The following is a 57,671-nucleotide window of genomic DNA, read 5'->3' as shown; positions in this document are numbered from 1 at the left end:
GATGATCAGGTGTTCGCTGATGCGAGCAACTATTGGCTGCGACGCACACTCGAATTCAGCGCCAAGATCCGAGGAGGCGAGACCGGATTGGGTTTTGTGTGGCGGCTCAACGAGAAGGGTTGGGCGAAGCAGCCAGGCCTGCTAATGGGCGCGGCGGGGGTCGGCCTCGCTCTCCTGGGGGCTGTAACGAGTCTTGAACCAAGATGGGATCGATTGTTGCTACTCAGTGCCCGAAATGAGTCCCTGAGATCGACTTCCTAACTGAGAGATGAGACGTCGACGCGACAAACTCGCGTCTGATGAGGAACTGAATCTTGCGAAGGATCCGCGCCGCGCTTGCCATGTTGAAGACCGCTGTTTCGGACGTGCCGTCCGCTCTGGCCACTGCTACGACAGCGATGGTCGCAACAGCATCGTTAGTACTCCTACTGGCACTCAACAGTGGGGTGGCGCAAGAGATTGCGAAGTACGTCGCTCAGTGGGACCTCGACTCAGTACTGGTAATGGGAACTGCTCCAACTGGGAACCCTAAAGAGGGTGTTTGGACTGAAGCGACGATCGACAATATCAGGAGCGGACTTGTTGGGAGAGGAGAACTCGCGGTCTATAAGTTCGTTTCCGTTCCTGGTGCGACAAGTGGATCGAATTATTTCGAGCCAGTAGTAATGGCGACGGATGCGTCATTACTTCGAATCAAGAAGAAACGACTTGCTGCCGGCTTCTATTACACTGGAAACGAGCGCGATGATGAGCGCTATTGCATCATCGGACCGGCGATCAGGGCAGTCCTATTCCCCGCCGGAGAATGCGTCGGCAAAGAAATCAAGTTGGGTGATGTTCCCTTCGTGGTCCGCGGCGTATTTGCGCCGCAACGCGCTGATGGCGTGCCGTCACAAGAAGATGCCGAACTGTGGCTACCACTAAGTACCGCAAAGCGCTACTTCGCCGTTGGAAATACCTATCGGATGCTACTTGTCAGAGCGCTTCCTCCGAACAAGATCCATCCACTATCTGGTGAAGTCACAGCCTTGCTACGAAAGGAACACCAGATCGACGTCTCTCAAAAAGATGATTTCAGACTTACGTTTCCCGACGAGATTCAAAGTGTCTACGAGAAGACCACTGCCACCGCCCATAGGACCGCGTTGGTGGTGGCCCTTACGGCGATATTACTTGGCGGCTTGATCACTTCGGCGGCGTCAATTCTCTCGATCGGCCGGAGGAGGAAAGAAATCGCCCTCAAGATCGCGCTTGGAGCTTCCCGGCGCCGAATATGGTCCGAAATGATCATCGGGACCCTCCTCTTGGGGTTACTCGGCGGGGGAGCCGGGATCTTGTTGGGAGTTGCAGCCGTGCACTGGGCTCCGAGGCTATTTCCGAATGCTCCGTTTGTGCTGAGTTGGCCGCTGGCCGTCTTGTCCTTGAGCTCGGTGGCAGGCCTCCTCGGTCTACTTACTACGATCGTCGTGGTGCTCCGGGTGGATGCCAACACACACTCGAGATCTCCGGCTTCTGGCACATAAGAAGCGGATTCGCATAATGTGACGATCGCGGAATCGTACAGCGCCTCACTTGTCGTAGTTCGGACCCCACTCTTGCCATTTCGCGCGGTGTTTTGCGGCCCGACGCGCACCGCGCAGGGTCGAGATCTCCCTCTTCTGGAGACATGTCGAACTTCCGAAATCGTCCGCGAAGCCTTGTGGCTTGCGGCACCGGACTTTTTTGAGCAACTGGACGCTCATCAGAATTGGGAGGGCCTTTCCTCCCGCCACCGCCAAACGCTGTACAAGTACTCAGCACGGATGGCCTCTCGTGCGACGCCATTCGGTCTATTTGCAGGAATAACAGTGGGACTACCAGGTGAGCGCACCCGCATCGCGCTTGGTCCCCGCAGTCAATACGTTCGAAAGACTCGGCTAGATAGCGCGCACGAATCAAAGATCGTCGACAGCATTGTGCGAACACCGGGAATTCTGGACACCCTGACTTTCAGCCCGAACAACAGTGCCTACGTCGTTGGAAATCTAATGAAATTCGCATCGGCCCATGGGCACAATCCACGCGCCTATCATGAAGTCGCCGTGAAGACCTCGGATCACCTGCTCTTTGTGCTCAGTGAGGCGCGACAACGACTGACTCTCGCCGAGCTGTCAACCCGGCTCATGGAGTTTGACGACGAGATCCAGGTTGACGACGCCACTGCCTATTTGCACGCACTCGTTGAAGACCAATTGCTTTTTCCGGATTTCGGCTCAGTAGTGAGTGGAACTCGGGGACTGAGCGATCTCATCGGTCAGCTCCCAATTTCGGACCACTCCAACAAGTGGCGAGCCGCGTTGCACGCGGCAGATGCTTGTCTCGCCGAGCTTGATGCGGGGGGACTAGGCGCTCCACGAGAGAGGTATCAGGCCATTGCGACCGCTCTCGGGACATGCATGGACGTAGCAGAAAGCACTCTCGCGTACCAAGTTAGCATGACCAAACCTTCGTCCGACGCCAGTCTCGGCAGCGCTCCGATTCGTGAGATCCTGACGGGAGTCGCGATCCTGCAAGCCATTCAGCCTCGTCGGGACAATGCGTTGACCGAATTCCGAAGATCGTTCGTCGAGCGTTATGGCGAACGCGAAGTCCGTCTCGTGGAAGCGCTCGACGAGGACGTTGGAATTGGGTTTTCTGGCAGTAGGACTCTTCCATCCGCCGCTGGACTCCTGAATGGAATCCATCTCTCACGCAAACCCGACGGAGAAGTGTGGACTGCGCGAGATGCTTGGCTTGCGCGTAGATTGCAGGATGGTTGGTCCACAGGCTCGACCGAACTGTCGATTACCGAAGCGGACTTGCGCAACTTGAGTCAGGCCGACCCTCTTCCCCTTCCAGATGCCTTCGCGGCACTAGCTTCGATCGCCTCTGCTTCAGCCGACGCAATTGACCGAGGCGACTTTAGGGTGTTGCTGAAGAGCGTAGCCGGCCCCTCCGGCGCTCGCCTGTTGGCTCGGTTTTGTGATGTGTCTCCGGAGCTCACAAACTGGATCGAGCCATACCTTCGATCTGAAGAGCGGACGAATCCCGGAGCCGTGTACGCAGAAGTGATTCATCTTCCTGAGGGAAAACTCGGAAACGTTCTCCAACGACCGCTGTTGCGGCGCTATGAAATACCGTATCTCGGAAGTTCCACCGTTGAGCGGGACTTTCAGATTCCCGTCGCAGACATTTTCGTCTCGGTCAAGGATAGGCGGATCCAGTTGCGTTCTGAACGCCTTGGTAGGGAGGTCGTGCCGAGGCTAACGGCCGCGCACAACTATTGGCACCCGCGAAACGTTCCGATCTATCGATTCCTTTGCATGATGCAATCACAAAACGTTGCCGGAACCCTGAAGTGGGACTGGGGCCTGCTGGCGGGCTCAGCCTATCTGCCGCGTGTGACGCATGGTCGACTGGTGCTAGCTCGGGCCAGCTGGTGGGTTCGACGAGAGGAACTGGCAGTGATTCGTACGCTACCGCAAGAACAGTGGACTGCTGCACTTTCGAGTTGGCGTGAGTCACGGTCGATTCCTCGGTTTGCCTCTATCGTTGAGGGCGACAACGAACTGCTTCTTGACTTGACGGACCCTGAATCTGTCGAGGTCTTGGTTGAGTATCGGACCGCTCGTCACGGATTACGACTGATGGAGATGTTCCCCGGCCCGGACGACCTGTGGGTCTCCGGGCCAGAGGGTACGTTTGCCCACGAAGTAATTGTCCCGTTTGTTCGAAGCCCGCAAGTGGACCAGAGTCACACACTACTGATCGCTCATCAACGACAAGTCGAGCAGACGCGCGTTCCGCGAACGTTCCCGCCTGGTAGTGATTGGGTATACGCCAAGCTCTTCTGTGGTCCAGGGGCGGCCGACGAGCTGCTTTGCGACACGTTCTCGCCGCTCGCGACTGAGCTGATGTTCAGCGGTGTCATCGACGGATGGTTCTTTATTCGGTTTGAGGAAAACGGCTGGCATCTGCGACTGCGATTCAGTGGCAAAGCTGACGCCTTAAAGCGCGCTCTTATGCCGCGGCTGGAGGCCATATTCGCCCGAGAGTTGAGCTCGGGTCGTTCTTGGAAGGTCCAATTGGACACCTACGAACGCGAGTGTGAGAGATACGGCGGGACTGCCGGTCTGTTAGCCGCAGAGCAGATCTTCTTTGCCGACAGCGAAGCGTGTTGTGCGTTGCTACCACACGTGTTAGGGGATGGTAGGGCCGACCTTCGCTGGCGAGTGGCGATACCGAGTGTCGACTTGCTACTGACGGATCTCGGGCTTAGCGACCGCAGAAAGGCGACACTCGCACGTCGTATGCGCGATAACTTGCAAAGAGGGTTCAATGTTGGGAAGGACGTAAGAGAGTCTATCGCGAGACGCGTCAGACAAGAGGCGCAAGGGCTTAGGTCGCTGCTTTCTAGGGAAGAGTCCAAATCTGAATTCAAGGAGATCGACGCGATTCTCCTGGCTCGCAGCAGACAGTTGGTTGCACCGGCACGTCAACTCAAGAAGCTCAGCTCGGATGGCAGCCTCTCACGGTCACTTGAGGAAATCGCCGCCAGTCTGGTTCATGTGCACCTCAATCGACTACTGCGCTCAGCGCATCGTGAGCACGAAGTAGTTCTCTACCAGATTCTCTATCGGCTCTTCATGAGTCGTGTTCATGTCGTTTCGTCATAGAGCTGGAAACCGTGATGAGGCAGAACCTTTTCAGGAATCAGGCGATTGACGCCTACAAGCGGGGTCGTGCCTCTCGCGCGATTCCTCCACTCGGACAGTATCGGCGCAGACTCAAAGTACCGGTCATTCTTCAATCCACCGCCTCGGAGTGTGGAACCGCTTGTGTAGCAATGATTCTCGGGTCATTCGGCCAAGACGTTCCACTCTCCAGGCTACGGTCCACGCTGGGAGTGGCCGATCGTGGTACGACCGCCCAACAACTAGTCGAGGCCGCGTCACGGTTCGGGCTGAGCGGGGAAGGCTACCGATGCGAGTTGGATGACCTTTCGAGCGTTCGGACCCCGGTGATTCTTCATTGGGGGTTTGAACACTTCGTAGTATTCGTTGCCCCACGTAGTCGCGGGCGCTTTGAGATCATCGATCCCGGCGCCGGGCGACGTGTGATTACAAAACGCGAGATGAATGAGAGGTTTACAGGCGTCATACTGGCGTTTGAACAGATAGAACCGCCAGAGAGAGTAGCGAGTGCCCGGCATGGGTACGACCGGTACCTGAAGCTCGCAATCAAGGCGTGGCGATCACTAGCGTCCATCGTTTGCTTGTCGACCGTGATGCAAGTGTTCGGCTTTGCATTGCCGATTCTCACCGCGCTGGTAGTTGATCATCTCGTACCCAATGCCGAAGTCATTTCGTTTCCGAGCCTGATGGGGGGACTCATCGCATTCCTTACGTGCTATGTGGTCGTCTCTGTGGTTCGGAATCACTTGTTGGTGGCGCTTCAGGCTCGGCTGGACGACGCAATGATGGAGTCGTTTGTCAATCATCTCCTTCGCCTGCCGTTCCGGTTTTTCCAGCTACGTTCAAGCGGAGACCTCCTGGTGCGATTGGCGAGCAACGTCGTATTGAGGGAGGCGCTGTCGCAGCAACTCATCTCCGTGGTTCTCGACGGAAGTCTTCTTCTGGTTTACCTCGCCGTAATGATGTTGGCAAACGTCAGCCTAGCGTGGATCACCCTTGGGTTGGCGGCATTACAGGCAGCAATTGTTCTCCTTGGAAGTCGCGTACTAAGGCAGCTCTTCGCGGCGGAGATTGCCGCGCAGGCCTCCACTCAGAGCTACGTCGTTGAAATTCTCCGCGGAATCGAGACGATCAAAGCGTTTGGCGCGGAAGACCGAGTGTTACTTCGCTGGCGAGAACTCTTCCGATCGCAGTTGAACGCCTCTGTGCTCCGTCAGCGGAAGAGCGTGATTTATTCGACACTGGCGTCCGCGATTAATGTGATCACTCCACTGAGTCTACTTGTTCTCGGTTCCGTGCTCGTCGTAGAAGGATCGCTGGCGCTTGGGAAGATGTTGGGGTTCGCTGCGCTCGCGGCAGCATTTCTGTCGCCGGTCGCGTCGCTGGTTGCGAATGCGCAGCGTCTCCAGCTCGTTGGTACGCACCTGAGTCGTCTCGAAGAAGTGTTCGCGGAGGCGCCGGAACAGCGGGCAAGTGAGCGAGTGGACCCCGGGACGCTCTCTGGCAACATCCAAGTCGATCACGTAAGTTTTCGCTTCGATAACGGGCCGGACGTTCTGACAGATATCAATCTTGAAGTCAGGCCGGGCGAGTCGATCGCGATTGTCGGCCGTTCTGGTGCGGGAAAGAGCACTCTAGCTAGGCTCCTGCTGGGATTGCAACAGCCGCGATCGGGTCGCATCCTTTATGATGGCAAGGATCTATCGACCCTTGATCTACGACTCGTTCGCCGGCAGATTGGAGTGGTACTCCAGTCCGATTTCGTGTTTTCTAGCTCGATTCGAGAGAACATTGCGTTTACCAATCCGGAAGCTTCTCTATTAGAAGTTCAACGTGCCGCCAGGGCGGCGGGCATAGCGGAGGTTATCGAGGCTATGCCGCTCGGGTACGATTCGCGGCTGTCCGAGGCCGCAAGTAACATCTCGGGCGGGCAGCGACAGAGATTGGCTATTGCACGTTCATTTCTCGGAGATCGACGAATCTTGATACTTGACGAGGCCACGAGCGAGTTGGATCTCGATGCGACGGAACTCGTGCACAGACATTTCGAGGCTCTCGGCTCCACGCGCATCCTCATCACTCACGCGCTGGCCGCTCTCAGAGGAGTGAACCGAATAGTGGTGCTGGATCGTGGGCGGGTGGTCGAGGAGGGAACACACGAAGAATTGATGGCGTCTGGCGGCGTCTATTTCAGTCTCTCCGAGTCCTCCCATTGCGCGTGATTGGCTCGGCCCGTCGACAAGTTCGTTGGTGCAGAGAATGCGTCTGCATGGCCATGATGGTTATGGGGGGATGCGTGGGACAAGATCCACGCCCGCCGCAGGAATCCGTCCGCGTATCTACACTTGCGATGCGACCCGAGATCGTGGCCGGAGGTAAGGTGCGCCCCCAGGTCGGCGCCGAGATCCGAGTGGGCCCGCGAATCTCCGGCATTCTAACGCGACTGTATGTGAAGGTAGGCGACAGTGTTCGGAAAGGGGAATTGCTCGCTGAACTTGATCGGACAGAGCTTGAGGTCGCGGTGGAGGAAGCGCGGGCAGCATTAGATGAGGCTCGCGCAGAGCTGTCCCTCGCAATCGCGTCTGCTCGGCGGCTGAGGCAGTTGTCCGGCGAGCATTTGACGTCGCAAGCGGCGCTAGAAGAGGCGGAGGTGCAGGAAGTTGTTGCACAGGCGGCTGTGCGACGTTCGGAGAGCCAGCTGCGCCGAGCCGAGGTCGAACTGTCATACGCCACGATAACGGCGCCGATTGCCGGCACTGTGACATCCGTCGGGACGCGTCAAGGGGAGACGGTTGCCGCGAGTTTCGCGGTCCCGAGTCTTGTGACGATAATGGATCTCTCACGCCTAAATGTGGAGGCCTTCATAGACGAAGTCGACATCGGCCGGATTCTCGTCGGGCAATCCGCAACTATTGCGACCGACGCATTTCCTGGTAAAAGCTTCAAGGGACACGTTATCGCGGTTACACCTCAAACGGAACTTCGGCAAAGCGTCTTGCACTACGTCGTACTGATCGGCCTTGACGAGGATTATCTCTCGTCCCTCCGACCCGAAATGAGCGTTGTTGCATCCATTGTCGTCGGTGAGAACCGTCAAGTGCTCAGCCTGCCTACGAGTGCGATCCAACGGGACGAAGATGGGAGGACATTCGTGTCAATCCTGTCTGAACAGGGGATATCGAGGCGAGATGTCTCGGTCGGCGAGATCAGGGGAACTCAAGTCGAAATCAAAGCGGGGCTGTCAGCGGGAGAAGTAGTTGCATTACCCCGGGGGGGAGTGGAGCAGCGGTGATACGACTGGTCGGTGTCGAAAAACACTTCGTCGATGGATCTCGCACTCACCGAATACTTCGAGGTGTAAGTTTGGACGTAAACAGCGGTGACTACGTTGCGATCATGGGGTCATCGGGTACCGGGAAAACCACTCTCATGAACATCATTGGGTTGCTTGATCGCCCCACCGCGGGGGCGTATAGCTTTGAGAACGAAGACGTGACCAGCCTCTCCGACGCCGCCGCTTCGCGAATCAGGAATCAGCGAATGGGCTTCGTGTTTCAGCTGTTCAATCTGCTCGACGATGTCAGCGCGGTGGAAAACGTTCTCCTTCCTCTACTTTACTCAGGTCATTACCCCGACGACGCCCGACGTCGCGCAGTGAATCTTCTTGGACAAGTCGGCCTCGCTGATAGGATCAATTTCAAGCCGCCACAAATGTCAGGCGGCCAACAACAACGTATTGCGATCGCGCGCGCATTGATCAATGATCCTCCGCTGATTCTTGCCGACGAACCAACGGGCAATTTGGACGCCAATTCAGCCGAGGGAATCATGGACGCGTTCGACGAGCTTCACACTGCGGGTCGCACGATTGTCCTCGTAACGCATGACGCTGCCGTCGCACGACGTGCGCCGCGTATCATTCGCCTCGAGAGCGGCGTGATCGCTTCCGACGAGAATCGAAGCAATTAGCCACTCAGGTCGCGCCCTAGCCGTGCAGCAGTTTCGAATCGCATCGCTATCTATCCGGCTTCTACTCGCGAACCCCATTCGCACTGTGCCCGCATGCGTCGCAATTGCCGTGGGCGTCCTTGCCTTGGAGCTAATGATCGGAACCGGCACTGCCGCGCAACTTGATCTCAGGGCAAGACTCCGCGGTAACGACGCGAGTGTGGTGGTGGTACAAAATGCCAGATACGTGCCGAGAGACCGACATGGCTCTGTTGCGGCCCCGAAATCACTGACAATGCGTGACGTTGAGGCCATTCGGAATGAAGTCGCAACCATCGCTGGCGTCTCGCCTCTCGTAGAAACCACCCAACTAGTCAAACATGGTCGGCACGGAGTCTCCATGTCCGTCCTTGGTATTGAGCCGCTATTCTTTCGTGCCGAGAGGATCACTTTGTCGGAAGGGCGCGCCCTCACGGAGACAGACTCGAACGACTCTGCGCCCGTGACCATTCTCGGAAAGCGAGCGACCACGGAGTTGTATTCTTCTGATCCACCGGTGGGAACCACAGTCGATATTGCGGGAGTTCCATTCATCGTTGTCGGAATCGCGGGTGTGCATGAACAGAGCCTCATGGGACGCGATTTCGACCGCCTAGTGTTTGTACCATTCCGCTCAATGGTGGCAAGACTCTCGGGACAGATCATGCTCGATAGCATCTACGTGCAGTCTCGGAGCCCGGAGGAAACGAGTGAGGTCGAAAGACGTGTGACGACCGTGCTTCGCCGCACTCACGAGCTAGCCACAAATCACCCCGATGATTTCGTGCTGCAAAATCGTTCGGAGTTGATTCGAGCTGAACGCGGGATCGGAGGTGCTCTCCGTCGTCTTACAGCGGGTATCGCAGTCGTCACCCTCCCGATAGGTGTCGTTGGAGTATTTGCGACCATGTGGTTGGCGGTTCGACAGCGAGTGCGCGAGATTGGCCTTCGTCGAGCGGTCGGCGCCACGCGGATGACAGTGCTCCGTCAGTTCGTATTCGAGTCGGCCGTAATCACCGGGATTGGCGGATTGACCGGGGCGGTACTCGGCTTGTGCGCGACCTGGCTAGTTTGCGAACTCAGTGGGTGGCCTAGGGTGTTCCCTCTCGTCACGGCCGCGATAGCGACGATCTCTGCAATCGTCGTCGGAGTTGCATGCGGGATCGCGCCGGCAATGAAGGCTTCCAGACTCGATGCCGCTACGGCAGTGAAGGCGGCAGTGTAACCGCCCGGCGCCCGATGAACCTCGGGGCATCAGCTCGCTAACCCGATCGGGTGCTCAAGTACTCCAGTGCACCGAGTCCGACCAACTCTTCCAAGGCGTTACGCACTCCGACAACGTCCATTCCCCCAGCAAGTCTTAGCGCGTGCTCCCAACGGAATGCGGAGTTGAGACGGGTCAGCGCAGCAAGAAACGGTCCTGTGTGCTCGTCCAGTTCGATTGGCTCTTCAGTAACAAGAGGCATGATAAGATACCAACTATCACCGCCAGTTCGTATGGACCGATCTTGCGCCCTTGCTGTCCAGCGCATTGTGAACGACTGGCCAGCCAGGACGATTTCCGCAGGCGTTAGTTCGCGTAAGACTTCAGCAGCGCGAACCTTCAGCGAATCGAACTCCGCCCGCGGCGTCCCACCGATGTCTGGATCTGCGTTCATGACCCCGTGCGCGTACGCTCGAAACTCTTCCAACGCCTGCAATCGTAGGCTTAGGGCACGCGCGATTCCGTCATACCACTTCGTTCCTTTCAAGACGATGTTGACGCCAAAGCAACGATCCATGGCTTCTGTCTCATGCCAATGCCCTCTTGGCAGAAACAAACTAGTCCCTTCTTCCGCGGTCATTTCGCACATTTGCTCGAGCCTACAGGTTGGTACCAACGGGTCTCGAGCAAAAGCTTCTTCGACGAATCCCGTCACGCCGCCATCTGATGCTCGGCGGGGATGGTAGGGGAAGATTGGATTTCGAATGTGTTGATTGGGTGCGAGCCACCAGCGCTTCATACCGTGGAGTAGGATTTGGAAATTCACGTCGTGGTCGTAATGAAAGCTCGAGATCGAGCCCTTCACAGCTGCGAATGCCTCCACACTGATCGCCCATTCCGGAATGCCGAGGTCATCAGCGAGAGAACGAAGCGCCGCCTTGGTCTCGGGTACGTCTCTTTCGACGCCAACCATGTAGAGCGTAAACCCTTGATTCATGAACTCAAAAGCCTGATCCGGCCGGATGGTGCCGCGGAATTGCCTCGGACCGAAAAGGGTGACATCACTCTTCAGAGCCGAGGTCAACTCGCGGACGTCGGCGAAGGCCTTGATGTTACGAAAGCACGCCAAGGCATCTTGGCAAGGCTCAGATAGGAAAGGAGTCCCAGTCAGCCAATATGTGCGCCAGAATTCCGCGGTTGCGAGCGGCGAGATAAGATGGGACAAGCGAAGTACCGGTAAGAGGTCGCTCGGGCTGCCTAGTGTTCGTTCTTCCATTTCTTGTGGGGCCTATTAACTGTCGGCACGCACGCGGGGCATCCCTACTCCAGCCCACAATGAGGAACCGAACGCTCTTCTTCATGCATATACTACACGCGAATGCCCGCGCATGTGAAGTCAGGTACCGCGCGACGTGCCGCGCCGCAAATAGCTGTCGACCTCGGTCGTCTGGTCTGGCCGATATCACCTACGACTTTTCTGCAACGTTATTGGCAGAAGCGTGTCTTCCAGTCACACGCGTCCGCCCTCCGTGTTCGAGCAATCACCCGGGAGATCGGCGGAACGGACATCCGCAATATCGCGGCACAATGCGGCGCAGTTCTTGCGATACTCGGCAGGCATGTCCTTAGTTCAATTTCGATTGGTCAGGCACTCGTGCTGTTGGAGCACGCGGAGGCCACCTTGCAGATGCGATTCGCCGGACCGTTAGCCGACTCGGCGAATCGGCTTGGAAAGCAGTTGAAGGTTGTTGGGCGGGCAGTTATCCCGGGAGTGTACGTATCCAATCATGGCGGCGTTCCGCCGCACTGGGACCAGAACGATAATTTCACGATACAGCTGCAGGGGGTCAAGGAATGGAAGGTGTCCGATGAAAACGTGGTTGCCGGTGCGCTGAAAGAAGGTTACGAAGAACTTCAAGGCGGATTCATGCCAGAGCGACCCATGCCACCGACCGAATGGAAACACGTCCAACTTGTACCCGGTTCCGTATTGTACGTTCCTCGAGGTTACTGGCATTCCACAACGACGATCGCGCCATCAATCTCGTTGAATTTACTGGTGAAGCCAAACCCGTGGGCCGACGTAATCACGGAAGATCTGCGCCGCCACCTCATGCGTTTTCCAGAATGGCGCAAGACTGCTCATTACCGGAGTCAGGAGGCTGAAGCGTATTGGAAACTGTTGCGCGAGGAGCTCGTCAGCATCACTTTCGCGCAGACACGGAAGAAGATCAGTCCGAGTCTGGCGAAGAGGCTCACGGATAGAGTTGCGTTTCGGCGCGCATTTCGCGCACAGTGGCGCGTGGAAGGAAACAAGGGTGATGATGTGGTGATCACCATAGGCACCTCGGATGGGCGACGGGATGCCGTTCAGGTGCCAATCAGACTCCTTCCGCTTTGTCGCTGGGTTTCGGGACAGTCCCGCGAGTTCAAGCTGGAAGACTGTTTGGAGAGCGTCGTCGGGGAAGCGCGAGACTCGGTAAAGCGCTTGGTCGAGCTGCTCGTCGACAGCGGATTCCTTGAAGTCGTGCGTACGGATTGAAGATTGATGAACCGACACCAACGATACGTAGTGCTCTCACCGGTCCTCAAGAAATGCAGGCAAGCGAGGTTGCAACATCTCGAGTGAGCAGGGTTGGCCGGGCTGAGCAGGAACTCTTTGGGGCTCGGAAGCACCTAGCTTGTCAAAACCAGACTGGAGGGGATCGGTGTGGTCCGGGTCCGCCGGACGAGACGCTGTAGGTCCGCAACACTCTTGTGGAAGGAGGCGTCGGACGGCCCTGTACGTGATGGGACTGGAAATTGGTCCGGCGCAATTCGCAGAAAGGCGCGATCGCCGATAGTCAGGCCTCCCTCTCAATGCCAAATCGCGCAGCGGGGCCGAATGCCGTGTTTCCTTCGTTGAACACTGGCTGAAGAAGCGGCGTGGCCAGACTCCTGCTCGCGCTGCGTAGGGTCTTCGCCGAACCCGCACCCGCAGTTGCCCTTGCGCGTGCTTATTCGCGCGTCCGACGATGGATGCAAGCAATATTTGATAACAGCGTTGTGAAATGGCAACAACGTTTAGAGGTTCTGTAAGAACCGGTTTGCGCAATCGCAACCGCATTCGCCGCTGAATCCTGTCGAGGTCAGCGGCTCGCCGTAGACTTTCCACATGAGCCCGATGGACGAACTCGCTCAGATCCTGCGCGACGATGAGGTCTGGCCGGCGCTTCGAGCTACTCGAACAATCCGGTCAGACGGCGCCGGCCGAGGCCGCCGAGTGGAGGCAACGGATCGAGGCGTGGGCGAGGTTCCTACTGTCACCATTTGTCCTTAAGCTGACGGCGACGACGTTCTGCGGATTCGCAATTTACATGCTTTGGGACCGTGGCGTTGGTGCTCTCGGGGGTGCAGCGGTGTGCTTCATAGCTGGCGGGGCTGCGTTTTCAACAGCGTTAGCCCAGCGGCGTCGCGCCCGCCAACACCGGGCTGGAGCCAAACATGCCTTCTAAGATTACCGAGCGCAAAGGTGCGAAGCGTGCGCTCTAACAACGCGCCCACCCCGGGACGTCGGCGATGTGTTCGCAACAGACGGCACGCCGCGGGTGCGGGTGCGCATCTGGTCGGCGATCGCCAAGGGCGGTCGAGCTGCCGACGTGTTCTTACCGGATCGGCTCGTCGCCAAGCTGCGGCGGTTCTGGAACTGGAAGCGGCAGCAGGGCGAGGAAGTCTCCCCCTACCACCCCGTTGTTCGCCAACCAGTCCGGCCGCCGGATCTCGAAGCGCCGGGTCCAGTTCGCTTGGGCGGCGTGGCAGCGGCAAGCTGGGTTTGACGGCATCTACGGGTTCCACGCCCTGCGGCACACCGCCGTCACGAACGTCTACCGGGCGTCGCGAGACCTGTTCCTGGCGCAGCGATTCGCACGCCATGCCTCACCACTCACGACGACGGTGTACACGCATCCAAGTGATCAGGAGACGGCTGCGAAGCTGCGACACCTCACGTGCTAACTCGCGTCCGCCGACGATCGGCGGCGCTGCCGACCCGAGCCGTGGCAGAGCGGACACACTCCTGAACCCTCACAGGCGAAGCAGACCCGCTCCACGCGTCGTCCGAAAACCCTCGGTGGCCTCACCTCCGAAGTTTGGGGTGGCGCATTGGATCGTGTTGTATTCGGATCGGCGCCCATGGCAGCACACTCGGCTGCGGTAGACATGGCGAAGGCTGATTCGCGGCTCTGGGGCTCAAAATCGCCGCAGACCGCCGTGGAAGCGGTTGATCCAATCGCGGATTGAACTCTGAGGCCATGGCCTTTGCGCGACCGACCGGATCGGCGGGACGGGTGCGAGTAGAATTTGGCAGGAGCGCAGGCGCGAGATCTACAGGCGTATCAGAGTTTCAGATGGCGTCGGCGGTAGGGCATCGGACTCGATCTTGGACCACACTTGTTACCGGAGGATGAACGGACCCATGACATCGCACACCGGTGGTTCCACTTCCTGGAACTGGAAGCTCATGCTCGGGTTGTTGACGCTCCTCGCGACTGGTACGACCTATCGGATTCGGAATCTGCCGGACGATACCAGAGCGCATCTCACTGGCACGAATCGCCCAGCGCCTACTTTCACGCTCCAGGACATGGAGGGTGCCACCCGCACACTCGAGGAGTTTCGCGGCAAGGCCGTAATCCTGAATTTCACGGCGACGTGGTGTGGCCCTTGCGATTCAGAGCTACCGATCTTTCGGAAGTTCGTTCAGGAGCATCCAGATGATCCGATTGCCCTTGTGGGCGTCGATTTCGATGAGGCCGCGCCTACTGTCGCTCGCTACGCTAGGGAAAAGGGTGTGAACTATCCGATCCTCATCGATCACGGAGGATCGGTCGCGAAAGCCTTCGGCGTTGTTGCTTTTCCGACGACGTGTTTCATTGACGAAGAGGGGAACGTGAGAGGCTTCTACGTAGGAGCGTTCGAGGGGCCAGTCGGAGACATGTCGTTTCGGCAAATAGTGAATGTTCAGTTGGGGCAGATCCTGGCTGCGTCCAGAATGAGTCGTCACCTCTGCGAGCCTGCGCCCGATACTTCGCCACTCTCAGTGCAAGCGTCATGGGCGCTCTCTCGTCTTGCGTGCGCCTGTGGCTGCGGTGCGCGAGTGCTTGACTGCGATTGCGTCGAGCCAAGGGGCGGCCGAGAAATAAGGGAGTATTACGGCCGGCTTCGAGAGGACAAAGACCTCTCGATCGACAATGCCAAGCAAATTGTCTTGTGGAAGTACAAGGACAAGTATGTCTGGTGATACGGATCTTGTCGTGGAAATGCGCGACGTTAGTCGAGTGTTCCGCGACGGCTGGCGCAGGGAGGTGACTGCAGTCGCGGGCCTTACGCTTCGCTTGCGGCGGGGCGAGATCTATGGCCTGCTCGGTCCCAACGGCGCCGGCAAGTCGACCGCACTGCACTGTCTCCTCGGGCTCCTGAAACCCACGCGAGGAAGCATCGCTATGTTCGGTCGCGCGGTCGAATCGGGCTCGCCGGGATTTCGTTACGTCGGCTATATGCCGGAAGACTGGACAGCCTATGACTTCCTCACTGTCAGTGAGATGCTTTCGTATTTTGCTGAACTTTATGGCCTTGCTACTGATGGACGCGCGGAAATAATCTCCCGGGCGCTCGAAAGAACTGGACTGTCGGCACAAGCAGACCGTCGCTTGGCGCGACTATCGAAAGGTATGCGGCAGCGAGCCGCGCTCGCGCAGGCGATCCTCACCGAGCCTGCTCTTCTTGTTCTTGATGAACCGACAAAGGAACTCGATCCCCTGGGACGGAGAGACGTCAGAGTCTTATTGGAAGACTTTGCTCAACGCGGCGCGGCAATTCTCATGTCCTCACACCTTCTCAGTGAGATCGAGTCCATCTGTGACAGGGTCGGTGTTATGCACCACGGTGCGCTCGTGGCCGAAGGCGAACTTGCCACGATACTAGCGTCCCACGACTGCCGCATCATCCGTTTCGCCGTTCCCCCTGGTGCCGCTCTCCCTACGGGGGCAGTGAAGGAGAGCGACACTGTTGCGCAATGGCGAGCGGCGTCTTCATCGGAGACTCACGCACGACTCGCATATCTCCGAACCATCGGAGCGGATATCATTTCGGTGGCATCCGAGAACATCCGCCTAGAGGACTACTTCATTGAGGTGTTATCGAAGCCATGAGCGCGATCGGTGCACTCGCACGGACCCAGTTGAGACGAACAAGCCGGTCCCGCTTGTTCGTCGTCGGTGTTCTCGTCGCTCTGGTTCTCGTGGCCGGCGTCGTCGAGTCGGTGATCGGAATACGAACTTGGACCAGCCAGGCCGTTTCTGCAGCAATCGCTTGGGACGTCATTTCATTCTATGCAATCGTGGGATTCGTTCTGGCCGCGCTTCTCGGCGCGTGGACCATCCAATCGGAACGTCGCGACAAGACGTGGCAGGTGATGCTCTGCAAGCCCGTAATGCCATGGCAGATCGTCGTTGGAAAGTTTCTCGGTGTCATGAGCGTACTGGGCACTCTCACTCTTGTTCTCTGGGCCATTCTTCACGTGCTCCTGGCGATCACCTTGCGCACGTACTTTCCGCGCGTCGATGTTGCTCTCGCGCTTCAACTTATCAGTTTCTCAATTCCTGCCGCCCTTAGCTTGTGCCTTACCCTTCGTTTTCATCCTATCCTGGCCGTCGCGATCACACTTCTCTTGCGATATGAGTTTCTGGACGCATTGTTCGCGTCACTGACGTCGTCCCAGTACCCCGCCGCGGTTCTGTTCGTGCCCGCGGGCCTCGTAGCAATGGTGCGGATGATCGCGCCGTCATACGAAGCATTCGATTTGACCGTCAGCCTGAGGACCATGGCGTCTCTGCTTTGGACTCGACAAGCGTGGGTCGTTGCATACGCTGTTTCGATCGATTCTCTCCTTCTTTGGATCGCGACGGCAGTTCTACGCGCAAGAGAGCTCGCCAAGACGCTTTGAAGTAGGCGCCGAGGAGGCGGCACCTTCATTCGCGCCTTTCACGGCAATCCCCGGAACTCATGTGCGGTGCCTCGGGGTCGTGGCGCAGGTTTCGCAGCGCACTCTTTGGCAAGACCAATCGTTCTTCCGCTGCGATTGCGGATGCTGTCGATGCCTAGGGCCATTTGGCGCTCTCGGAAACCGTCCCAAGAACGTCCACAATATGGGGCGACCCGATCAGGGCTGCCGTAGTAGTGTTCCTCAATGGCGTTGCGACGGAAACCGTTTGGACCAGAAGGAGGATGCAATGAAGTCGTTTGCGATACTCGCGACCTTGACCTTCGCGGTGTGCTCGAGCGCATTCGCTCTTCCGAGCGGGTACGCCTACAACAACAACCAGTCCGCGCCGACGACGATCGATTCTGCATTGACTGCACTGCTTCAGAACGCTTACGTTGAGCCTCGGTTCAACGATTCGAGGGAAACAGCGTCGGGATTCATGATCCTGCTGCGCCACAATTCATGCGACGGGACTTCCTTGAACAGTGTTATCTCGTCCGCCTCGACGATTATTCAAAACAACGGATTCACAATGGCGTCGGTACAGACGATCAATGAAGCTGACGGTGTCACAAAAACCATTGTGATCGAGGTAACGGCATCGAACGTTACAGCGTTCACGGCATACGCTAACTCTGATTTTCCGGCCTGCTTCAATCTCTCGGGCCGAAAGAGCAAAGTCTTGCAATTGCTTGAATGTTGCGGGGGCGATTGGGGCAACTGCGACTACGACGTCGGCAAGTGCCTCTCGTGCGGTGGTGAGTACACTACGGGTCTCTGCATTCCGGCTCCTTAGCCCGGAGCGCGCTAGCAGATGAAGATCGTCGGGCCGCTGCTACACCGCCCTCCGATCTTCAGCTGCTAAGTCTGGAGAGCTTGCTCTTTCAGGAAGAGCAGTCTGAATCCGACACGGCCATGCCCCTCACGGACCGAGAAACAGTGGGGAGCGGGCGGGGGAGGGCATTGGGCCGTGAGAGTTCCACGTGCCGCAGCGCGCTGTCCTTGTCGAGTTGATGCGATCCACGCGGCGGAATCTAGGCAAGAGCCCCCGACCGACGAAAGTCGGCCGGGGGCGGTGAGGTGCTACTACTCGCAGTCCCAGGTCTGCGAATAAGCGTCGGTGCACGCGTGGCCTACAGTACAGAGACCCTCACACTCGTTACAAGGATGGATGTGAATCGTGCCGCTGGAACAGTGGAATAGGACCGTGGGTGTGAGCAGACAATCCGCCTCCCCCGTATCGACATCGCTGCAGTTGATTCCGTGGCAGCGATCGCAACCGGCGCTCGCCGGGCAGTGGACCACGGCCGGACAATCCGGTGTGTCTCCCGTCGGGTGTGGGGCGGGAGTCATGGAGCCCACCTTCTCCCCGTAGGCGAGCATATCAACCGAGCCATTGGGCTTCATGGGCACATCGGCGCAGCTGATCCGACCCGCCGGTTGGGTCGCCGTCGTGGCCTTAGGTTGCTCCGATTCCTTTGAAGGATCCGGGACGGTCCCGCGATCGGCAGCGTTCAGCGGCAGCACAGCGCTTAGAATGATCGCAAACGAGAACAGCAGTCGCTTCATGGCAATCTCCTTTTCAGTGGCCTAGCTTGGCGCAATCGGCAACTAAGACAGCAAGTCGGAACTCATCGCACGGGTGATTCGATTCGCAGTACGAATGCGGTGCAGACGCTCGAAGGGAGCGTCCGATCAACGATCAGTGCTGAGGACAGGGCGGCGGGCCGTCCTCACCGACGCGGCAGTTGTACTGGCAGGCTTCATTCGCCGCGCAGATGTTCGCGTATGTGACGCAGTTGGCGCACGTCACAATGGGATCTTCCGGGCCGCACGTGCCGGCCAAGCAGGTCGCTTTCGCAGTCGGCGTGATGCCCGATGTCAGTAGCCCGATAGAGAGGAAGCTGATCACGGTGATGGCGACGACGAAAACGGACTTCACAATCCGGACAGCGCGAGACTTGGGCATTCCAGGTACTCCTTTCGGTTAGATCGGGATCTACTCTCTCGCTTGAATCCGGGGTGTCCCGGAGCTGGGGTGTTGCTGAGGAGGCGGGGCTTGGGGCCCTGCAGAGTTCAACTACTCGCCTTCGCAGTCCAGGAACACGACGTGCGTGCCGCAGGAATTACCGAGGCAGGAGCACGGACACGTTTGGAGGTGCACCGTCTGGCCCACCGGACACACGTGAGTGACTGTCCCGTCGATGCACTTCTGGTACCCAGTATCCGTGTTGCCGCTGCACGTGCCGCCCGCCTGGTGGTGACAGGTGGACTGACCGCCATTCTCGTCAAAGCAGAAGGTGGGCGGGCAAGCGGTGGTACCGCAATCCGGCGTGCCATCCTTGTGAACGTTCGCGCCGAGCTTGTTCACTCCAGCCCCTGGAGCCGGCGCATTCTGCTGCGGGAGAACTCCGTCGACCTTCGGAGGTGCGGGAGCCGTCGGCGCTGGCTGGTCGGGCTTGGCCTTCGGATCAACGGGCGACGTGTTCTCTTCCGCGAGGGCGATCCCCCCCGCGAGCACAAGACAGACCGCGGAACCGAACAAAAGGAATCGTTTCACGACGCTCCTCCCGAGCCCTCGGCTCAATTGGCAGCCCGCCTGGCCCACCGACATCGGCGAAGACAGATGGACTTCCGTTCAGACTCGTGAGGCCAACAGCGCAGACACGACTCCCCGAAGTCCCACCGGGTGGGCAAGGCAAGTGTCTTTGCGCTCCGGTGAATCCCCGGCGTCCCAAAGCCGGGAATGACCGACTTCCAGTTGGCCATGCAATCCTCCGATTACATGGCCACCCCCTGTTTGTGATGATACGGCGGTGGAAGCGAAACGCAATGAGAAACATTTGGGTGTGTTGCTGTGGTGCAACACGGCGGCTAGCCAAGGGCGAGTCCGTCGCTGTTCCCTTTGAAATCGCTACGCGTCAAGTGACGCGCAAATTTGCAAACGCGATGTTTCCAGTATGGACCTGAAGACCGAGGAAACCGGAGTCGGGATCCTCGCTACGTTTCCTTCCGCGGAACTTTTCGTTCGGATCTGTTGGGTCGGCCGTGAAAGTGGTCGCGAGCTGTCCGTTGAGCGTCACTTCGTAAGTACGATCCGTCACCTTGATCGTGAAATGGTGCCACAGGCCGTGGCGCAGGCGCTGGGCATTGGTGTAGTTCTGCTGCCCCGGTGCGGTTCCGGCGGCTTTCACTTTGTAAATCGCCCCGGTGCGGTTGAAGAAGTGGCCATCCTTCTCGGGGAAGGTGCCATCCGAATCGGACCTGCGTGTATCGCCGCGCGCCTCCTCATCAATTTGAATCTCGTACCCAGTGTCGACGCCCACCGTCGCCGCATTTCCTGGGACATCGGGACCCGGCGTTCCCGGAAGCTCCGGCTTCCGCGGATCGCGGAAACGAACGAAGACGCCACTGTTGTCGTTCTGATTGCCGCGCGGGTGCGGGAGACAGAAGTCGAGATCGAGCGTGAAGTTATCGAACTGCTGAGCGGCGTAATACAGAAGTCCGATGCCCCCGGGACCCGGCCGCGCGATGATCGATCGTCCGACGATACGAAAACAACCGCCTCCAGCCATGAGCCACTTCGAAAAGAACTCGGCCGCGTTCTGGCTCCCGTCAAAGAGGTAGGTGATGCGGGAAGAGGGAACCGGCGGCGGCGGGAGCAGGTAGTCGCCAAGACGCCGCGCCATGGCGATGCCGGTGAGCATCGGGTTGGGCGAGCCGGTCGACGGGAAGAGCGCCGGACTGGCGACATATGCGTTTCTGACGTTGTGAAAACGGCAGTCGGGGTTCGTAACCGATTTCGCGGGATCATCGCCCATGCGAAGCGTTCCGGCCTCGTGGTGAGTCGTTCCAAGTCCGTCGCGACGGTCCGGATTGTTGGCGAGTTGCCCGCTCGCGTCCTTGATCCGGTGCGGAACGTGGGTCGCGTACGTCGAAGCGTCGACGCCTGGCGCGATCATCCTTTTGCCGTCGCCAGTCAGAATGTCAATGCTCTTTCCATTGGCGAATACGGCGGCCAATTGATCGGAGGCCGTGTCCATCGCTTCCCACAACTCGAAATCTCGGGCGCCGGCATTGAGGTTGACGAATACTTTTCGCTCGCCGTAGTCGACTTGACGCGGATCGAGATCGCGCGTGATGTTACTTGCCGGATTGTCCGTCTGCATCTCTCCGATGGCCCGGATGGTGATAACGACATGCGTGTCGCTCGCGGTCAGGTGTCCCGCCAATGTGTCGATGTCTGGGATTTTCTGGAAGAGCTCAGCCTAGGCATTCGTGTTCACGGCGTCCAAACCAGTGGCGGTGATCTGAAAGTGAAAATGCCCAACGCCGTCCGGTGAGCCGTCGAGCTTTGTGAACTGATGCTGCCCCTTCATGAAGAGTGCGGACGATTGGAGGCCCCGCAGCCTTGGATCGAGCGCCGCGAACGCTTCGCGTGCGACACGGAACGTGACGTTGGAACGAAGATGGGCAATGAGATTGGTGCCGATCCGCCCGTCCTCGCCGAAGGAGAGGAGCGCCAGGCGCGTGCTTTCGATCGTGCCGAGGGCGATGATCACGTCGCAATCGGGAGAGACCGGGATTGGGCCGCGCTCGGTGAGGACAGCGTCGACGCGGTTGCCGCCGATGCCGTCGCTGACCACGCTGAGACGGGAGACATGGCAGCGCGGCACGATCATCAGCCGCTTCCGGACATCGTCCCCCGGCGCTTCGCTATACGCGGTACGTGCGGCTTTGACGAGCAGTGGTACCGAGCTGAACTTGTTCAGTGGGAAGAACCCCGCGTGTCCTGGCCGTGCCTGCACGGCGAGCGGCGCTTCGAGCTTCAGTTTGTTCAGAAGTTGCTGCCTGAGATTCGGGGGCTGCGGGCTGGGAACCGGAATGCCGAGCATCGCGGCGAGATCCTGCACTGTTGGTACCGTGTCGAGGATCTCCACCATCGGCGACTCCGGCAGCGACGAGAGGCTCATGGCATCGCTGATTGTTCCTGCCTCCACGGCCCCGAACAGCACATCGCGCATCGCGTAATGGAGCTCCCCGAAGATGAAATCGTTTGTTTCCGTGACGCCAATCTGCCGGCCCGACTGGCGGAAGTAGCCATCGTCGCCGTTCCTCGTCAGCGTCTTTGCGTTCAGATCGTCGAGCACCGTCTTCGGCCAGGGACCTGTCTCGGAGTCGAGCAAGCGTGGCGACCAACCACCCCAAAAGATCGACCGCCCCCCGACGCAAAAGGCGAGGCCGCTGAATCCGATGTTGCCATTCCATGGGAAACCCCAAACCTCCCCGACCCCCGCGATCGAAGGAACGTTCTGGATGTGCTCTGGAAGGGCGAACGGTCCTCCCTCCAGAACGAGGATGCGCTCGGCGCGCCCCGTGCTGCGGAAGAGTAGGTGCTCCGCGACTGCGCCCCCGAACGTTCCGCCGCCGATGATTATGAAGTCGAACGGGCGCATGTCGCCGCGCGGTGGAAGAGAATTGCCGTTTACATCTGTTGCGGTCGCGCGAAAAGCCGGGTCGGAGTTGGCCATGGCTTCGTCGAACGTGTTGCAGACGTATCGGCCCATGATGTCAATGGCGAAAGCCGTCGGCTGAGAAGACGATCCGATGTTCATGAATGACCCTTCCAGAACGGAAACGAGCTCGCCGGCTGGCGCCTAGGCAGACAGCACCGGCGGCCCTCGCTACTCCCCAACGCGTCTCACTGTCACCGGTAATGAACGAAAATTGCCACGCTGTGTATGGACCCTGTCGTGAACTGACGCTGGCTTAGACGCAGGAAAAGCGGTGCTGTCAAGCAACAGAACGGGCTGCTGTGTTCAGCCGTGTTGCGAAGGCGGAACAGGTACGGGCATCGAGCGCCGACAAACTTGAACACAAGCGACCACGATGCCTCGACCGCCGACCGCGTACCCAGCAACGAGTTTCTAGCCTGGCCCCGCGAGCCGCCGCCTGATTGATGCGATCGAGGCTCCGCTGGCCAATTGAATCCTGGCGGTCGTCACCTCCTCGGGCGAAGGACCGCGGTGAAGCACAGCCTGGTACGCGGTCGTGATTGCCGCGTCGCATTGTGGGTCGCTCGCGAACGCCCTTCGCATTGATGCAATAGTCTCTTTACCTGAGTTGATATTGTTGAGCCAGACGTCGACCTCCCAGGTCAGTGGCGCACGATCTAGCACATCGTGATAGACGCGCCGGATTTGATCCTGGAGTGACCCGGATGAAGGCGTGAGGACTCCTCTTGCCCTCAGCACCTCCTGCAGGCTACCTGCGCTCGCCTTTGTATCCTCCGCGAGCGACTTCGCCCTCGCATACGACCGAAACATCGGAAGCTTGGAGCTCTGGGTAGCAATCTCTTTGTCCAATTCGCCCTTTGCCTCAGTGACTTTCCGAAAAGCGTCGGGGGCGTGCTGGGCCGCACCACCCTCCTTTGCCTGGGTGACCAAGGTGTCTGCTTCCTGGGCGAGTTCACTTGCCTGCGACTCTTCATGCTTCGCTTGAGCAAGTGACGCCAGCGTCAGAATCAGTCCTACCACGAGGAATGCGCCGAGCATCGTGCCAGAGAACGTCTGCCCGAACACACCGAACGTGACCTTTCCATCTTCCGTCTTCGAACGTTTGAAAAGGTACACGACGGCGGTGAACAAAATCAGGATGAGTCCGACAACAAACGCCGTGGTGCACATGACTTGACTGGTCAACTAACTCTCCCCGTGCATGCGAACAAGCGCCGGTACAAGAGTCGGAAGCCGCAGCAGGGATCGCCGAACCACGCCATTCCCAGCCCCGTTATGCGCGCGGCCAGAAGTGAAAGCAAGCGGTTCTTATGTGAAGGTGTTGCAGACCAGCAACAAAGGAGGCTAGGCGTTTAGAAGTTTTATATGAATGGAGTGCTCGGATAGAAAACCCAGTCGGCGGTTAAAGGGTGACCGTCAGGCTCCTATTCACCGTACGCTTTTGGCATGAACGAAGTTGACCGCATCTTGAGCACGAGTGGCAGGGCGTAGCCACGTCGCCAATGCGAGTGCCGCCGGCGCATCGTCTGGGGTGACTAGATGCGTGTCGCGGGCGAGTAGAAGGGGAGAGTGGGTTCCGACCTAAGAGAGCGCTACACGGAAACCGAGAAACGACTCGGCACCGTCTTTCTGAGCTTGGTTCTGCTCAGCGTTCTCTACTGGCTCTCATTCGCGCTGTTTCTTCAAGACCCACAGCGGGCCCTCGTACCGGCTGCTCGACGATTCGTCCGTGCCATAGATCAGCTCGAGACAGACCAAGTGGGCTTTCGCTCGCTGTACGATGCCAAGATCTTTCAGGCGATCGAGGTTGGCGAGCGGTTCCTTCACGAGCTGCAAGGTCCGAAGTGGGCCGAGCCTGTCGGCGCCGCACATCTTGACCTCAACGCACAAGTACACATCGACGACCGCAGAATCCTCGGACTCATCAATCAGACCAACAGTCGGGACTTCTCCGACCTCGTCCGTTCGTGGCTTGAGGAGCTGAAGTGGCTCCGAGTGCGTCGAATCGTTCTCAAGTCGGAAGTTCTCGAGATCTGGACCACGTACTATTCACTGAACGAACCTCCTGGCTGGCTAACCACTACCGCCAATGCGCTGAAACTGCCTGCCGATCTTGTCTCAAGTATCCCCAAGGAAGTTGATGAACCGGATTGGAACACGCTGTCCGCAAACCAAATCGGAGTCCTGTTTCAGGGGCTGGATGAATTCGACGCTACGATCGCGGATCTCCAGGGTTTCTACCAAGGGCCCATCACTGATCGTATGCAGGCCAAGGCCCTTCGCGGGACAGGGATTTGGCTCCGCAACCTAGATTCCGGTCGCTCGATCGCGCACGATCTCGCCGACACGGAGCCATCGATTCGGCTCCCGGTAGTTGGCGAGAACGTAACGGGACGGATCGCATTCTTGCTAGCACCACTGTTGTACTTCGTGATGGTGCGATATCTGCTGGTACTCGCGGATGAAGCACGTGGCCTTCGCGAACAGCAAGCCCCCGAGGCCAGGGACGAAAGCGCTTCGACGCCCGCCAGAAGCAAGAAGGGCCGTCACGACGACCGCCTGGGCCCGCGGACTCACATGATCGAATTGCTTTCGACTTGGCTCGTGAGACGGGAGGGGAGGTCTTCCGCCGACGTGGCGATCAACCGTTCGATTCTGCTCGGTCTTTTCTGCTTGCCGATCAGTACGCTCATTCCCGTCGCAATCGTCAATGCGACCATTTTCACGTCCTGGTGGCGAGGCGTCGCGCTTGCCCTGTTGAGTCTCTATGCAATTCCACTCATCGACACAGTGAGGCTGGCGCGAGGGTACTTGTTTCGCGGGGCAGGGCTCGCTAGCCAGTGAGCTCCGCCGGCGCCAGGGAGTCGTACGGCCACGTCAATGCGCCTGTCCTCCGGGCAGCATCGCATTGAATTCCTCAGGGGAGTGATTGCCTACGATCTGCTTCATCTGCTCGGTCGTGAGTCTCGCCTTCCACCGCATGGCCTCGGCGTCTTCCGGCGTGGCCTTGGCCTTGTAGGCGAAGACCCATTCAAAGTTGCTACGCTTCTTGGGATTGCTCGCCTCGTCGACTTCCGTGATCACATCGTAGATTCCGATGAGGAGCGTGCCCTCGCTGGCGGTGACCGCATCCTTCAGCAGGCCCGCAGACGACGTCCGCGCGTCGAACTCTTTCAGTCCGAAGGCTTGGAGCGTCGGGCCTGAGAGTGTTCCCTCCCAAGATTTCTCCGGGAGGATCAGGACCTTGCCGAGAGCGTTTGCGGTCTCACCGACGTCCAAGGCCTCGCCGTCCTTCACGAACTGAAGTGCCACGCCCTCCAACCGCAGGACACGGCCGAGATGATTCGTGATTCTGAGTTTGAGTTCAACGTTCCTCGGTGTCACTTCAAAGAATGGAAGAACGCCAACCCAGACCGGAGCAAGGTCATTGACTCGGACGCCGGTCCAGGACTCGAGAGCGTCCTCGCGCTTTTGGACTGAGACGAAGTACATCGGCTTGCTTTCGAACTGCGTCGAAGTTAGCTCGATCCGAACCCCGCCGATCTCACGAACGGCGTCGTAGCCTTGCGTGGGCGACAGTTCGACCGTAGGCCTCAGAACCTGGAACGGCCGCTTCTCGACTTCGCTCTTCTTGCTCTTTTTGTCGCTTGCGAGAGCTGGGGGCGTCGCGATGACACAAATGGCAATCGCCACAAGAACGATGGTCGTCGAAATGGTACCGGACACGGTCGCTCGCATCATGGGCCTCCTGTTGCTCCGGTCGAAGTGAGATTCGGCGTCTCGTGCGTGTTCCGGTGATGGTCGGTGAGATCAATCCCTTCGTAGACCGTCGATCGACTGATTCCAAGCTGCCGCGCGATCTCGGTCTTGCTCGTGCCCGCACGCACGAGCGCACGGATCACCTGGACCCGTGCCGGTGTCAGCTTGGGGCGGACGCCTGGCTTCCTGCCTCCCCAGTGCCGCCCCCGCGCTTTCGCGGCAGCAATCCCAGCGCGGATGCGCTCGGAGATCACCTCTCGCTCGTATTCTGCAAAGCCCGCGAGGATGGTTCTCAGTAGCCTTCCGGTTGCCGAAGTCGCATCGAAGCCGTCTCGGATGGAGATGAGTTCAACTCTTGCCTCGTCGAGCTGCGCGAGAAACGCAAGCGTCTGAGCAGCGGTCCGTCCGAGACGGTCGAGGCGCCAGATCACGATTCGTGAAACGGTCTGAGATCGAAGAGCGGACTCCAGGGCTTCGATCCCCGGGCGGGCGAGCGTGCTCCCCGTGAAGGTGTCGCGGTACCAGACGACCTCGAGGTCGTTCGCATGAGTTTCAGCCCACGCCTTGAGATCAGGCTCCTGGGCCGCCAAGTCCTGACTTGACGAGGAGACCCGAGCGTAGATCGCGATGTGTTTCGTATTCATTGCTTCACTGTAGGAAACCGACTGAACTTGTAAACCGACACTTATCCACATGGGGGCGCGTAGCTCTTCCGCGTCGATCGAGAGCAGGCACGACTTGAATTCGGACGAGCAGGTGAGTGGCCGGGACTCAGCGGCGGCGACAGTCTTCCTCGGAGCAGCCAGGAAATCGACGGGTTTCGGGCAAGCGACCGATTCTGCCCACAATGAACATCAAGAAAGTACTTCCATTGAGGTGAAGCTCGCTGTACGATTCGACCAGTCCGTCGTGCGAGCGCACGTTGCGGGAACGGGGCGAACTAGAACCGAAGGGGTGTCCGGCTTGATGTTCAGTCATCCGCGGTCATCCGTGAGGGATGACCGACTGGTCCCGGTGGCTGCAATCGACTCGGCCCAGCTTGACAAATTCGACGTTTTGTGAGTAAATACTCACACAACCTCGGTAACAGATACCACTACCTTCACACCAGGCACATTCAAGGACGGTGGCGTCTCGCAATCGAGGAGTCCATGGCACATTCCAATTGCGTGGAGATCATCGGTCAATTGCAGCAACGATGGCGTCTTCCGCTGACCGCCGAGGGCCGGCCGTCGTTCCGGCAACTGGCTGCACGACCGCGGGAGGTGCTGCTTGAGTATCGAATCTGCTCTACGAGGAGCTGCCAAGCGTGTCGAATTGGCCATCGACCGAGCAACTCGAGCAACCGCCCGCGCCACGCGATGGTGCGGACGTGTTACTGCTAGATTCCTGGGACTGCTTCGCACAATTGCTGTATACCTGAATCTTGCTATTGGCTACGCAGTGTTGGGTTCGCTCGGTCATGAGATTACCCAGCGAGCCCCCGACAACGTCATAGCGTTCATTGGCATCATAGTTCTACTCATTGGCGCGGCCACATGTGCGATCATCGTGATCGGCCCGTTTGTCTCCCCCGCCAATGATAGGACAACTGATACCAGCGGCTGGTTCGTACATGGACTTGCTACAGCGCTGAACATCGCTGTAGCCATTGCGACAATCGCCAAAGTGTCTCTTCATTCACCGCTGCTTGTGTGGCTTCAGTCGTTCGATCGAGCTCTGGTTGCTGCGGCGTTGTATGTAGTGCGGATGGCCGATGTCTTCCGGCGGTGATGGTTCACCCTGCCGCATCCTTGTCACTATTAACCTGTTCGTTGCCGGTACCCTTTCCCATACCCGCACTTCCTCGGCGGGCGCAATTCCTTCGCGATGACCGCGACGGGATACAGCCTGCTGAGGAGGTCTCATGCGACGACATTCGTTCTTTGCGATCGCCCCCAACGCTCCACGCACTCTCACGACTGCCAGACGCATGGGAGCAATTCTAAGCTTGCTTCTACTATCGAGCGTTGAGACGGTTCTGTTCTCGGTGCGTCCACATAGCTCGCTGTGGGTCGCTGTTGCTGTCAGATCGGCAGTGTGGGGCCCCAGCCTTGTGCTTATTGTCTGGGTGTTAGCCGGCTTCCGCGGCAGAAGTCGCGGGGTCTGAGAACCCACCAATCCGGCTGTCGTCCAATCGCGATGCTCAATGCGACGGGACGCAGCATTCACTACAAGAGTGAAGTCACGACATGGCTTCACTCTTTTCATGTCGCAGGATGAATTACGTACGCTGCAGTGTTGAGTTTGATTTTCCGCGGTACCGCGAATCGGGTGGCTGCCTGGGTTCCACTAGTCCCGTCGCCGGTTCACGCAGATCGTCTGGGCGTGGCGGTCACCAGTGAGACACCGATCCCAGTTCACGAACGCGTGGCAGCAGATCGAGGCCGCGAGCAAGGGCGACAGCCATCGTTCGCGGTACCCGAATAGAACACTCGAGCGGTCAATGGGCCCATGGCCAGAACCTCATTCAAAGTGATCGGCGTCTGATTGTGGCAAGAGCCCGACTGTGTACGGGGCGTGTGACATGACCTTCGTCTTGCTCTTCTCTCCGCGGCAAGTAAGAAGGAGATCCACAAAGTGTTGCTCTCGCCGCGCTTCCGATAACTTGCCCAAGAAAGTCGTATCGGCCTCACGAGGCGACCCCCGCGCGATCCGTCGCTTACGCTGGAGTGAATGAGGCGATCGGACGACTAGAGCGGCTCGATGGGCGTCGGTCCGTCAGTGATACTACCGATCGTTCCAGACGCAGCCAGTTGAACGTTCTTAGTCCCACCCGCTTGCAGCGTGAAGTTCGAGCTCGTCAGCGTTTGGGAACCCCCACCCGAGAACGCGACCGTGAGCTGAACGCGCGCGGTTTCCGCGTTTGATTGCGGGTTGTGGACGGACACGCTCGCGAGATTTCCATTCGTTCCGACAAGGCTGGCTTCAAGATCTGAGTAGGACATGGTTTCCCCCACATTGAGTTCATCTGCGCCTCAATCACGGCCTCCGTGGCCGCCCGCGCTCGGATAACAGTGTGCGCATCTCAATCGCTTCTGGCGTCATTTCGTCGAGGTAGTCCAGGTAGCGAGCCGCGGCCTCAAACTCCACCCCTCCGCGGTCATCGCCAAGCTCCTCGTACGCCCGCCAGTAGTAGTAGTGTGTGTAGAAGCGCACGACCTTGTCGTCTGTGCCGGCCGAATCAGCAACCACTTGTCCAAGCCGAGTCAGGCAGGCCTTCACGTTCCGTAGGAGCAGGTGTGCCCGCGCCTCTTCAAGCGAGAACAGTAGCCGAAGCCGGTGGTTGCCGTGACGTTGCGCGTACATGCGAGCGGTGCGCGCAGCCGTGAGGGCGTCCTTCGGCTTCTTGCGTTCGAAGTGCATCCGAACCCGGACTCCCAATGCCTGGCAGAATCCGCTCTCGTCTCCAGCACGCCTGTAGGCCGCAAGGGCGCGATCGAGAGCTTCGTCCGCAGTACGAAATTGGCGAACCCCCACGAGAATGGACGCCTTCTCGTGGAAGATGAACGCAACCTGCCTGGCAGGGCTCTTACGAGTCAGTGTCTTCTCCGCTCGTTCGACGAGCGAGAGCGCGACGTCAGAGTTCCCCAACCATTGCCAACACTTGGCGGCTTGAACGAGCACGGAGACGACGATCGACGGGTCAGGCGGCTCGAGGAGCAGCGCGTCGATGATGTGCTTGGCGAAGTGGTACTTGCCGAGAGTGCCGGCAATCGAAGACAGAGCAAGCAGTGTCTTTTGCCTTCGCGCTTGATTGTCCTCGCCTTCCCGCCGTCGCACCGCGATAAACGCGGCCAAGGCCTCCCGCGCGTCGCCGCGCTGCCACGCGCTTCGACCGAGCTCGTACAAACGGTCAGGATCGATTTCCTTGGGCAGTTCTCCTGCAAACTCCTCGAGATCCAGGAGATCTCCAGCCGCCTGCGTCGGGACGTGATAGACCCGAAGCAGGTGCTGCAGTCGGGGTAGCCCTGGGTCGAGCTTTCCTTGTTCGATTCGTGCGAGGGTGCTGAAGGGTATCAACTGCCCGGATGAAGCCGACAGTTCTTCGACGTCTCGGAGAGTGTACCCAAGCCGTTTCCGTTGATCTTTGAGGAACGTGCCGACGGCCACAGAGGTCGGAAGGCGGTTCGACGGCATGTCCCGAAAGATACCTCCGGTTGGCCAAAGGCTCCAGGGAATTTGCTTGACAGCAACAAGATAATCACGTATCTCAACACGAAAGTCCGGGTCGAGCTACGAGCTAGCGGAAGCCCGAGGGGGCGAATAGGAGCGAGCATGAGCCAGCGGACCAATCACCAAGAGATCGTCAAGCGAGCACTCGACACGAAAGCCGTTGATTTCAACCAGATCGCGAAGCTGATCGGTGAGCTCGGGCCTTCGGTTTCGTTGGCCGATGACCCTTGGGACGTGTTCTGCGGCACAATGCGGCACTTCATCCGGTTCTATGTCATTCGGGGCGGGATCGAAGGGAATCCCGTCGCCGATCTCGCGGCGCTACGCGGGGTTGCGGGAGAGTTGCGGTCCTAGGTCGATTGGCCAGCATCGCAGGGCTTAGATGGGAACCTGGGGATCTCTCTCGCAGGGTGTGCCAAGCTCTCGACGTCGCAGCTCGTGCCGTAGATCGACTCGCCGAGACAGGCTACGCGCATCCCGACGGCCATGAAGCTTTGCGCCCAGAGAAGGTGATCTACGAAACAGCCTATCTGCTTCTCGTAGCATCTCGAGTTGCCCACGACGGAGAGATCCTCGGCCGGGTTCGCCGGCTGTCCCAAAGGCTCAGTGGTCCGGCGCGTAGCGCGCGGATGCTCCTCGGCGTCTGCATCCAGCCCACGATGGCGCTTGACTATGCTGGAGCGCACATCTGTCTATCGCGTCTCGGAGTCCCGGATGAAGCATTCGATGCCGTTCTCAAGCGTAGCCTTGGATCCCTAGGGCATCGCGGACGGGAACGGCCTCCCCACCGCATGCTCGAGCAGGCGTGGTTGGCCGGGCGACGGGACAGCGCTTCGGCACGCGCATCGGCAGTCGGTCGGCCGATGGACTTGCTTGGGTGCAGCCGCGAGGACGTCTATGGCTTCACGCATTCCTTGATGTATCTCTGCGACGGCGAGAGGCGGCAGACGCTGCCGAGATCGGCTGGCGAACTGATTCAAGAAGCGGAAGCGCTCCTCGCATGGAGTCTGGACGAAGAGGACTACGACCTCGCAGGCGAGATTCTCTTGGCTTGGCCGCTCCTGAGGAAGCGGTGGAGTCCGGCGGCGACATTCGGCTTTCATGTTCTCGCTCTCGTCGAAGACGAAGCTGGCTTCCTGCCCACACCGAGCACCAGACCTGAACGAGCGGCGGAACTCGAGGGAACTCATCGAGCGGGCTACGTCCTCGCGACCGCCTACCACACCGTGTACGTGATGGGCGTCCTGTGCGCGACGATCCTAGCCAGCGGCTTCTTTCCAGCGCAGAAGATACACGGGAACGACCCGAAGTCGCGGCTAGTCAATGAGTTGCTAACACTTCCAGGTGAGGGTTCGCGGCCGCGCCACTGGCGCACGGTGTTTGAACGTCTCAGCCCACAGCAACGGGGATCGCTCCAGCCATTTCTGCTTGCGGTAGCGATCCGCCGAGCGGCGTCTCGAAGGGAATTCGAACGGTTACGGTTTATCTTGGGAATCGCAGCGGAACGAGGACTGACTGATTCACCGATTGCCGCTCAGGCCGCGGAGCTACTCGAACGCTTGTCCGCAGCGGCTCCGGCGCTTGGGTTTGGGTTGACATAGTCAAGTGCGCGGCGCATCCGCTGCTCGCAACTTCGGGCAGCCCGGAGACACGATCTCCATGGCCCCGGCGGAGCAATCGTCGAACGCCGGGACACGACTCGACCCGCCCATCGTGGCCCCAACTGAGCGCTGTTGCTGACCTGCAACAAATTTGCTTGACAGCAACAGCATTCAAGATACCCTCTTCACGTAACGGGTTGAGGGCGCATGAAATGGGCTGCACGAGCCGAACCGTTGGGTCCGGATCGACCAGCTTGGCGTGCACGAGCCGAGCTCAAGGCTTCCAGAGCTACCGCAACGGTAGCCGTGCACAAACCCTCCTACCCATCTGGCTTCTTCTCGTTTGCTGCTTTTGTTTGTCGTTCGAGACCAGCGCCGTAGCGGCGGCAAAGAAAAAGCCATGTGCGAAAACTCTCTCGCAGTGTCCGCTTCGGGGCTGCACTGAAGAGGATACTCCAGAGGCTCTCTGCAACGTCCTGAAGCATGGCGAGCCTAAGGGCGACCTGCATGCGCTGACCTTCGCAGATTTCCAAAACCTCCAGAAGCAAGCGGACGACGACTTCAAGACGACCGGATATGCAGCTCTTTCAGAGCCGAAGCGGGTTCGGCTCCAACACTTGAAGCTTCAAGGCCAAACGATTGGCGAAGGAAGCTTCGTCGAGATCGAGGGGTATATCGCAGAACAACCAGATAAGCCGAAGCCATCGAAGCCCCACGCAAACACGGGTGAGTCGGTCAATTGCAACCTCGCGAAAGCCGCAAACAACGACTTTCATATCAATCTGACACCGACGAAGGGCGGTTCCGAATATGACGGCATCGTCGTCGAGATGGTCCCGCAGGATCGTGCGGAATCGTGGACAGAGGCAAGGTTGAAGGCGGTTCAAGGGGCGCATCTTCGTGTCAGAGCCCGCGGCCATCTGTTCTTCGACAATCATCACAAAGTGAACTCTGACGAGTCACATCCCATTAAGAATCAGCCGAAACGCATCTCGCTATGGGAGGTTCACCCCGTAACCGAATTTGAGGTGTGCACGAAGACAAAGTGCACGTCAGACGCGGATTGGACCGCCCTCGAGAGGTGGGACTAGGAGACAGGATGGGATTCCTCATGAGAATCGCCAGGGGCTCGGTTGTCTCGGCCGTGGTGGCGGTGGTCGGGAGTCTCTACGCCAACGCAGCAAGTGGTTCCTTCGATGTGATCTGCATCGCGGACCCCAATGGGAAGCCGATTGCGGGACGGCACGCCTGCCTGCACGAGCCTCAAAGCCTGTCGTTCGGCGAATCAGTAACGCTTGCCGTTCAATCGACGACAGCCTTTGAGAACGATACGGACGACGAGGGCGAGGAGCCCCCGGATCCCTCCAAGTTGGTCCTGTTCTTCGACGGGACTCCGCTTATTGGTTCTCGTGCCCACGTCGGCACCCAGGAAACAGATGACAAAGAGGTCACAACGACACTGGTGACCTTTTTCATTCGGCGGGATCTATCGAGTGAGTCAGCACGAAAGACGTGGAAGGAGATTATTGCGAAAGCCCATTCTGGGCACGCATTCAGGATCAGCGCGGGACTTCCCGATGGGCAGCCAGCCGAGAGCGACGTTGAAATCGAGTTTGTGCCAGTTCGGGGCAACCGATTACTCCTGTGGGCCCTCCTCGCTGGCGCAGGGGCTGTGGCGTTCTTTGCGATTGCGGCTCGGACGGGAGCTCTTCGGGACAAGGAGCCTGCCGGGCCTGGCATCGAGAAGCCTACGGACCGTTCGTACAGTCTCTCACGCGTTCAGATTTCGCTGTGGACGCTGCTGGTTGTCTATGCCTACCTATTCATTTGGTGTCTCACCTGTGATTACAACGTAGATATCCCGAAGTCGATCGTCGGTCTCATGGGGATAAGCCTTGGCACGTTTGGCACTGCGGCTGCCATCGACGCGAACAAGGTGAAAACGGAGCGGACGACGGTCTCAAGGTCCGATGGTTTTGTCCAGGACCTCACAACGGATGTCTGCGGGGCGTCTCTTCACCGTCTGCAACTAGTAGTCTGGACGCTCGCGGTGGCTGTGGTCTTCGCGGTAACCGTGTGGGAAGCCCTTGCAATGCCGGACCTGTCCCCAACGATACTGGGGCTCATTGGAATCTCCTCGGGAACATACGTGGGGCTGAAACTACCGGAGCGCAAGTCATAGCAAATCGTCTGGAGGGGGCTAGAGGGACAAATGACCAGAACGCTCTTGCGGATGATCTGCCTTTGTATTGTCGGACGAATGTTGTTCGGCGAGGTTGCTTGGGCGAACGCCGATTCTCGGGCCCGCAAGGAGCTTCAGTCAGTCGCGAAGCGCTGGTGCGAGACGATTCGAGCGAGCCAAGTAATTCCCGTCTACCCCCTAACCGAAGATCTAGTTCCTGGGGATGTCTTCCTGGTGCAAATGCCGATTGCGGACCAAGCCAGCCTCTACAAGCGCAAAGGGTTTCTGACTCTCGATGATCATCGAACACGACTCTCGAATCTCGATTTCAAGCGGATGTACTCTGATGGGTATTGGAAGGACGAGTTCGGGAGTACACCGCACCCGCGCCCTGGACGGCCGAGCGCGGGACCAATGCCGGAGAATACGCCGATAGCGCTGACTGAGGCACTTGCGCCGCGGGCTGCGTTTCCGGCTTACTCGTTCTCCGCGAAGGCGAGTCAAGGGCTCGGGCTTGCCGTTCCGATCAAGTCGGTACCTGTCGGCCTGAGTTTTCTCAGAACATCGACAGCTTCTGGGTCGGTCTTGATCGCGGACACGCGAACGTATGCGGCCGACGGCGCCGAGCTCTATCAGAAGCTTCGAGCATGGGCAAGTCTTCCAGAAGTTCGACCTTCGTTGGTCGAGCTCACCCGAAATAGAAATGGAAGACAGGTCTTCCTTCGAGTCGTTACGCGCGTGTATCTCACGGGTGGGGTCGTCGTATCGCTACACCGTTCGACAACTAGCGGCGGGGGTGTTACGGCCGGCGATGCTCCCAACGTATCGCTCGTGACGCCTGATGGAACGCTGAACAAGAACTACGACCAAATCCTCGAACAGCTAAACAAGGCCGCTGAGCCAGCCAAGTCTATTAGCGCGGCCGCCGGCGCTGGCGTCGCGTTCAAGTTCTTGGGCGCCTCCGAATCTGACGTCAGCATGGCGGAAGCGTTTGATCGCCTGCTCGCAGTTGGCTATCTGGGTTTTGATGTCGAACTGTTCGAAGGTGGGGAGCTTGGTGTCCCGGTTCCGACTTTCGACCACCTTGAGCAGCGAGTCACTACTTCACGGCCGACCGTTGCAGGGCCGCTCACGGATGAGCAACAACGTCTCCGATTCGACTTGGTAGCACTCAAAGCCCTTGCGGAGAACGAACCCGACAGGGTACGGCATGTCATTGCGAGAGCGACAGCAGAACTACCCGAGCATGATTTTGATTGCGTTCGAACTTTGCTTGCAAACAAGCCTTGCCCCGACTCGACCGACCCACCGACTGTCGAGAAAATTCTCAAAGCTTTTACGGATGGCGCGACGACGTATGCCGCACAGAGCGGCGCGAACGGTGTGAACTACCAGCGCCTGTCAAACGCGGTTGCTCATGCATGGGACTTCTGAGTCCGAAAGGAGCGAGCTGATGTCAGAGTGCGATTGCGGAAAGCTCCAGCCGGCGAAAGGCGAGAAGCCAATTCCTGACGGAATAACGGCGGATCAGCTGCTGTCCAAAGTTCAGTTGGTCTGCGACGACGACACGGGAGTGTTCTTTTTTCGGTTCAACCATCGACTCTACATGCGTATCGTCGAGTGCGCCGGTGAATGACATCTGGACCAGGGTCCGAAAGGCCCAAGAGCAGATGCATCGAGACGAGGCAAAGAGCTGATGACCAATGCAGCGCCGGTCGGCGTCGGGCGGAGAATTGCCGTCTGCCTCGACGGAACGAGCAATAAGTACGCCCGCGACAAGACCAACGTCGTCAAGCTTTATGAAATGCTTGACCGCGATCGCTCCGATCAGCTCTCGTACTATCAGCCGGGCATCGGAACGATGCCCCCGCCCAGCATCTGGAATACACTCGGGCGGCTGATCGTCGCTCGTCTCGATCTTGCGATCGCATGGCTTCTCGAGCAGCACGTATGCGACGCCTACCGCTTCCTAATGCGGACTTACGAACCAGGGGATTCGATCTTCCTGTTCGGGTTCAGCCGCGGTGCTTACACGGCTCGTGCGCTCGCGGGGATGATCCACAAAGTCGGCCTCCTTACCCGCGGCAACGAGGAGCTCATTCCATTTGCCTGGGATACCTACAAGAGGAAGGACGATTGGGGAGAGGCGGCGGGCTTCAAGAAGACCTTCGCGCGGACCGTCCCTCTCCATTTTCTCGGGCTTTGGGATACTGTTAGATCCATCGGTTGGATTTGGAATCCAGAATCGCTTCAGTTCACACGCGACAACCCCAGCGTCGAGATCGTCCGCCACGCGATCGCCCTCGACGAACGCCGCGCTCACTTCCCGCAGAATCGTTGGACCGATCAGAAGCGAGAGGATCAAGACGTGCTCGAAATGTGGTTCCCCGGCGTTCACTGCGACGTCGGCGGAGGATACCTGGAGAAAGACTCTGGCCTTTCGAAGATCGGGCTCCAGTGGATGGCCGGAGAAGCGCAGGCCGCCGGCTTGCACGTTGACGCGAGCGCGAAGGCGCGGATCCTGCCCGAGCAGGATACGAAGGACCGTGCGGCGCCGCGGGCCGACGCCAAGATCCATGAGTCCCTTCGCGGGCTGTGGTGGATTCTAGAGTTCGTCCCTAAGCCGTATCAGGACCCGGTCCGGAACTTCGCGAGACGTTGGATGATTCATGCGGGACGGCATCGTTACGTCCCCGATGATGCGGAAGTCAACCCCGCCGTGGCTGAGAGGATGCGGCTGGTCGTCGAGTACCGGCCGCCGAATCTCCCAACAGGTCGATGAAGCGTCGAGCAGAATCGCCATGATTCCGCTAGATCAGGTGCGCCCTTTCTACCAGGTGGTTGTATTCGTGGATCCGAACGGCGAGACGCATGACTTCAAAGCTCTAGTCGCGCGCGCCGTGGCCGATCGGCAGAGAAGTGAATCCATCTTCCGAGTCATCGGTTCCGAAACGTCCCGACACCTCCAGTATCTGTATCTCCAACACAGATCGGTCCCATCCTGGATTCGGGGTCGAACGAGCGTTAGGAATACTGAGCATGACGAGGCCATGCTCTATTCGAAGGATGGCTTCGTATTCCTTCATTCGAACTGCTCGACGCTCCTGGATCTTCTGACGGCCGCACTCAGCGAGAAGCTCCGTCCCGTCAAGGCAAGTGATATCGAGAAAGTACTTGCGAAACGCCGGCCAGAGATCCGTTCGCTTGGCATGCAAAACCTCAATGCACCGGGGCGGAGTGCTCCCGAAGGGAAGATCCATTTTGCGCGAGATGCGACCTATACGCTGTCTCCTGTTCGTGATGCCATGTTTGGGTTTCGACATGCCTTCGCAGTTGAGCGGGGCAAAGCTGGTGCAAAGTCCAAACCGTTCGGCTGTTCAACCACCAAGCGGAAGGTCTGGGGAACTTGGGTGGACGACTCCAAAGCGTTCACCGCAGAGTGCGATCGGCTTGCATCCGATCTTCTGTCCCGTGATCCAGGAAAACGCGCATGGGTGCTTGCAGCGCCAGTGCCGACGCCATCCGCAGACATTGAACCTATCGCCTTCTACGCCGACTACAACATCTATCGAAAAGGCACGGTATGGATCGAAGATGACGCCGGTAACTTCTCGGCCGATTGGACGTGCTACTTCGTGCCCCCTGCGGGCATTCGTTTCGAGGTCGCGAACGACGAGGGCCAACTCTCAGTCTTCGACCTCGCTCTCGGTCGCGATGGAGAAAAGATCGCCCTCGAATATCGAAACCCCGCGCATGGTCGACGACTCAAGCTGTGTGATGACAGTGGCGAGCTGGAGCACCGGCGCTCGCGGGATCTAGTAGAAGCCTTGGCGGCAGAAGAAGCCTTCACCGTCGTGTTCACGCAAGGTCTGTCATACCGGTCTGGCGGGTTCTGGAAGAACACCGGCCTCGAAGAAGTATTCACCAAGGTCAGGACAGACATGAGTTGGGCTGGAATTGATATCCGCAAGGAGAGTCTTGCAAAAGGAAGACGAGATACGATCGGGGACGGCATTCTCCGATTCCTTCGAAAGGAAAGATGGCCTCAGCTCGTTGTCTGCGACGACGGGTCGAACGAGATCGCTGACTACCTCGTCGTCGGGAAGGGCAGGGTTGCCCTCGTCCATGCAAAGTTTTCCGGGAGAGCTGAAGCGGGTCTGCGAGTTGATGACGTGCAAGTCGTCCTGGCGCAGTGCCTAAAGAACCTCCAGTTCTTTCAGTGGGCCGTGCTCGAGCCGCACACCGAACGCCTGGCAACGAAGGTACTTCGTGGGTTTCGGCCGACGGGTAGCATCCCGACGCTCATTCGCGAAACCTATGAGAACCAGCGAACGGTTCGAGAGTGCTGGGTCGTGCAGCCGGGGATCTCAGCATCGGGTCTAGCGAAGGCACCCAGGAACAAGATTCACGCTTTGCTGAATCATGCTGATTCGGCCTGTCTTCCAAGTAACGTCGAGTTCCATTTCTTCTGCAATCACTAACCAATCATCGTAGGACGTGAGTCCATGGCTGAGGCACGCAGGAATCATCAGCAATCAATGTCAGCGCCCACAGTGTTGATCGTTGATGCGTATTCTACGGGGCGCTATCTGACAGGCGCCTTGTCCGCACGCGGCGTGACTTCGCGCCACATTCAAAGCGCTCCCATCATCCCCGATGTTGCTAAGGCGACATTCTTGCCGCAAGAGTTCCTTTCAAATGATGTGTGTCTTGACGGCAGTGGTGCAGAGGTTGATCGCCTTACCGAAGTCTCGCGACAGTACCGTCCAGTAGCCGTCCTCGCAGGGTCCGAGACCGGAGTGGAACTCGCGGACACACTTAGCGAACGGCTCGGACTGCCATCGAATGGAGTTCGAATGTCCCGCGCTCGTCGGGAGAAACACCTAATGCAGGAGGCGCTCCGCGAGAACAACATTCCGAGTATTCCGCACTTCGAATCCGCGGACATCGAGACGGTGCTCGAATGGAGCAGATCGTATCCCGCCGGCGTGGTTCTCAAGCCACCAGCCAGCGCGGGTGCCGAGGATGTCTACTTTTGCCACTCCGAAAATGAGGTACGAAGAGCATTTGCCACAATCTACCGCAAGCGGAATGCCCTCAATCTGGTTAACGAGACTGTGGTTGCACAAGAGTTAGTGACTGGTAACGAGTTCATCGTGAACGCCGTGAGCTCAAGAGGTGTCCACCGAATCACCGACATCTGGAGATGCACGAAACTCCGACTGCCTGGAGCGGGCCGACTCTCAGCACTCGAAGCTCTGCTCCCGTACTCCGGCGTGGAACAGTCCGCGCTGGTGCACTATACGTATCGAGTACTACATGCCTTGCGAATGCAATACGGACCGTCACACCTAGAGCTGATTGTGACTCCCCGCGGTCCGCTTCTGATGGAGTTGGCCGCTCGCTTGCAGGGCGCAATTCATCTCGGCGCATTGGAGTGCGCGCTCGACCGTACCCACGTGGAGTGGACCGCGGATGCTTACCTGGGACGAGATGAGTTCTTTGACTCGGCGCTGCAAGGGTACGTGAGCAAGCAGGCCGTGTACCGAGTCTTCCTGATCGCCAGCACCACGGGAAGGCTGGTAGCAACGCCTCGGATCGAAGACCTCACGAGACTGGACTCCTACTATTCTCATTCTCTCTATGTCTCTCCAGGTGGGTCCATTCGAAAGACCGTCGACTACTTTACGTCACCTGGGCTTGTGCATCTGGTCAGTTCCGACGTGTCCGTGCTGGATCGCGACTATCAATGGATTCGCGATCGAGAGCGCGACGACTTCTTTGTTGTCGAAGCATGATGGCGACCGTCCCGTGAGGCCGACATGAACGTCGTATCTCCTCCGCAAACGACGAGGACGAGATGCTTAGAGTGAGAATCCACTCGAGTGCCGCGATGGTGCACTCACTAATTGTTGCAGCCGTTGTGTTCTGTCTCGCTAGAGCTGCGTTTGTGTTGCCGGACAGCCTCCGCCTGCTACGTGAAGAACAATATTGGCACCGAGGCATGGGAACGGAGCGGCTTGAAGCGCTTGTAACTGCGGGAACACCGTTCTCTCGATTGGCGAAAGCGATTGAAGATCGAGATACTTCATCGGAGCCAAAGGAGCGTCCCATTCCTGCATACAACTACACGACCGACGAGTTCAACAAACAGCACCGCAATAAGGAAGCGCAATTCCCGGGCGTGGACGTAAACACCGACGTAGCAGTGTGGTCATCCGACGAGTGCCTGAAGAAGCCCGAAGCACAAAGGTCGACATGCTCACTGCCGGATAGAGTAGAAAGCTCGTTCGAGGTGTTTACGAAGGCGGTGCGAGACAAATACGAAGACGCGAAGAGAGAGCCGCGCGACTTGGGCGACATCACGCCGCGAGTCGTTTTATCAAGAGCATTCGGTGTCTACGACCAGACCGACGGCGAATTCACGGTGCCGTGGGTATACCTCGCATCTGACGACGGTTCGCAGGTGTCATTTCCAGCGAGTCGGCTGCATGCAAGTGACCGGTATCATCCAACTGGTCGCCCTTGGTGGATAGAAGCCATGGAGAATGCAAGGGCATCCGACGTCCTGGTTACGTCGCCATACATCGATTACAGCAGTTACATGAGTCAGAGTGACTCGACAATCGTCCGGACCATCGTGCACAGGTTCGAAGTGAACGACTGTCCAGACCGTTCGGGGGCCAAAGCACCGCCTTGTGCTCCCAAGAAGTATGTTCTAGGCATGGACCTACTCCATGAACCTCTGAATTCGAAAAGACTCGGAGGAGCTGCGGAGGTTGCAGGTCGGAGCAGTTGGGACGTGCTGAGAAACGAGTTCGCGCCCTGGAACAACTGGCGAAGGTGCCTTCCGCCAAGCGGAATCGTTGCGGCCCTCTTCGCGCTCGGGTGTCTCGGCCCATGGCGAAGGGACACCGTGTGGCAGCTGCAGCGCAAGATCGCAGTCGACGCTCATACAAAGGTCGGGAGCTACAAGTTCACAACAGGATCGCGGCAGGTCACATCGCGGGCGTCTGAATGGGACATTGGGGGCTCGTGGTCTAAGTTCTTCACAGTTCTGTTTCGGCGGAAGCACGAGGAGTCGAAAGAGCTTGGTGAGGAAAGCGAGCAGCATCTGGACATGAGTGTCGATATCGAGAAAGAACCCCTAAAGCGCGGGGACGAAATGTGGACGATGACGAAGGCGACTCGAGCACGTCTCGCGCGCTACGGTGTCGTGATGGAACGTGTTCGGTACGCTGGCACGTGGAACGTCCGGATTGAGCATCTTGCCACCAGGGTACCGCGGATTACGTTCTTCCTCAGAGATGGTGGTAAGGCGGAGGGGATTCGCCACCTCGAAGCTGCAGTGAGGAGGTCTGTCCATTTGGGGCACAGCGAGTTCATTGAGAGTCAGGCGAGTGAGAGGCCACCGAGTATCGATCAAGCTATTCCTGCCGTTGAGGAAGTCCAGACAATCAGACGCCGGATTAGCGAACTCGAGGAGGGTAGCTTCAGCTTTATGGACGGGATGAAGTTCGTAGAGGCTCTCTACGAGAAGAAGAAAGTCCGCGGAGTAGTGCGAGATTACTACCTTGCGGAGTTGTTCAAGCGGAACCTGCTTACTGTCCTAAATACGGGGGTTTCCATTGATCGGACGATAGTCGTAGAGGACAAGCGTTCGTGGGCGAAAATCAGCAGCGAGCATCGGGCGGAGCTGGCGCGACTAGAAGAGCAGACTCGTGAAGGTGGTGGAAGTGTATGGGTGGCGTTTCTTGATAAGTTGAATCCAGGAATCCGCAGTTTTAGGGACAAGGACTTCGGACTTGTGGATGACAATTGTGTTGTTGTCACCGAACACTACGTCGTGGAACGTTCGATCACAAGCGTCGAAGGCATAGACCTACTACGCGTACACGGATACGTGTCAACGCGACGATGGGACGTGGCCTTCTACGAAGAATTCTACCGGCTTATCAGCGGCCAACGAGTCCTGTTGAGAGACTATTGGGCGAGGACGCTGGAGCCCCCGGACGGCCGGGGCAGTTCACACGCTCCTCTTGCTGAGTAGGCGAATCGCCTGATCCGGAGGCCTGTCGTGACCAAAGCTCGCCGCGATCGTACCACATCGTGCGCATAACGTTACTACTTGTCGCCATCCTGATCGTGGGCTGTTCTCACGGCGCCGGGTCCCAAGTGTGCGAGCAGCACAGCCATCAGGGATGTTGCTCCGACCATGGGGGCGTCAAGACATACGACCCGGACACTTGCCGGGTCGTCTGCCAGGACGGGACCTTATCCCCGACGTGCTATTGGTAGAGCAGCCTACGGCATTTCACTGGTTCGATTGACGGTGCACGCCGTGGCGGACCCAGCAGAACGGCGTCGGCGCAAGGCTCGTAGGGGTGTTGAGTCGCTCAACCGACGCGGGGGCTGCAATCAAGAAGCGACCCCTTCAAACGAGCAAGCCATTCAAGATCTGCGCGTTCGTCCGAGGCAGTCGAGGACAGGGAGGATCCGACGGCGTTCAGAATCGCTGCGCGTTCATCGAAAACCAGGAAGTCTTGGGGTGGAAGGGCTGAACGCGGTACGCGACGCCCTTGACGAAAGCGTGGCAGAATCATACCATTTACAATGAGAGGCAAATGTAAGTAATTACAAATGACTGTCGAAGTGCGGGTGTTAGCGTGCGAGAGGTTGTAGATCCGCGACAAGGACGGCCACGGGCCGGATCCAAATCCTCCCAAGGATGTGAAGCAACAAGGCCCCGGGGCGAATTGACTAGTGAGGAAGGACACCATGAATACTACAAACACTACATCACAAACGCAGACCGTTACCATCATTGTCAACGGCCGCGAAAAGCAGGTACCCAAGAACGAGGAGCTCACCTACGAGAGGGTGGTGAACCTAGCCTACGACAACAACCCACCGTCAGGACCGGGCGTTGTCATCACCGTGAAGTATAGCCGGGCCGAAGGGAACAAGCACGGAACGCTCGTGCCTGGTGGTGAGCCGGTGAAGGTGAAGGAAGGCATGATCTTCGATGTCACAGCAACTGATAAATCGTAGTCCTGACCTAAAGAAGCTGCGGGATGAAGGCTACGACGTCGAGGTTCGGTCGGGCTATCTTCTGATCAAGGATGTTCCGTATGTAAACTCCAACAAGGAGGTGAAGCTAGGGATTCTCGTATCCGAGCTAAAGACCGCGGGTGAAATCACGGTAGCTCCTGGCAACCACCAAGCGATGTTCGTTGGCGAGCTCCCATGTAGCAAAGATGGTGTGCCAATGGAGAAGCTCGTGAGTGGGGGAACTCAGAGGCTCAGTCCAGAGTTGGAAGTGAATCACTCGTTTTCATGCAAATTACATGGAGGAGTCGACTACGCGGACTATTACCAGAAGATGACCACGTATGTGAACATCTTCACGAGTCCCGCGCAAGCGATCGATGCCAACGCGACAGCCCAGACGTTTCCCGTGATCCCCACCGATCCTGATGAGTCAGTCTTCGAGTACGTGGATACCGCGACGAGTAGGGCTGGCATTGGTCTTCCGGCAAGCAAACTAGAATCAAAGCGCCTCGCGATACTGGGGCTCGGCGGCACGGGATCATACATCCTTGATTTGGTAGCGAAGACTCACGTGAAAGAGATTCATCTCTTCGACGCGGATCGGTTCTTAACGCACAACGCTTTCAGGGCGCCTGGAGCTGTGTCGAGAGCCGAGCTGGAGACGCGTGAGTCGAAAGTCGGTCACTTCAAGGAGATCTATTCGAAGTTGCACCGAGGGATCATTCCGCACGAGTACGACATCACCGCCGACAACGTTTCGGAATTGGAACTGATGGACTGTGTATTCTTGTGCATGGACCCAGGAGATCCGAAGGTTGCTGTCGTCGACCATCTCGAAGATACCAACATCACTTTCATCGATACGGGCATGGGCGTAGAACTCGTAGAGGACTCATTGCGCGGCATGCTGCGAGTGACTACGAGTACACCGACGAAACGCGATCACTTCCGAAGCCGTGTACCGATAGCCGCTCCAACAGCAAACGCGGAGTACGAACGGAATATTCAGATCGCGGACTTGAACGCGATGAATGCCTGCATCGCAGTAATCAAGTGGAAGAAACTCTGCGGCTTCTACCTCGACTTCGAACGGGAGCACGACTCGACGTACGTCATCAACACTAACGTCTTGGATAGCGACGACCACGTATGAAGCTGAATCAGATGACACATCAATTCGTGCACTTCATCCCAGACGACCTTGAATCCGGGATTGTTTACGTCTCTGTGGAGTTCGCAACCGCGATTCACAGATGCTGCTGTGGATGTGGAAGTCAGGTTGTGACTCCTCTAAGCCCCACAGACTGGAACCTGAACTACGACGGGCAGACTATTTCGCTTCAGCCGTCAATTGGAAATTGGAGCTTCCCGTGTCAGTCGCACTATTGGATACGAAGGAACCGGGTCGTCTGGGCGCGTCAGTGGTCGAAGAGGGAAATCGAACGGAACAGGAAGAAGCCCCGAGGTACTAGAACGGAGCGTGGCAGACGATAGCGGTCGCATCGCGATAGGCAATCCATTAACAAGCCGAAGTTGACGCGAGAAAATGACGCAGCCTTATGGCAGTACGCAAACAAGCCACCACTAGTCCAGTAAGACGTGCTCGTGGGATCAGCGGTCCAGTGCGGCTATACCTCTATGTGCAGGCAGGTGGTCGATGCGAGTTCGACGGATGCAATCGGTATCTCCTAGAGCATCCGGTTACGGGAATCCCAGGCAACTTTGCGGAAATGGCACACATCTTCGCCTTCAGCCCTGAAGGCCCGCGTGGCGACGCTGCGATGGATCCCGTGGCTGTGAACGCACTCGATAATCTCATGCTGCTCTGCGGAGCTTGCCATACTTTGATTGACAGGGAGCCCGTACGCTATCCGGTCCCAGTCCTTCGAGACTTCAAGAAGGCTCACGAGGATCGGGTCTGGGAATTGACTGAGACGCGCCCCGACCGCGAGTCGACCGCTCTAGTCCTGAAGGCGCTAATCGACCGTCAACCGGTGCAGGTTACTCGGGCTCAGATGCAGTCGGCAGTCTCGCCTTGGTACATCACCCGTGACATTGAAACCATTGATCTAACTCGGTTACCAGATTACGCAGACCCGGCATACTGGGAGACGGCTACCCGACTCATCGGCGATAGTAGTGGTGCTTTGCTCCGACGAGCGGCTCCGATTCAGCAGCTCGCGGTATTTGCGCTGGGACCCATTCCGCTGCTTGTTTACCTCGGATCCAAGCTCAGCAACAAGCTTCCTATTGAGCTTTTCCAGCGTCACCGAGACACACAGAGCTGGAGCTGGAAGAACGATGCACCGAGTCTCTCGACGTCGACGCGGCTCCTGCGCGATGGATCAGATACCATGAGGGTGGTCCTGGTGCTTTCTCTCAGCGGTAAGGTTCATCTATCCCAGCTTCCCGATGGTCTGGCTGATGCTCCCGTATATGAGATTGCTCTTGAAGGGGCGGACGCTGATCCAACGATCTTAGGATCTCGAGTTACTCTTGCGAATTTTCGCCGGACGTACCAGGCTTTCCTGCGGGGCGACGTAGGACGCGATCGTCCAACTACTCGTCAGATCCACATTGTCCCAGCGGTACCAGCACCAGTGGCCGTCGCTCTAGGGCTCGATCTGATGCCCCGAGTTGACCCGACTCTTGTCATCTGGGACCGGAACCGGACGGGTGACGGATATATTGAAACAATTAAGGTAAACGAACATGGAACCTAACGAATATTTGAGTGCAGTGCTTGAGGATCAGACCCTTGCCCCCAAGAGCTCGGAGCTCGTCGCCTTGGAGGATCACCGCAAGGCCGTTGAAGGAATCGTGCGCAAGGCTTTTCCGAAGTGCTCGCCTACGATTCAGTACGGCGGCTCGATGGCGAAGGGCACGATGATCCGTGAAGCGTACGACCTCGACGTCATCTGCTACTTCCCGCACGATGATACGAGCGCCGGCGAGACCCTGAAGGCAATCTACGAGAATGTTGCTAAGGCGCTCGAAGACGACTATTACGTGGATAAGAAGCCGTCCGCTCTGCGGCTTCGGGGCAAGGACGCGGAGAACTACAAGCAGGACTTCCACATCGATGCCGTACCTGGTCGCTACATCGATGAGAAGGGCGGAGATGCCTGGCTGTACCAGAACGGGGTTGAGGGTGAGCGCCTTAAGACCAACCTCTCGACCCATATCACACACGTGAAGGGCAGTGGTGTTGTGCCAGCGATCCGCCTTTTGAAGCTGTGGCGTTACCGTAACGGACTCTCCATCAAGCACTTCGGTCTCGAGCTCTTGGTCATTGACCTCCTTTCCTCCAAGACGAAGAGTGGACTTGCAGATCAATTGGTTCACGTCTGGACGGAATTCCGAGATCGAAGCGCAAAGTTGTCCATCGAGGATCCTGCTAACCCAAACGGAAACGACCTGTCAGGATTGCTTGATGCCGGGGTCAAGGCCACCTTGTCTGCTGTGGCACAGACCACGCTTTCCATCCTTGGTAATTCCGGTTGGGAGGCCGTCTTCGGCAAGCTCCCTGATCCAGGAGACAAGGGGAGTCGGGGTCCAGAGATTCTGAAGAGAGCGGCAGCCGCAGTCGCTACACCGACCAAGCCGTGGACTCCGTCGGTGTAATGCGGTGGTTCGAGCGTACGCCGGCTCTACTGGAGGATATTAGGGAGAGCCTCCGCGCGTACCCAACACTTCGGCTTGAGACAAGCACAACCGGTGAGCCCGAAGTGGTCGGTGGTTTCCCCGTGGTTTTCGAGGGAGTGGTTCACGGCAGTTTCGCCGTCAAAATCAAGTTCCCTCTCAACTATCCCAAGGGCCTGCCGCAGGTATTCGAAGTCGCCGGCCGAATTCCCCACATCGCTAATGCGCATGTGAATCGGGAGACCGGCGAGGCCTGCCTCTTCGTACCTGACGAGCGGTGGCGCGTCTGGCCTATCGGAAGTTCATTCCGACAGTTCCTAGACGGTCCCATCCGAACCTGGTTCCTAGGTCAAATCGAAGTGGCTGCCGGTCGTCCGTGGCCGTTCGGCGAATGGGCCCATGGACATGAAGGGCTCGCCCAGTACTACGAGGGGATCTTTTGCACTGAAAGCCTTGATCGGGCGATCGCATTCACCGAGTGTCTAGTGCCGAAGAAAATCAAAGGCCACGTCCCGTGTCCCTGCGGATCAGGAGAGCGCCTCGCTCGGTGCCACTGGGCTCTGGTCAAACGCTACCGTAGCAGAATTGGGCGAGAGCAGGCGGCCCATAGTTTAGAAAGTCTCAAGCGGTTAAGAGACAATTCTCGGCCGTAGTCCCCGCGATAGAACCGATGACAGAATACGTGGCGGTGATGATCGGTGCGCGCGATCTCCTAGGCGATGCTTTTGAAATAAGGAAAACCCCGCTCGGACACTCGTCTTTGCGGGGGCTGTCGACAACGGTGTGAGGGGAGGTCCCCCGCCTCCCGCGTCAGCGATCTGATCGCCTACGCATGGTCATGAGAGGCGTAGCGCCCCACCCGTACCCGACAACTACTTTAGTATCAATAAGTTACAGGAATAAGTCAAGGTCGGCGCGCTTCGGATGAACGCCTCCGAGAATGGTCTTCCCTTCCTCCACCTGGCGGGCTCGCAATTGACGAAGAAACCACGCAACAGTTGTCAGTGAGACAAGCTACGTTGTAAGTAGAGGCAAACAGACCTCGGAAAGGAGGAGTGGTCGGCGGGGGCGCCGATCGGAACTGGTACCGAGCGGCCTAGGTGAGAAAACGATCTCGGACGTGACCAATGAAGGAGGTCCTTTCAATGGTCATGAAAATTACTGGGGCTCCTGAACGGCGCCTATTCTGGCGCGAGCTTCAGCAAGCCCTCCACGACTCAGTGATCGACCTGCCGAAGTCCCAGCAAGATGTGCTTGAGTTGCTCATCCACCAAGAGCTTCCCGGCGAAGTTGTGGCCGATCGTTTGAAGATCAGCCGGACGACCGTCTATCGCCGGCTCGGGAAGGCGCTGAGTGGCATCCGACGCGGAATGAGGAAGAGAGGATGGTTCAAGAACGACGTCCTCTGGACCCTCTCCGAACTGTCATCTGGGAATTCGGTTAGTTGATCCGAACCAAGACGGGGCCCGCGATCCGGCGAGCGGGTTGCGGGCTCCGTGCGAATTGCGAGATCGTTTCTCCGCGTTCGGCCGTCACAACCACGGCGAGGTGCAACATGAGAGCCACGAGACAGAAAGAAGCAGCGCACGCCATCGACCTCGATGGTGAGACGACTACCCCGGAGATGGCTGCGACGTACGCAGAGTTCCTCGGAGAGTTCATGAGCGCGCTTCAAAAGGGAAAGGGGCTGAACCGGGAACTCGAATTGATCGGAGAGTTCAAGGACCTTTGTCCGAAGAAATGGAGATCGAAGTTCATGGATGATGCTGGTCTACTCGTTGCCTTGTGGGAATCACGCGGGCAACATCCGTCTCCTGCCGGGAAGAACGAACACGCACTCAAACTAGTAGAACGTTGAAGATTCCGGAGTGCGTTAGATTGTCCCGATAGTGCGCTTGGCTTGGCACTGTCAGGGCAAACAAGAGGGAGCGGAAGAGTAAGGTGACGCGTCAGAAAGAGGGTCGGCATCCCGGGCCGACCCTCTTTCTCTGATTGCAATCTAGTCCTGGCACTACTTCCAAAGCGTCGATGTCTTGATCGGCGAGTATCATGATCTTTTCACGTTTGGTCTTCTTAGCATCGACCTTTCAATGCGAAACGAAGCAAGAATCTGCAGGAGCGACAAACCACCCACCCTTGTCAGGAAGGCTTAATTTCGGTAGAGTGAAACGCGCCTTTCGTCAGGCGGCCTTGAGCCTCAAGCGCTCGAGATCGGGCATTGCAATCAACATCTTGTCTGCCAGTTCATCCCATGCTTCCCGATTTTGAGCTGCAAAAGTTCTAACGTCCTCTACGAAGGCCCACCAGTCAGGAATAGAAGCCGTTCCGGTCCATTGCCGGAACGGTTTTTTCGCTTCAATAAGCACTGTCTTGTCGGTGAGCCGTGGGTTCGAACCCACGATGTCGATGATTGCGCGTTTTGTGGTATCGCCCGCTGCTACGAACTGCGAAACCGCATGTGTACTGAACGAAATGACGAGCTCGGCGGGTTCGAACCGCTCGCTGAGCGGTTCCGTTCGATGGCTGAGCTTGATTCCCTCGAGGTCGAGTTCCGCACGCCGCGCAGCGTACTCCTCGTCGGTGACAACATCTCGCATCCGTAGTCTCGTCAGGTTCTCCCGTTGACGTTCTAGGCCGGCGCGGGCTTCCTCGAGTGAGCGCTCTTGAAGTGCTCGGAGACGCGCCTGTTCGCTTGCACCGCGTTTCAGGCGAGCGAGAGCCCATCGGTTGATCGGGTCTGGAACGGAGAGAGTGGCGAGGAATTCCGCGAGCTGTCTCTCAAGGCCCGAACTCGTGACGTACGGTTGCTGGCACCGGTAGTCGAGCCGCCGCTTTGAACAGTGGTAGTAAGTATAGACGGATCCATATCGGTTCTTCTTGGTCTCGGCGGTCACGAAGAACCCGCATTCGCCGCACCGGATCATGCCGGTGAAGGCGAACTCGTGGGTCTTGGGTCGTTGGCGGCCAGGTCTGCCCAGCATCTCTTGAACGCGATCGAACTCGTCGAGCGCCACCACCGGCGGGTGCTTTCCTGGATACGTTCTCCCGTTTCGTTCGATGACACCCGCGTAGAATGAGCTCGTGAACATCGCGTAGACGCCGGAGAGCGCCAACGGTTTTCCACCGCTTCGCCGACGCTTCACGGTGCAGAGCCCCAATTCGTGGGCCGCTATCTCATGGATTCGCCGCGGGGAGTAGCTCCCCGTGAGCATCAGCTCCCACATCTTCCGGACGAGCGGAAACCTCTGAGGGTCGGCGATGATTGTCTTGGCCTCCCGGTCATTGAGGTAGCCGATGGGAGCGGGCCCGGGTAGCCATCCATGTTCCAGCTTCGCGCGGTTGCCCCGTCGAACGTTCTCGGACAGATTGTCCACGTAGTACTTCGAGTACCCGAAGATGATGGAAAGCATGAACTTGCCCTGCGGATTGTTCTCGAAGGAGAATGTGGAGAACTTCAGGTCTTTGAGCTTGCCATTGTCGAGGGCGTAGATGATCTTGCCGCCGTCGACCGAGTTTCGAGCCAAGCGGTCCGGGTGCCATGCGATGAGCCCGTCTGCCTCGCCGCGATCGACGCGCAGGAGCATCTGATCGAATACGGGCCTGCCCGGCTTCTTCGCGCTGAACGACTCCTCGTAGACCCCTGCGATCTCGACGTTCGGCCAGGACGGGATCTGCCGTTCCAACTCTCGCCGTTGCGACTCGATCGACAAGACTTGGCGATCCTCGTCCTCGGTCGACTTGCGGCAGTAGAGAAAGTATTTCATGTGATGTGATGTTGGACCGCAGTCGTGCGGGTGGACGTATTTCCACCCGCTTGCTGCGATCCTGTCGGTTGATTAATTCGACCTTTGCCCTGAACGTACCCCAAAAACCGGACGATCATCAAGTGGCGGGCCGACATTCTCTGGTGTTCTGAGGAGCTCGTAGAGCCAGAGCACGCGCGAGGCCATCTCCCGCGCCTCCGCGGCGCAGATGTTCTCCCCGAAGGCCTCGGCATAGGCTTCCTGAAACTCGGTGATGTCCTGGTCGGTGAGCTGCATACCTTGAGCCTATCCATGGGATCGTTAACGCCAAGGACCAGCAACTCCATCGAACCGGCAACTGCATTCCCTGTAATTCAGCGACAACTTTCGCATCCTTCCGTCAGCCCGGAACTTACGGTAGTGCTGAAGTGTATGAACGAACATGATTCAATCGCGGCGCCAAGGCAGGCGATCTCTCATCCTCGCTACCTTGTCTCGGTCCGTCTCTCAGATGGCGCACTCGCGGAGACCGTCTTCGACCCGACAGCCGGCCGAACCATCTTCTGTGTGTTCCGCGATGGCGAGCCGCACTACGAAGAGCAGATCACCGATGCGAACCAGATCATCGTCCCCTATACCGCAAGGAACAATCTGATTCGCCATGATGTCGTCCGATTTTCATCACGCGCCGACAACTTCGAATCCGAAGCCTCGCTGATCGCCGAGATTCGCGCTTTCATCCATCAGTTCGTTGACGTCAGCCCACTCTTCGAGGCGATCGCGAGCTACTACGTCCTCCTCTCCTGGGTCTACGACTCGTTCAACGAGCTTCCCTATCTTCGAGTCATCGGAGAGCCGGGTTCCGGGAAGACGCGGTTCCTACTTACCGTAGGATCGATCTGCTACAAGCCGATCTTTGCAAGCGGCGCATCTTCAGTTTCTCCGATCTTTCGAATCCTGCACGCGTTCCAGGGCACGCTCGTGATCGACGAGGGAGACTTCAGAGCCTCGGACGAGCATGCAGAGATCGTCAAAATCTTGAACAACGGCCATGCGCGGGGATTTCCCGTTCTCCGAAGTGAGCTCTCACCGACAGGTGAGTACAACCCACGAGCGTATCGGGTGTTTGGCCCGAAGCTTGTTGCAACCCGCGGATTCTTCCAGGATCGCGCCCTCGAGAGCCGCTGCATCACAGAAGAGCTTGGCCAGCGAAGGCTCCGTGACGATATTCCGATCAACTTGCCGCCCTCGCATGGAATGCGCGCGCTCTCACTTCGAAACAAGCTTCTCACTTTCCGCTTCAAGAACGTGGGAAAGCGACATATCGTCGACAGCCTCGTCGACCGGACGATCGAGCCGCGCCTAAATCAGGTCTTCGTGCCGCTTCTTTCGCTGGTCGAAGATGCAAGCGTTCGGGCCGAGCTCCAGGAACTCGCTCGTCGCTACCACGGCGAGATCATCGCCGAGCGCGGAATGGACTCAGAAGCCCAGATCCTCGAAATCATCCGAGACATGCTGGCCCAGAACGCTCCGCTTGCAATCAAAGACATCTCGGACTGGTTTTCCGATCGGCACGGCGATGAGTACGAGCGCAAGGTGACTGCGAAATGGATCGGCTGGATTATCAGAAAGCGTCTGCGACTTGGCACCCAGAAGCGCCACGGGGTCTACGTCATCGCCGACGGATCAGTCGCAAAGCTGGAACGGCTGTTCGACCGGTACGGCATCAACAAGGAGGAGGTGGGGGTCCCTCCGAGCGTTACCCCGCCAAACGGGCTTCCGCAGCCTCATGAGCTTCCGGGATCCTAGATCGGCGAGACACTCTGACTACCGGATCAGGTCCCAGGGGACCTTGCGTCCACTAGCGGCTGACAAGTTCCTTCGCGAGTCTGATTGCTGCGGAGTAACCGTTTCGCTCCCTGAGGTTTCGGATCTTCGCCTTCTGCCTGGGCTTGAGCTGCCGCATGTAGCCCATGTAGCGTCCCTGCAGCTTGAGCGCGGCACGCCGTTTCGGAGTCAACCGCAGCTGCCCACGCGTCCCACTTGATTTGATATCTCTCGTTGGATGAGCGGCCGCTTCGGCCACACGCACGAGCGCTCGCTCGATGACGCGGAATGCTCGACGAATTGCTCGAATTTCTGTCTGACGTGGGATTCCCTTCGGCATGAGTGTCCCTCGGAGTTTCTATTGTCTGGACCAAGAAGGCTACCACGGGGAATCTCGGTCGCCGGCAAGTGGGGACTTCGGGGAGTTCGGGGACTTCCGCTCACTTGTACTAGCGCTTCTCGGGCGCACTCTTCGCTAGGCTAACTGCAGCGATGCTCCAATGTTGTTTGTACGAGGCTTTCTTCATATCAAGTCCCCAAAGTCCCCCTTGTCCCCGAGGCGTGAACCATGTTGTTTGTTGCCGTGTGTACACAGACAGTCCTCACTTATTCCACTTGACACTGCCGAATTAGGCATGTTTGTACCCCTGTACGACCGCTGACAGTTCGCTACTATGTTGGAAAGCACAAACAACAAACCCATGGCAATGAAACTGCCCAACTACCTGCGGACCTTCCGCAAACGGGCGTACCTCACCCAGGACGAACTGGCGTTCCTTCTGGGGACCGAGAGCGGCACCCGCGTTTCCCGCTACGAGCAATTCGACCGCGAGCCCGGACTCGAGACCGCGCTCGCCTACCAGGTCATCTTCGCGGAGTCATCCGCTGAGCTCTTCGCGGGTCTCTATGAGCGAATCGCGCATCATGTCGGCGAACGGGCAAGTGCGCTGGTTCTCCGCCTCGAAGGCCGATCGCCGAATCCGGTATTACGGCACAAGCTCGAAGTCCTTCGCGACATCCTACGGCGAGTGTCCTAGACCCATCACCATGTCTGACCAAAGGAGGGAAGACCTATACCGTGTCGTGGCGATTGATCCAACCAGTCGTGGGTTTGGCTACGCCGTGCTCGAAGGCGCCACACGCCTCATCGACTGGGGAACCAAGGACACGAGACGCGCCGACAGCGCAGCAGCGCTTGACCAGGCGACCGCTCTTGTCGAGCACTACCGCCCCGATGCCTTGATTGTTGAGGACACGTCCCATCGCGATTCCCGGAGGCGTGATCGTGCCCAAGAATTGATTCTGTCGGTATGCGCGGACGCCGGATCTCACGGGATCGCGCAAGCGAGAATACCCCGACGGCACGTCCTTGAGCTGTTCGCCGGCAATCAGAGCGTCAACAAACGAGCCGTCGTGATCGCGATCTCGGCCCACTTCCCCGAGCTTGGGCCCCGTGTACCGCCGATTCGGAAGGCTTGGATGAGTGAGGATACTCGTACGTCGATCTTCGACGCGGTGGGATTCGCACTTGTGTTCTATCTTCAGTCCGACTCCGAGTTAGTGCAAAACACGCCGAAGATCCCCGGCGGGCGGGATCGCTAGCGTCGAGTGGCGACTAAGCCGTCTGTCGGCGAGTCAGCATGGGTCCATCAGGCTGGTTTCCCGAATGTCATCGCACTCATGGGCTCGTCTTTCTTGGAATATCAGGAGTAGCTCCTGATCGACATGACGGATCGCCTCGTGCTGATGTTCGGTGGCGATGAGAGGCAGGCGCCAAGTGCCTGTGCGAGTTCTACGGCCGGCTCGAGCGGCGGATGTTCCTGAGCGCGATCCAAACTCGGAGAGGGCGAGCAGCGGGACAGGCTACCCGCCGACCGGCTCAAGACGCTTCTTGGCTGACGACATTGACGGCAACCGGAGTTCTATCCACGATAGGGCGCCGGTCTCTTGTGCGTAGCGTCATAGCTCTGTCACCCACTAAAATGGTCTGGGTCGCTGACAGGGGCACGATTCGCGTTTCAGTCTGCTATAATAGACGGCAGGAGGTCGAGCATGTCCGACGCGACCGAAAAACCGGTCCGAAAGTCGAAGCGCCAGAGATTTCTGGACGTTGCTCAACCCCGCACCCGCAAGGTACTCCGGGACATTCGTCTACTAGGAAAATGCTCGAACACGGCGTCCTACGCCTATACGGGGGCCGACGTCGAAAAGATCTTCGGTGTGATACAGACAGAGCTAGATCGCGCACGAATCGGCTTCGAACGCGATAAGGACGGCGTGAAATTCACGCTCGGTGACGATGAGGAGGGGGGTGAGGAAGCTGCCCGCACGGAGTAGGACAGCACCAAAGGCAAGGGCCGTCTTTCGACGGCCCTAACCAGTATTCCCCGGTGCCCGAAGGCTTCGGAAAATACCTCCACCCGCAGTATAGCGGGAATTCGAAGAAGCCGACGGGTGCCGGGTCCCTAAAACAGGACGCGAAGGCGTCCGATGAGGTACCCCCCGTGTCTGCTCGATACGAACTCAAGGACAGCAAGAACGACCAGTATTTCTGGACCCTGCAGGGCAACAACAACGAGACTCTCTTGACGTCGGAGACCTACACGACGAAGCCGGCCGCCGAGAAGGGGATAGCCTCCGCCATGGCGAACTCGCCGTACGACATCCGCTATCAGAAGGGCAACACGGCGAACGGCCAGCACTATTTCACGCTGAACGCGGAGAACCACCAGAAGCTCGGGACCTCGGAGACGTACACATCGTCCTGGGGCCGCGACAACGGCATCGAGGCCTGCAAGAAGGTCGGCCCTTCGGCGCCCACGGTCGATCTGACGAAGTCGAAGACCGGCGCGTACCGCTAAATCGGAACGCACCTCACTTAATAGGAACCATGGGGGCGCACGAACTGCGCCCCCATTCTAGGAGTTTCACCAATGAGCGACAAAGACCGACACGTAGTTCCCCAGGATGGCGATTGGGTAGTGAAGAAGCCCGGCGCTGAACGCGCGAGCTCGATCCATGACACGCAAGCAGCGGCGATCGACCACGCTCGAGAGATCGCGCAGACAACCGGCGGTGAGGTTGTCATCCATGGTCGTGACGGAAGAATCCGGGACAAGGATTCCTACGGCCGCGACCCGAACCCACCGAAGGACAAGAAACACTAGTTGCCAAAGACGCAGCCCACGGCGGCGTGAGGGCCTCTGTGGGCTGTGAAATTAGGGGCAGGGCGCAGATGGGTAGGAGATCTTCGTCATCGCGTTCATAGTGATTGCGAGTGAGGATCTCCCAACCTGAAGATAAATATTGAGGTGCAGACAGTGGTAATGGAGATCGCTCGAAGCCTGGTCGGAAAGGCGGCAGCTCGCATGCCCGGGCTGCTGTTGCGGAGAATCTGGAGTCCGGAGACGCTCCTGCAAGACGTTCAGGTGTGCCTTCGACGAGACTCCCCAGGCGAAATCAGCGCTGGATCGTCGATCCCGCGTCTCACTCTTTGGTTTACAGTCGTGAATCTCTCGAATCTTCCGATCAGGTTTGAGGGGATGTCGATCAATGTTTGGACGAACGGACAGCTCGTCGCCACCGGCTTGCTCGACGGAGTTCGAACGATCGAGCCGCGATCGGATCGTCACACGCTGCATTACGTGGCTCTTCTGTCGGAATACCAGGTCGCTTACTTGAGATCGCAAGCTGGAGATGCTGGAAGACTCCGAACGATGCAGGTTACGGGCACGGCGGGGTTCAGCAGTACGTTAGGACGGTTTTCGCGGGAACTAGACATTGAAGCGCGGGATTTTTCTTGCGTGTTGCGCGCCCCTTGACGGCGGTAGCGCTTGCTCTACGACGTATTCATTTGCCACGCTTCCGAGGATAAGGACGAGATTGCCCGCCCGCTGGCGACTGCCCTCGCCAGCCAGCACATTGAAGTCTGGTACGACGAGTTCTCCTTGCGACTTGGCGACAGCCTTCGCGAATCGATAGATAGAGGGCTGGCAAGAAGTCGACACGGACTCGTGGTGCTCAGCGAGGCGTTCTTTTCAAAGCGGTGGCCGCAGTGGGAACTGAACGGGCTCGTCGCTCGCCAAATGAGGGGCGACGAGCGGGTGATCATCCCGATTTGGCACAAGGTGTCACGTGATGATGTACTTGAGTTTTCCAGCCCATTGGCCGATCTGGTCGCGGTCTCGACGGATGACGGGATCCCGGCCGTGTGTCGGGAGATTCTTCGCGTTGTGCGCCCACAGGAGAGCCCGCTAGTAGTAGCCCGCGATGAGTTGATCGCGTTTGGCGTTTCACCGCCTGTGATTTCGGACGAATGGTGGCTCGATATCATCGAGGCAAGCAATCGGATGCTACCCGTGGGTTTTCACGTTCCTGACGAGGTCTGTTGGGGGCGCTGGGCATTCCCGCTCCCGAACCACAGTTCTCGTGGTGGGGACCGGGGAGTGCGCCTCGCGTGGACTGCACTGCAGCTCCGCTGGGTGGAGCAAGCGGAAGCCAGACGGATCACCCAGATCTCGGACCCGTGTGACGTGCTCGCCTTCGTGAAAGAAATGCCGGGGCTCGAGGAATCGTGTCATCGGTTCCCGAGTTGGCTTGCGAGCTACGCTCCTCAACTCACTATTCCGGGCCTCAGCGGTGAGATGGAGACGCTCTTTGACGAAGCGATGACCAAGGACCCCGGCGACGACGCGTGGGCGCTGCGGGTGACCGATCCGGACTCCATTGATGCGGTCCGAGCGGCCTGTCAATTCGTTCAGGGGGATGTCGGCGGTCCATGCCCGAAGTTCTACGAAACTTTCGACTACCTCATATGGCTCCTCTCGGAAGAAAGCGCTTGGCTACCTCAAGCACATCGCTCGATGCTTGTGCGTGGTATCGCAGAGTGGGGTGTCTGGCCGAATCTGTCTGAGCCGGATCGATTCATGAAGTGGGTGTTGAATCTCCCGAGCAACCCGCGACGGTGCAGACCGCCCCGGAATGCTGTCGTCGAGCTGGAGGCACTCATCGCTCGTTCCCTGGCTGCGACGCGTACTCACGACGACCCGCACGTCATCGCCGAGAAATTCTCAGAAGCAGGAATCGTGAAGCGTTTTGCGAGTAGCCAGTACCGAGGAGAACGCTTTCGAAGTAAGCGACGATCTACTCGAAGCGCTCCGAAACAGTAGGGTCGTATCACTAGAATGTGACCCGGACTGCGCATCGTAGGAT

46 protein-coding genes are annotated in these 57,671 nt (G+C 58.2%); 34 read left to right on the top strand and 12 right to left on the bottom strand.

Translation table 11 applies throughout. The features are described 5' to 3' along the window. The first annotated feature begins 341 nt into the window (after nucleotides 1–341). The 5 genes from VFV19_18960 to VFV19_18940 all read left to right on the top strand — a co-directional run bounded on the left by VFV19_18960 (nucleotide 342) and on the right by VFV19_18940 (nucleotide 8,681). Nucleotides 342–1,523 (top strand): ABC transporter permease, encoded by a 1,182-nt coding sequence (locus tag VFV19_18960; GenBank protein ID HEX4826388.1) that lies wholly within the window; start codon nucleotides 342–344, stop codon nucleotides 1,521–1,523. Nucleotides 1,524–1,541: 18 nt separating this feature from the next. Further along, nucleotides 1,542–4,694: a lantibiotic dehydratase gene (locus tag VFV19_18955; GenBank protein HEX4826387.1), complete on the top strand. Its 3,153-nt coding sequence runs from the start codon at nucleotides 1,542–1,544 to the stop codon at nucleotides 4,692–4,694. 14 nt (nucleotides 4,695–4,708) lie between these two features. Then, nucleotides 4,709–6,934, top strand: a complete 2,226-nt coding sequence (locus tag VFV19_18950; protein HEX4826386.1) for a peptidase domain-containing ABC transporter — start codon at nucleotides 4,709–4,711, stop codon at nucleotides 6,932–6,934. 128 nt (nucleotides 6,935–7,062) lie between these two features. After that, nucleotides 7,063–8,004, top strand: coding sequence for an efflux RND transporter periplasmic adaptor subunit (locus tag VFV19_18945; GenBank protein ID HEX4826385.1), 942 nt, complete (start codon nucleotides 7,063–7,065; stop codon nucleotides 8,002–8,004). Beyond that, entirely contained in the window at nucleotides 8,001–8,681 is a 681-nt protein-coding gene (locus VFV19_18940) for an ABC transporter ATP-binding protein (protein HEX4826384.1), read from the top strand. The genes VFV19_18945 and VFV19_18940 overlap by 4 nt, the downstream gene beginning before the upstream one ends. Before the next feature lie 1,280 nt (nucleotides 8,682–9,961). On the opposite strand, the gene VFV19_18935 is transcribed toward VFV19_18940, so the two are convergent. Continuing rightward, a complete protein-coding gene (locus VFV19_18935) occupies nucleotides 9,962–11,032 on the bottom strand; it encodes a cupin-like domain-containing protein (protein ID HEX4826383.1) in 1,071 nt (356 codons plus the stop codon). A 249-nt stretch (nucleotides 11,033–11,281) separates the two neighbouring features. Between VFV19_18935 and VFV19_18930 the strand changes: the two genes are divergently transcribed. The 6 genes from VFV19_18930 to VFV19_18905 all read left to right on the top strand — a co-directional run bounded on the left by VFV19_18930 (nucleotide 11,282) and on the right by VFV19_18905 (nucleotide 17,720). Continuing rightward, nucleotides 11,282–12,445 (top strand): cupin domain-containing protein, encoded by a 1,164-nt coding sequence (locus tag VFV19_18930; protein ID HEX4826382.1) that lies wholly within the window; start codon nucleotides 11,282–11,284, stop codon nucleotides 12,443–12,445. Nucleotides 12,446–13,461: 1,016 nt separating this feature from the next. Further along, complete coding sequence (locus VFV19_18925) at nucleotides 13,462–13,896, top strand: tyrosine-type recombinase/integrase (protein HEX4826381.1); 435 nt, start codon at nucleotides 13,462–13,464, stop codon at nucleotides 13,894–13,896. A 460-nt stretch (nucleotides 13,897–14,356) separates the two neighbouring features. Then, nucleotides 14,357–15,181, top strand: a complete 825-nt coding sequence (locus VFV19_18920; protein ID HEX4826380.1) for a TlpA disulfide reductase family protein — start codon at nucleotides 14,357–14,359, stop codon at nucleotides 15,179–15,181. 19 nt (nucleotides 15,182–15,200) lie between these two features. After that, complete coding sequence (locus VFV19_18915) at nucleotides 15,201–16,091, top strand: ABC transporter ATP-binding protein (protein ID HEX4826379.1); 891 nt, start codon at nucleotides 15,201–15,203, stop codon at nucleotides 16,089–16,091. Beyond that, a complete protein-coding gene (locus VFV19_18910; GenBank protein HEX4826378.1) occupies nucleotides 16,088–16,885 on the top strand; it encodes an ABC transporter permease subunit in 798 nt (265 codons plus the stop codon). The genes VFV19_18915 and VFV19_18910 overlap by 4 nt, the downstream gene beginning before the upstream one ends. A 286-nt stretch (nucleotides 16,886–17,171) precedes the next feature. Then, entirely contained in the window at nucleotides 17,172–17,720 is a 549-nt protein-coding gene (locus VFV19_18905) for a hypothetical protein (protein ID HEX4826377.1), read from the top strand. 1,284 nt (nucleotides 17,721–19,004) lie between these two features. Here the strand turns inward: VFV19_18905 and VFV19_18900 are convergent. The 4 genes from VFV19_18900 to VFV19_18885 form a co-directional block, all read right to left on the bottom strand. Continuing rightward, nucleotides 19,005–19,484: a hypothetical protein gene (locus VFV19_18900; GenBank protein ID HEX4826376.1), complete on the bottom strand. Its 480-nt coding sequence runs from the start codon at nucleotides 19,482–19,484 to the stop codon at nucleotides 19,005–19,007. 361 nt (nucleotides 19,485–19,845) lie between these two features. After that, nucleotides 19,846–21,156 (bottom strand): family 16 glycoside hydrolase, encoded by a 1,311-nt coding sequence (locus VFV19_18895; GenBank protein HEX4826375.1) that lies wholly within the window; start codon nucleotides 21,154–21,156, stop codon nucleotides 19,846–19,848. A 36-nt stretch (nucleotides 21,157–21,192) separates the two neighbouring features. Next, nucleotides 21,193–22,539, bottom strand: coding sequence for a hypothetical protein (locus VFV19_18890; protein ID HEX4826374.1), 1,347 nt, complete (start codon nucleotides 22,537–22,539; stop codon nucleotides 21,193–21,195). A 312-nt stretch (nucleotides 22,540–22,851) separates the two neighbouring features. Next, nucleotides 22,852–23,625, bottom strand: coding sequence for a hypothetical protein (locus VFV19_18885; GenBank protein HEX4826373.1), 774 nt, complete (start codon nucleotides 23,623–23,625; stop codon nucleotides 22,852–22,854). Nucleotides 23,626–24,009: 384 nt separating this feature from the next. Between VFV19_18885 and VFV19_18880 the strand changes: the two genes are divergently transcribed. Continuing rightward, the gene (locus VFV19_18880) at nucleotides 24,010–25,284 is read left to right on the top strand and encodes a hypothetical protein (protein HEX4826372.1); all 1,275 of its coding nucleotides are present in this window, start codon (nucleotides 24,010–24,012) and stop codon (nucleotides 25,282–25,284) included. A gap of 33 nt (nucleotides 25,285–25,317) precedes the next feature. Here the strand turns inward: VFV19_18880 and VFV19_18875 are convergent, their stop codons facing one another. Continuing rightward, entirely contained in the window at nucleotides 25,318–26,178 is an 861-nt protein-coding gene (locus tag VFV19_18875; protein ID HEX4826371.1) for a hypothetical protein, read from the bottom strand. After that, nucleotides 26,178–26,894 carry a recombinase family protein gene (locus VFV19_18870; GenBank protein ID HEX4826370.1) on the bottom strand — a complete coding sequence of 239 codons (717 nt, stop codon included), beginning with the start codon at nucleotides 26,892–26,894 and terminating at the stop codon, nucleotides 26,178–26,180. The genes VFV19_18875 and VFV19_18870 overlap by 1 nt, the downstream gene beginning before the upstream one ends. A gap of 577 nt (nucleotides 26,895–27,471) precedes the next feature. On the opposite strand from VFV19_18870, the gene VFV19_18865 reads away from it, so the two are divergent. After that, the gene (locus VFV19_18865; GenBank protein HEX4826369.1) at nucleotides 27,472–27,972 is read left to right on the top strand and encodes a hypothetical protein; all 501 of its coding nucleotides are present in this window, start codon (nucleotides 27,472–27,474) and stop codon (nucleotides 27,970–27,972) included. A gap of 1,248 nt (nucleotides 27,973–29,220) precedes the next feature. Here VFV19_18865 and VFV19_18860 read toward each other — a convergent pair. Beyond that, a complete protein-coding gene (locus VFV19_18860; protein HEX4826368.1) occupies nucleotides 29,221–30,378 on the bottom strand; it encodes a helix-turn-helix domain-containing protein in 1,158 nt (385 codons plus the stop codon). 138 nt (nucleotides 30,379–30,516) lie between these two features. Here VFV19_18860 and VFV19_18855 point away from each other — a divergent pair, with 138 nt between their 5' ends. The 5 genes from VFV19_18855 to VFV19_18835 all read left to right on the top strand — a co-directional run bounded on the left by VFV19_18855 (nucleotide 30,517) and on the right by VFV19_18835 (nucleotide 35,631). Continuing rightward, nucleotides 30,517–30,768 carry a hypothetical protein gene (locus VFV19_18855; GenBank protein HEX4826367.1) on the top strand — a complete coding sequence of 84 codons (252 nt, stop codon included), beginning with the start codon at nucleotides 30,517–30,519 and terminating at the stop codon, nucleotides 30,766–30,768. Between the two features lie 437 nt (nucleotides 30,769–31,205). Continuing rightward, complete coding sequence (locus VFV19_18850) at nucleotides 31,206–32,015, top strand: hypothetical protein (GenBank protein ID HEX4826366.1); 810 nt, start codon at nucleotides 31,206–31,208, stop codon at nucleotides 32,013–32,015. A gap of 356 nt (nucleotides 32,016–32,371) precedes the next feature. Beyond that, nucleotides 32,372–33,106: a hypothetical protein gene (locus tag VFV19_18845; GenBank protein HEX4826365.1), complete on the top strand. Its 735-nt coding sequence runs from the start codon at nucleotides 32,372–32,374 to the stop codon at nucleotides 33,104–33,106. 8 nt (nucleotides 33,107–33,114) lie between these two features. Further along, on the top strand, nucleotides 33,115–34,197 hold the full coding sequence (locus VFV19_18840) for a hypothetical protein (protein ID HEX4826364.1): 1,083 nt from the start codon (nucleotides 33,115–33,117) through the stop codon (nucleotides 34,195–34,197). Between the two features lie 30 nt (nucleotides 34,198–34,227). Continuing rightward, entirely contained in the window at nucleotides 34,228–35,631 is a 1,404-nt protein-coding gene (locus VFV19_18835) for a hypothetical protein (GenBank protein HEX4826363.1), read from the top strand. A 22-nt stretch (nucleotides 35,632–35,653) separates the two neighbouring features. On the opposite strand, the gene VFV19_18830 is transcribed toward VFV19_18835, so the two are convergent. Beyond that, on the bottom strand, nucleotides 35,654–35,836 hold the full coding sequence (locus VFV19_18830) for a hypothetical protein (protein ID HEX4826362.1): 183 nt from the start codon (nucleotides 35,834–35,836) through the stop codon (nucleotides 35,654–35,656). Between the two features lie 57 nt (nucleotides 35,837–35,893). Between VFV19_18830 and VFV19_18825 the strand changes: the two genes are divergently transcribed. The 9 genes from VFV19_18825 (at nucleotide 35,894) to VFV19_18785 (ending at nucleotide 48,748) form a co-directional block, all read left to right on the top strand. After that, nucleotides 35,894–36,979: a DUF2235 domain-containing protein gene (locus VFV19_18825; protein HEX4826361.1), complete on the top strand. Its 1,086-nt coding sequence runs from the start codon at nucleotides 35,894–35,896 to the stop codon at nucleotides 36,977–36,979. 268 nt (nucleotides 36,980–37,247) lie between these two features. Beyond that, entirely contained in the window at nucleotides 37,248–38,678 is a 1,431-nt protein-coding gene (locus tag VFV19_18820; protein ID HEX4826360.1) for a hypothetical protein, read from the top strand. A 24-nt stretch (nucleotides 38,679–38,702) separates the two neighbouring features. Continuing rightward, a complete protein-coding gene (locus tag VFV19_18815; GenBank protein ID HEX4826359.1) occupies nucleotides 38,703–39,995 on the top strand; it encodes an ATP-grasp domain-containing protein in 1,293 nt (430 codons plus the stop codon). A 206-nt stretch (nucleotides 39,996–40,201) separates the two neighbouring features. Beyond that, nucleotides 40,202–42,247, top strand: a complete 2,046-nt coding sequence (locus tag VFV19_18810; protein ID HEX4826358.1) for a hypothetical protein — start codon at nucleotides 40,202–40,204, stop codon at nucleotides 42,245–42,247. Nucleotides 42,248–42,960: 713 nt separating this feature from the next. Beyond that, the gene (locus tag VFV19_18805; GenBank protein ID HEX4826357.1) at nucleotides 42,961–43,248 is read left to right on the top strand and encodes a multiubiquitin domain-containing protein; all 288 of its coding nucleotides are present in this window, start codon (nucleotides 42,961–42,963) and stop codon (nucleotides 43,246–43,248) included. After that, nucleotides 43,223–44,401, top strand: coding sequence for a ThiF family adenylyltransferase (locus VFV19_18800; protein HEX4826356.1), 1,179 nt, complete (start codon nucleotides 43,223–43,225; stop codon nucleotides 44,399–44,401). Before VFV19_18805 ends, VFV19_18800 begins: the two co-directional genes overlap by 26 nt. Nucleotides 44,402–45,960: 1,559 nt before the next feature. Next, the gene (locus VFV19_18795) at nucleotides 45,961–46,872 is read left to right on the top strand and encodes a hypothetical protein (protein ID HEX4826355.1); all 912 of its coding nucleotides are present in this window, start codon (nucleotides 45,961–45,963) and stop codon (nucleotides 46,870–46,872) included. A gap of 1,145 nt (nucleotides 46,873–48,017) precedes the next feature. Next, on the top strand, nucleotides 48,018–48,338 hold the full coding sequence (locus VFV19_18790; GenBank protein HEX4826354.1) for an HTH domain-containing protein: 321 nt from the start codon (nucleotides 48,018–48,020) through the stop codon (nucleotides 48,336–48,338). 107 nt (nucleotides 48,339–48,445) lie between these two features. After that, the gene (locus tag VFV19_18785) at nucleotides 48,446–48,748 is read left to right on the top strand and encodes a hypothetical protein (protein HEX4826353.1); all 303 of its coding nucleotides are present in this window, start codon (nucleotides 48,446–48,448) and stop codon (nucleotides 48,746–48,748) included. 322 nt (nucleotides 48,749–49,070) lie between these two features. On the opposite strand, the gene VFV19_18780 is transcribed toward VFV19_18785, so the two are convergent. Both VFV19_18780 and VFV19_18775 read right to left on the bottom strand, forming a co-directional pair. Further along, nucleotides 49,071–50,654 carry a recombinase family protein gene (locus tag VFV19_18780; GenBank protein ID HEX4826352.1) on the bottom strand — a complete coding sequence of 528 codons (1,584 nt, stop codon included), beginning with the start codon at nucleotides 50,652–50,654 and terminating at the stop codon, nucleotides 49,071–49,073. Between the two features lie 72 nt (nucleotides 50,655–50,726). Then, on the bottom strand, nucleotides 50,727–50,930 hold the full coding sequence (locus tag VFV19_18775) for a hypothetical protein (protein ID HEX4826351.1): 204 nt from the start codon (nucleotides 50,928–50,930) through the stop codon (nucleotides 50,727–50,729). 135 nt (nucleotides 50,931–51,065) lie between these two features. Here VFV19_18775 and VFV19_18770 point away from each other — a divergent pair, with 135 nt between their 5' ends. Beyond that, complete coding sequence (locus tag VFV19_18770) at nucleotides 51,066–52,442, top strand: hypothetical protein (GenBank protein HEX4826350.1); 1,377 nt, start codon at nucleotides 51,066–51,068, stop codon at nucleotides 52,440–52,442. A gap of 52 nt (nucleotides 52,443–52,494) precedes the next feature. Here VFV19_18770 and VFV19_18765 read toward each other — a convergent pair whose 3' ends face one another. Continuing rightward, nucleotides 52,495–52,800, bottom strand: a complete 306-nt coding sequence (locus tag VFV19_18765; GenBank protein ID HEX4826349.1) for a hypothetical protein — start codon at nucleotides 52,798–52,800, stop codon at nucleotides 52,495–52,497. A 361-nt stretch (nucleotides 52,801–53,161) separates the two neighbouring features. On the opposite strand from VFV19_18765, the gene VFV19_18760 reads away from it, so the two are divergent. The 6 genes from VFV19_18760 to VFV19_18735 all read left to right on the top strand — a co-directional run bounded on the left by VFV19_18760 (nucleotide 53,162) and on the right by VFV19_18735 (nucleotide 57,628). Beyond that, on the top strand, nucleotides 53,162–53,497 hold the full coding sequence (locus VFV19_18760; protein HEX4826348.1) for a helix-turn-helix transcriptional regulator: 336 nt from the start codon (nucleotides 53,162–53,164) through the stop codon (nucleotides 53,495–53,497). Nucleotides 53,498–53,543: 46 nt separating this feature from the next. After that, nucleotides 53,544–54,062, top strand: a complete 519-nt coding sequence (locus VFV19_18755; protein ID HEX4826347.1) for a hypothetical protein — start codon at nucleotides 53,544–53,546, stop codon at nucleotides 54,060–54,062. 450 nt (nucleotides 54,063–54,512) lie between these two features. Then, the gene (locus tag VFV19_18750) at nucleotides 54,513–54,797 is read left to right on the top strand and encodes a hypothetical protein (protein ID HEX4826346.1); all 285 of its coding nucleotides are present in this window, start codon (nucleotides 54,513–54,515) and stop codon (nucleotides 54,795–54,797) included. 167 nt (nucleotides 54,798–54,964) lie between these two features. Beyond that, nucleotides 54,965–55,321, top strand: coding sequence for a YegP family protein (locus VFV19_18745; protein HEX4826345.1), 357 nt, complete (start codon nucleotides 54,965–54,967; stop codon nucleotides 55,319–55,321). Between the two features lie 72 nt (nucleotides 55,322–55,393). Next, a complete protein-coding gene (locus tag VFV19_18740; GenBank protein ID HEX4826344.1) occupies nucleotides 55,394–55,627 on the top strand; it encodes a DUF2188 domain-containing protein in 234 nt (77 codons plus the stop codon). A gap of 666 nt (nucleotides 55,628–56,293) precedes the next feature. After that, nucleotides 56,294–57,628, top strand: coding sequence for a toll/interleukin-1 receptor domain-containing protein (locus VFV19_18735; protein ID HEX4826343.1), 1,335 nt, complete (start codon nucleotides 56,294–56,296; stop codon nucleotides 57,626–57,628). Nucleotides 57,629–57,671 lie beyond the last annotated feature (43 nt).

Source organism: Candidatus Polarisedimenticolaceae bacterium, from assembly GCA_036275915.1.
Taxonomy (GTDB): Bacteria; Acidobacteriota; Polarisedimenticolia; order Polarisedimenticolales; family DASRJG01; genus DASRJG01.
The sequence above is the reverse complement of the archived record's forward strand: the minus strand, read 5'-3'. Positions and strand labels throughout refer to the sequence as shown.

Excerpts from the sequence above, each read along its gene's own strand:
- VFV19_18960 (HEX4826388.1), top strand. The coding sequence starts at position 342 with ATGTTGAAGACCGCTGTTTCGGACGTGCCGTCCGCTCTGGCCACTGCT.
- VFV19_18950 (HEX4826386.1), top strand. The coding sequence starts at position 4,709 with ATGAGGCAGAACCTTTTCAGGAATCAGGCGATTGACGCCTACAAGCGG.
- VFV19_18945 (HEX4826385.1), top strand. The coding sequence starts at position 7,063 with ATGCGACCCGAGATCGTGGCCGGAGGTAAGGTGCGCCCCCAGGTCGGC.
- VFV19_18930 (HEX4826382.1), top strand. The coding sequence starts at position 11,282 with ATGCCCGCGCATGTGAAGTCAGGTACCGCGCGACGTGCCGCGCCGCAA.
- VFV19_18925 (HEX4826381.1), top strand. The coding sequence starts at position 13,462 with ATGTGTTCGCAACAGACGGCACGCCGCGGGTGCGGGTGCGCATCTGGT.
- VFV19_18920 (HEX4826380.1), top strand. The coding sequence starts at position 14,357 with ATGACATCGCACACCGGTGGTTCCACTTCCTGGAACTGGAAGCTCATG.
- VFV19_18915 (HEX4826379.1), top strand. The coding sequence starts at position 15,201 with ATGCGCGACGTTAGTCGAGTGTTCCGCGACGGCTGGCGCAGGGAGGTG.
- VFV19_18910 (HEX4826378.1), top strand. The coding sequence starts at position 16,088 with ATGAGCGCGATCGGTGCACTCGCACGGACCCAGTTGAGACGAACAAGC.
- VFV19_18905 (HEX4826377.1), top strand. The coding sequence starts at position 17,172 with ATGAAGTCGTTTGCGATACTCGCGACCTTGACCTTCGCGGTGTGCTCG.
- VFV19_18890 (HEX4826374.1), bottom strand. The coding sequence starts at position 22,539 with ATGAACATCGGATCGTCTTCTCAGCCGACGGCTTTCGCCATTGACATC.
- VFV19_18875 (HEX4826371.1), bottom strand. The coding sequence starts at position 26,178 with ATGCGAGCGACCGTGTCCGGTACCATTTCGACGACCATCGTTCTTGTG.
- VFV19_18870 (HEX4826370.1), bottom strand. The coding sequence starts at position 26,894 with ATGTGGATAAGTGTCGGTTTACAAGTTCAGTCGGTTTCCTACAGTGAA.
- VFV19_18860 (HEX4826368.1), bottom strand. The coding sequence starts at position 30,378 with ATGCCGTCGAACCGCCTTCCGACCTCTGTGGCCGTCGGCACGTTCCTC.
- VFV19_18855 (HEX4826367.1), top strand. The coding sequence starts at position 30,517 with ATGAGCCAGCGGACCAATCACCAAGAGATCGTCAAGCGAGCACTCGAC.
- VFV19_18850 (HEX4826366.1), top strand. The coding sequence starts at position 31,206 with ATGCTCGAGCAGGCGTGGTTGGCCGGGCGACGGGACAGCGCTTCGGCA.
- VFV19_18840 (HEX4826364.1), top strand. The coding sequence starts at position 33,115 with ATGGGATTCCTCATGAGAATCGCCAGGGGCTCGGTTGTCTCGGCCGTG.
- VFV19_18835 (HEX4826363.1), top strand. The coding sequence starts at position 34,228 with ATGACCAGAACGCTCTTGCGGATGATCTGCCTTTGTATTGTCGGACGA.
- VFV19_18830 (HEX4826362.1), bottom strand. The coding sequence starts at position 35,836 with ATGTCATTCACCGGCGCACTCGACGATACGCATGTAGAGTCGATGGTT.
- VFV19_18825 (HEX4826361.1), top strand. The coding sequence starts at position 35,894 with ATGACCAATGCAGCGCCGGTCGGCGTCGGGCGGAGAATTGCCGTCTGC.
- VFV19_18820 (HEX4826360.1), top strand. The coding sequence starts at position 37,248 with ATGCTCTATTCGAAGGATGGCTTCGTATTCCTTCATTCGAACTGCTCG.
- VFV19_18815 (HEX4826359.1), top strand. The coding sequence starts at position 38,703 with ATGGCTGAGGCACGCAGGAATCATCAGCAATCAATGTCAGCGCCCACA.
- VFV19_18810 (HEX4826358.1), top strand. The coding sequence starts at position 40,202 with ATGGGAACGGAGCGGCTTGAAGCGCTTGTAACTGCGGGAACACCGTTC.
- VFV19_18800 (HEX4826356.1), top strand. The coding sequence starts at position 43,223 with ATGTCACAGCAACTGATAAATCGTAGTCCTGACCTAAAGAAGCTGCGG.
- VFV19_18795 (HEX4826355.1), top strand. The coding sequence starts at position 45,961 with ATGGAACCTAACGAATATTTGAGTGCAGTGCTTGAGGATCAGACCCTT.
- VFV19_18790 (HEX4826354.1), top strand. The coding sequence starts at position 48,018 with ATGAAGGAGGTCCTTTCAATGGTCATGAAAATTACTGGGGCTCCTGAA.
- VFV19_18785 (HEX4826353.1), top strand. The coding sequence starts at position 48,446 with ATGAGAGCCACGAGACAGAAAGAAGCAGCGCACGCCATCGACCTCGAT.
- VFV19_18780 (HEX4826352.1), bottom strand. The coding sequence starts at position 50,654 with ATGAAATACTTTCTCTACTGCCGCAAGTCGACCGAGGACGAGGATCGC.
- VFV19_18775 (HEX4826351.1), bottom strand. The coding sequence starts at position 50,930 with ATGCAGCTCACCGACCAGGACATCACCGAGTTTCAGGAAGCCTATGCC.
- VFV19_18770 (HEX4826350.1), top strand. The coding sequence starts at position 51,066 with ATGAACGAACATGATTCAATCGCGGCGCCAAGGCAGGCGATCTCTCAT.
- VFV19_18765 (HEX4826349.1), bottom strand. The coding sequence starts at position 52,800 with ATGCCGAAGGGAATCCCACGTCAGACAGAAATTCGAGCAATTCGTCGA.
- VFV19_18760 (HEX4826348.1), top strand. The coding sequence starts at position 53,162 with ATGGCAATGAAACTGCCCAACTACCTGCGGACCTTCCGCAAACGGGCG.
- VFV19_18750 (HEX4826346.1), top strand. The coding sequence starts at position 54,513 with ATGTCCGACGCGACCGAAAAACCGGTCCGAAAGTCGAAGCGCCAGAGA.
- VFV19_18740 (HEX4826344.1), top strand. The coding sequence starts at position 55,394 with ATGAGCGACAAAGACCGACACGTAGTTCCCCAGGATGGCGATTGGGTA.